The 56978-nt window shown below is 73.2% G+C and carries 50 protein-coding genes and 1 tRNA gene (2 of these 51 only partly in view); 26 read left to right on the top strand and 25 right to left on the bottom strand.

Annotated elements, in window-relative coordinates; translation table 11 throughout:
* The 3 genes in view from AC1UE4_RS17115 to AC1UE4_RS17105 are tightly spaced (at most 41 nt apart) and all read right to left on the bottom strand, a layout consistent with a single transcriptional unit that may run on beyond the window.
* Positions 1–2073: the 5' portion of a penicillin acylase family protein gene (locus AC1UE4_RS17115; RefSeq protein ID WP_482918517.1), read on the bottom strand. 630 nt of this gene lie to the left of the window's left edge; only the first 2073 of its 2703 coding nucleotides appear in the window; the start codon lies at positions 2071–2073; its stop codon lies off the left edge, out of view.
* 41 nt (positions 2074–2114) lie between these two features.
* Positions 2115–3770: an FAD-binding dehydrogenase gene (locus AC1UE4_RS17110; RefSeq protein ID WP_482918516.1), complete on the bottom strand. Its 1656-nt coding sequence runs from the start codon at positions 3768–3770 to the stop codon at positions 2115–2117.
* A 24-nt stretch (positions 3771–3794) separates the two neighbouring features.
* A complete protein-coding gene (locus AC1UE4_RS17105) occupies positions 3795–4976 on the bottom strand; it encodes a phospholipase D-like domain-containing protein (RefSeq protein WP_482918515.1) in 1182 nt (393 codons plus the stop codon).
* A gap of 78 nt (positions 4977–5054) precedes the next feature.
* On the opposite strand from AC1UE4_RS17105, the gene AC1UE4_RS17100 reads away from it, so the two are divergent.
* Both AC1UE4_RS17100 and AC1UE4_RS17095 read left to right on the top strand, forming a co-directional pair.
* Positions 5055–5828: a DUF6597 domain-containing transcriptional factor gene (locus AC1UE4_RS17100; protein WP_482918514.1), complete on the top strand. Its 774-nt coding sequence runs from the start codon at positions 5055–5057 to the stop codon at positions 5826–5828.
* A 10-nt stretch (positions 5829–5838) separates the two neighbouring features.
* Complete coding sequence (locus tag AC1UE4_RS17095; protein ID WP_482918513.1) at positions 5839–6708, top strand: prenyltransferase/squalene oxidase repeat-containing protein; 870 nt, start codon at positions 5839–5841, stop codon at positions 6706–6708.
* Here the strand turns inward: AC1UE4_RS17095 and AC1UE4_RS17090 are convergent.
* From AC1UE4_RS17090 to AC1UE4_RS17075, 4 genes are all read right to left on the bottom strand, one after another.
* Positions 6698–7423 carry a hypothetical protein gene (locus AC1UE4_RS17090; RefSeq protein WP_482918512.1) on the bottom strand — a complete coding sequence of 242 codons (726 nt, stop codon included), beginning with the start codon at positions 7421–7423 and terminating at the stop codon, positions 6698–6700. The two genes, AC1UE4_RS17095 and AC1UE4_RS17090, sit on opposite strands and share 11 nt — an antisense overlap.
* Before the next feature lie 78 nt (positions 7424–7501).
* A complete protein-coding gene (locus AC1UE4_RS17085) occupies positions 7502–9052 on the bottom strand; it encodes a S8 family peptidase (protein WP_482918511.1) in 1551 nt (516 codons plus the stop codon).
* Between the two features lie 53 nt (positions 9053–9105).
* The gene (locus AC1UE4_RS17080; RefSeq protein ID WP_482918510.1) at positions 9106–11658 is read right to left on the bottom strand and encodes a putative bifunctional diguanylate cyclase/phosphodiesterase; all 2553 of its coding nucleotides are present in this window, start codon (positions 11656–11658) and stop codon (positions 9106–9108) included.
* Between the two features lie 78 nt (positions 11659–11736).
* Positions 11737–13695, bottom strand: coding sequence for a putative bifunctional diguanylate cyclase/phosphodiesterase (locus tag AC1UE4_RS17075; RefSeq protein WP_482918509.1), 1959 nt, complete (start codon positions 13693–13695; stop codon positions 11737–11739).
* 211 nt (positions 13696–13906) lie between these two features.
* Here AC1UE4_RS17075 and AC1UE4_RS17070 point away from each other — a divergent pair, with 211 nt between their 5' ends.
* Positions 13907–15139 carry a DNA cytosine methyltransferase gene (locus tag AC1UE4_RS17070; RefSeq protein WP_482918508.1) on the top strand — a complete coding sequence of 411 codons (1233 nt, stop codon included), beginning with the start codon at positions 13907–13909 and terminating at the stop codon, positions 15137–15139.
* Positions 15103–15555: a very short patch repair endonuclease gene (locus AC1UE4_RS17065; protein WP_482918507.1), complete on the top strand. Its 453-nt coding sequence runs from the start codon at positions 15103–15105 to the stop codon at positions 15553–15555. Before AC1UE4_RS17070 ends, AC1UE4_RS17065 begins: the two co-directional genes overlap by 37 nt.
* On the opposite strand, the gene AC1UE4_RS17060 is transcribed toward AC1UE4_RS17065, so the two are convergent.
* Both AC1UE4_RS17060 and AC1UE4_RS17055 read right to left on the bottom strand, forming a co-directional pair.
* Positions 15510–17231, bottom strand: a complete 1722-nt coding sequence (locus tag AC1UE4_RS17060) for a CHASE2 domain-containing protein (protein WP_482918506.1) — start codon at positions 17229–17231, stop codon at positions 15510–15512. The genes AC1UE4_RS17065 and AC1UE4_RS17060 overlap by 46 nt on opposite strands.
* A gap of 106 nt (positions 17232–17337) precedes the next feature.
* A complete protein-coding gene (locus AC1UE4_RS17055; protein WP_482918505.1) occupies positions 17338–18819 on the bottom strand; it encodes an LVIVD repeat-containing protein in 1482 nt (493 codons plus the stop codon).
* 71 nt (positions 18820–18890) lie between these two features.
* Between AC1UE4_RS17055 and AC1UE4_RS17050 the strand changes: the two genes are divergently transcribed.
* From AC1UE4_RS17050 to budC, 5 genes are all read left to right on the top strand, one after another.
* Positions 18891–19157 (top strand): DUF6812 domain-containing protein, encoded by a 267-nt coding sequence (locus tag AC1UE4_RS17050; RefSeq protein WP_482918504.1) that lies wholly within the window; start codon positions 18891–18893, stop codon positions 19155–19157.
* Between the two features lie 113 nt (positions 19158–19270).
* On the top strand, positions 19271–21418 hold the full coding sequence (locus tag AC1UE4_RS17045) for a hydantoinase/oxoprolinase family protein (protein ID WP_482918503.1): 2148 nt from the start codon (positions 19271–19273) through the stop codon (positions 21416–21418).
* 114 nt (positions 21419–21532) lie between these two features.
* Positions 21533–22402: a transketolase gene (locus AC1UE4_RS17040; protein WP_482918502.1), complete on the top strand. Its 870-nt coding sequence runs from the start codon at positions 21533–21535 to the stop codon at positions 22400–22402.
* Positions 22399–23373, top strand: a complete 975-nt coding sequence (locus AC1UE4_RS17035) for a transketolase family protein (protein WP_482918501.1) — start codon at positions 22399–22401, stop codon at positions 23371–23373. The genes AC1UE4_RS17040 and AC1UE4_RS17035 overlap by 4 nt, the downstream gene beginning before the upstream one ends.
* Positions 23370–24194: a meso-2,3-butanediol dehydrogenase gene (budC, locus tag AC1UE4_RS17030; RefSeq protein WP_482918500.1), complete on the top strand. Its 825-nt coding sequence runs from the start codon at positions 23370–23372 to the stop codon at positions 24192–24194. Before AC1UE4_RS17035 ends, budC begins: the two co-directional genes overlap by 4 nt.
* Positions 24195–24227: 33 nt before the next feature.
* Here the strand turns inward: budC and AC1UE4_RS17025 are convergent, their stop codons facing one another.
* The 7 genes from AC1UE4_RS17025 to AC1UE4_RS16995 all read right to left on the bottom strand — a co-directional run bounded on the left by AC1UE4_RS17025 (position 24228) and on the right by AC1UE4_RS16995 (position 34200).
* The gene (locus AC1UE4_RS17025; protein ID WP_482918499.1) at positions 24228–27536 is read right to left on the bottom strand and encodes an acetyl-CoA carboxylase family protein; all 3309 of its coding nucleotides are present in this window, start codon (positions 27534–27536) and stop codon (positions 24228–24230) included.
* Complete coding sequence (locus AC1UE4_RS17020) at positions 27533–28540, bottom strand: zinc-dependent alcohol dehydrogenase (RefSeq protein ID WP_482918498.1); 1008 nt, start codon at positions 28538–28540, stop codon at positions 27533–27535. Before AC1UE4_RS17020 ends, AC1UE4_RS17025 begins: the two co-directional genes overlap by 4 nt.
* Entirely contained in the window at positions 28540–31311 is a 2772-nt protein-coding gene (locus tag AC1UE4_RS17015; protein ID WP_482918497.1) for a hydantoinase B/oxoprolinase family protein, read from the bottom strand. The genes AC1UE4_RS17020 and AC1UE4_RS17015 overlap by 1 nt, the downstream gene beginning before the upstream one ends.
* Before the next feature lie 88 nt (positions 31312–31399).
* Complete coding sequence (locus AC1UE4_RS17010; RefSeq protein ID WP_482918496.1) at positions 31400–32608, bottom strand: PucR family transcriptional regulator; 1209 nt, start codon at positions 32606–32608, stop codon at positions 31400–31402.
* A gap of 85 nt (positions 32609–32693) precedes the next feature.
* Positions 32694–33374: a DUF899 domain-containing protein gene (locus tag AC1UE4_RS17005; protein ID WP_482918495.1), complete on the bottom strand. Its 681-nt coding sequence runs from the start codon at positions 33372–33374 to the stop codon at positions 32694–32696.
* A 35-nt stretch (positions 33375–33409) separates the two neighbouring features.
* Positions 33410–33739, bottom strand: a complete 330-nt coding sequence (locus tag AC1UE4_RS17000) for an ArsR/SmtB family transcription factor (protein ID WP_482918494.1) — start codon at positions 33737–33739, stop codon at positions 33410–33412.
* Entirely contained in the window at positions 33736–34200 is a 465-nt protein-coding gene (locus AC1UE4_RS16995) for an SRPBCC family protein (RefSeq protein ID WP_482918493.1), read from the bottom strand. The genes AC1UE4_RS17000 and AC1UE4_RS16995 overlap by 4 nt, the downstream gene beginning before the upstream one ends.
* A gap of 105 nt (positions 34201–34305) precedes the next feature.
* Here AC1UE4_RS16995 and AC1UE4_RS16990 point away from each other — a divergent pair, with 105 nt between their 5' ends.
* Together AC1UE4_RS16990 and AC1UE4_RS16985 are read left to right on the top strand one after the other, a co-directional pair.
* The gene (locus tag AC1UE4_RS16990) at positions 34306–35526 is read left to right on the top strand and encodes an adenylate/guanylate cyclase domain-containing protein (protein WP_482918492.1); all 1221 of its coding nucleotides are present in this window, start codon (positions 34306–34308) and stop codon (positions 35524–35526) included.
* A 10-nt stretch (positions 35527–35536) separates the two neighbouring features.
* The gene (locus tag AC1UE4_RS16985) at positions 35537–37450 is read left to right on the top strand and encodes a flavin-containing monooxygenase (RefSeq protein WP_482918491.1); all 1914 of its coding nucleotides are present in this window, start codon (positions 35537–35539) and stop codon (positions 37448–37450) included.
* Between the two features lie 21 nt (positions 37451–37471).
* Here AC1UE4_RS16985 and AC1UE4_RS16980 read toward each other — a convergent pair.
* A tRNA-Ser gene (locus AC1UE4_RS16980) sits at positions 37472–37561 on the bottom strand.
* A gap of 57 nt (positions 37562–37618) precedes the next feature.
* Between AC1UE4_RS16980 and AC1UE4_RS16975 the strand changes: the two genes are divergently transcribed.
* Together AC1UE4_RS16975 and AC1UE4_RS16970 are read left to right on the top strand one after the other, a co-directional pair.
* Positions 37619–38317 carry a hypothetical protein gene (locus AC1UE4_RS16975; protein WP_482918490.1) on the top strand — a complete coding sequence of 233 codons (699 nt, stop codon included), beginning with the start codon at positions 37619–37621 and terminating at the stop codon, positions 38315–38317.
* A gap of 38 nt (positions 38318–38355) precedes the next feature.
* On the top strand, positions 38356–38538 hold the full coding sequence (locus AC1UE4_RS16970) for a hypothetical protein (RefSeq protein WP_482918489.1): 183 nt from the start codon (positions 38356–38358) through the stop codon (positions 38536–38538).
* A gap of 4 nt (positions 38539–38542) precedes the next feature.
* On the opposite strand, the gene AC1UE4_RS16965 is transcribed toward AC1UE4_RS16970, so the two are convergent.
* Genes AC1UE4_RS16965 through AC1UE4_RS16950 form a run of 4 tightly spaced genes read right to left on the bottom strand, consistent with a single transcriptional unit; the run spans position 38543 to position 41044 of the window.
* The gene (locus tag AC1UE4_RS16965) at positions 38543–39748 is read right to left on the bottom strand and encodes an aminopeptidase (protein WP_482918488.1); all 1206 of its coding nucleotides are present in this window, start codon (positions 39746–39748) and stop codon (positions 38543–38545) included.
* Positions 39745–39933 (bottom strand): hypothetical protein, encoded by a 189-nt coding sequence (locus tag AC1UE4_RS16960; RefSeq protein ID WP_482918487.1) that lies wholly within the window; start codon positions 39931–39933, stop codon positions 39745–39747. Before AC1UE4_RS16960 ends, AC1UE4_RS16965 begins: the two co-directional genes overlap by 4 nt.
* Positions 39934–39944: 11 nt before the next feature.
* Positions 39945–40295, bottom strand: coding sequence for an STAS domain-containing protein (locus AC1UE4_RS16955; protein ID WP_482918486.1), 351 nt, complete (start codon positions 40293–40295; stop codon positions 39945–39947).
* Between the two features lie 50 nt (positions 40296–40345).
* Positions 40346–41044 carry a SigB/SigF/SigG family RNA polymerase sigma factor gene (locus AC1UE4_RS16950; protein WP_482918485.1) on the bottom strand — a complete coding sequence of 233 codons (699 nt, stop codon included), beginning with the start codon at positions 41042–41044 and terminating at the stop codon, positions 40346–40348.
* A 148-nt stretch (positions 41045–41192) separates the two neighbouring features.
* Between AC1UE4_RS16950 and trhA the strand changes: the two genes are divergently transcribed.
* From trhA to AC1UE4_RS16915, 7 genes are all read left to right on the top strand, one after another.
* Positions 41193–41855 (top strand): PAQR family membrane homeostasis protein TrhA, encoded by a 663-nt coding sequence (gene trhA / locus AC1UE4_RS16945; RefSeq protein WP_482918484.1) that lies wholly within the window; start codon positions 41193–41195, stop codon positions 41853–41855.
* Between the two features lie 111 nt (positions 41856–41966).
* On the top strand, positions 41967–42905 hold the full coding sequence (locus tag AC1UE4_RS16940; protein ID WP_482918483.1) for a DUF892 family protein: 939 nt from the start codon (positions 41967–41969) through the stop codon (positions 42903–42905).
* Positions 42906–43094: 189 nt separating this feature from the next.
* Entirely contained in the window at positions 43095–43754 is a 660-nt protein-coding gene (locus AC1UE4_RS16935; protein ID WP_482918482.1) for a TetR/AcrR family transcriptional regulator, read from the top strand.
* Positions 43755–44894: an acyl-CoA dehydrogenase family protein gene (locus tag AC1UE4_RS16930; RefSeq protein WP_482918481.1), complete on the top strand. Its 1140-nt coding sequence runs from the start codon at positions 43755–43757 to the stop codon at positions 44892–44894.
* A gap of 11 nt (positions 44895–44905) precedes the next feature.
* Positions 44906–45904 (top strand): acyl-CoA dehydrogenase family protein, encoded by a 999-nt coding sequence (locus AC1UE4_RS16925; protein WP_482918480.1) that lies wholly within the window; start codon positions 44906–44908, stop codon positions 45902–45904.
* A 35-nt stretch (positions 45905–45939) separates the two neighbouring features.
* Positions 45940–46473: a carboxymuconolactone decarboxylase family protein gene (locus tag AC1UE4_RS16920; protein WP_482918479.1), complete on the top strand. Its 534-nt coding sequence runs from the start codon at positions 45940–45942 to the stop codon at positions 46471–46473.
* Positions 46470–47264 carry a mycofactocin-coupled SDR family oxidoreductase gene (locus AC1UE4_RS16915; protein WP_482918478.1) on the top strand — a complete coding sequence of 265 codons (795 nt, stop codon included), beginning with the start codon at positions 46470–46472 and terminating at the stop codon, positions 47262–47264. The genes AC1UE4_RS16920 and AC1UE4_RS16915 overlap by 4 nt, the downstream gene beginning before the upstream one ends.
* On the opposite strand, the gene AC1UE4_RS16910 is transcribed toward AC1UE4_RS16915, so the two are convergent.
* Positions 47254–47445: a hypothetical protein gene (locus AC1UE4_RS16910; protein WP_482918477.1), complete on the bottom strand. Its 192-nt coding sequence runs from the start codon at positions 47443–47445 to the stop codon at positions 47254–47256. The genes AC1UE4_RS16915 and AC1UE4_RS16910 overlap by 11 nt on opposite strands.
* A gap of 100 nt (positions 47446–47545) precedes the next feature.
* On the opposite strand from AC1UE4_RS16910, the gene mdlC reads away from it, so the two are divergent.
* From mdlC to AC1UE4_RS16890, 4 genes are all read left to right on the top strand, one after another.
* Positions 47546–49201 (top strand): benzoylformate decarboxylase, encoded by a 1656-nt coding sequence (mdlC, locus tag AC1UE4_RS16905; protein ID WP_482918476.1) that lies wholly within the window; start codon positions 47546–47548, stop codon positions 49199–49201.
* An 83-nt stretch (positions 49202–49284) separates the two neighbouring features.
* Complete coding sequence (locus AC1UE4_RS16900) at positions 49285–49650, top strand: hypothetical protein (protein ID WP_482918475.1); 366 nt, start codon at positions 49285–49287, stop codon at positions 49648–49650.
* An 88-nt stretch (positions 49651–49738) separates the two neighbouring features.
* Positions 49739–51082 carry a glutamine synthetase family protein gene (locus AC1UE4_RS16895; RefSeq protein WP_482918474.1) on the top strand — a complete coding sequence of 448 codons (1344 nt, stop codon included), beginning with the start codon at positions 49739–49741 and terminating at the stop codon, positions 51080–51082.
* Positions 51083–51137: 55 nt separating this feature from the next.
* Positions 51138–52913, top strand: coding sequence for an N-acetylglutaminylglutamine amidotransferase (locus AC1UE4_RS16890; RefSeq protein WP_482918473.1), 1776 nt, complete (start codon positions 51138–51140; stop codon positions 52911–52913).
* Here the strand turns inward: AC1UE4_RS16890 and AC1UE4_RS16885 are convergent.
* Complete coding sequence (locus AC1UE4_RS16885; RefSeq protein WP_482918472.1) at positions 52910–53284, bottom strand: MmcQ/YjbR family DNA-binding protein; 375 nt, start codon at positions 53282–53284, stop codon at positions 52910–52912. The genes AC1UE4_RS16890 and AC1UE4_RS16885 overlap by 4 nt on opposite strands.
* A gap of 42 nt (positions 53285–53326) precedes the next feature.
* Here AC1UE4_RS16885 and AC1UE4_RS16880 point away from each other — a divergent pair, with 42 nt between their 5' ends.
* Positions 53327–53890: a Type 1 glutamine amidotransferase-like domain-containing protein gene (locus AC1UE4_RS16880; RefSeq protein ID WP_482918471.1), complete on the top strand. Its 564-nt coding sequence runs from the start codon at positions 53327–53329 to the stop codon at positions 53888–53890.
* On the opposite strand, the gene AC1UE4_RS16875 is transcribed toward AC1UE4_RS16880, so the two are convergent.
* Positions 53824–55323, bottom strand: coding sequence for a flavin-containing monooxygenase (locus tag AC1UE4_RS16875; protein ID WP_482918470.1), 1500 nt, complete (start codon positions 55321–55323; stop codon positions 53824–53826). The two genes, AC1UE4_RS16880 and AC1UE4_RS16875, sit on opposite strands and share 67 nt — an antisense overlap.
* Positions 55250–56572 (bottom strand): polysaccharide pyruvyl transferase family protein, encoded by a 1323-nt coding sequence (locus tag AC1UE4_RS16870; protein ID WP_482918469.1) that lies wholly within the window; start codon positions 56570–56572, stop codon positions 55250–55252. The genes AC1UE4_RS16875 and AC1UE4_RS16870 overlap by 74 nt, the downstream gene beginning before the upstream one ends.
* Before the next feature lie 121 nt (positions 56573–56693).
* Here AC1UE4_RS16870 and AC1UE4_RS16865 point away from each other — a divergent pair, with 121 nt between their 5' ends.
* On the top strand, positions 56694–56978 hold the beginning of the coding sequence (locus AC1UE4_RS16865) for an SGNH/GDSL hydrolase family protein (RefSeq protein ID WP_482918468.1). It continues 555 nt past the right edge of the window; 285 of the gene's 840 nt are visible here — the first part of the coding sequence; the start codon lies at positions 56694–56696; the stop codon falls past the right edge of the window.

Raw genomic sequence — 56978 nt, 5'->3', positions numbered from 1 at the left:
CAGCACCGCGTCGCCGCGCAGATCAACCGTCGCCGCGTCGGCCATCGCCTCGGCCAGCGCAGGCAGCGTCGCCTTGCGCGGCCCCGCCGTCAGCGCCGCCACCCGCCGGGCGAGCAGCTGCTGGCGCGTGACCGGCCCGAAGCTCCAGTTGTTGTCGGCCGCGCCGTACCCCTGCGCCTGCTTGCCGTTCCAGTCGGTGATCCACGCCTGGTCGACCACGCGCGGGTGCGTGGCCGGCGGCGTGCTCTGCTCCACCAGCGACGCCGTCGACGAGCCGAGCGGCCGCCACTTGCGCCACGGCAGCGACGACGCGATCGGCAGGCTCGGATCGGTGCGCGACGCGCGGAGCGGGTTCGCCCCGGCGTTCTGGTAGGCGATGTGGTCGCGGTCGAGGTAGAACCAGTTGAACGTGAACGGGACGAGCCCGGCCGCCCGCTGGAAGTCCTGCGGGCTGCGGATCTGCGCGGGGTCGTTGAAGCGGCTGAACGCGACGCCGCTGTCGGCCTCGTGCCCGTACGTGCTGCGCAGCGCGACGAGCAGGACGCGCTTGCCGCGGACCGTCGCCCGCCCGCGGACGAGGCCGAGCTTCGTCCGGTACGCCGTCAGCGTCTCCGACCCCGCCGGCGTCTGGTCGGCGGCGTTCGGCTGCCAGGCGTTCGTCCGCACGAGCGTCTCGATCCGCTCGCAGCGGCCCTCGAAGACGTACCCGGCGTCGCCGTCGCACGCCGGGACCGCGAAGGTGTCGACGAGGTCCTGCGCCGACGTCGTCGCGCTCCAGGCGTAGTCGCGCCCGCGCCCGATCTGGACGTAGAGGTTGATGCCGGGGAACGCGACGCCGCGGGCGTCGAGCCCCGGCGCGTGGACGTCCTGCTCCATCAGCACCTGCGGCGAGAAGTAGGCGGTCTGCGGCCCGAAGACCGCGAGCGGGTGGCCGGAGGCGGACTCGCGGGCGGAGACGACGAGGGCGTTCGACATCCCGCGCGGCCGCACGCGCGCAGCCTCCGAGAGGACCGCGCCGGGAGAGCCTGCGCGAGCGGACGGCGACGACGCCGTGCTGCCCGGCCCGCCCGCCTTGCGCTGCAGCTCGGTCATCACGACGCTGCCGGCGTCGGGGACCGCCATGCCGCGCGGCCGGCGCGGATGGCCGGCGTACGGGAACCGCTTGCCGCGGACGGTCGTGACCGCCTCGGGGTCGTCGACGCTTCGGAACTGGCGCCAGACCGCCGTTCCGCGTCGAGCGCCGAACCGCTGCCGCAACGCCGTCAGCGCCAGCGACGACTCGATCTCCTTGCCGCCCCCCACGCCGAAGATCGCGCCGACGACGGCCGCGGTCGCGACGGCATCCGAGGCGGTGAACGGCTCCGGCCCCTGCGGCCGGCCGATCGCGGCGTACTCCCCCGGCATGAGCAGCGGGTTGAGCTTCGCCTCCGCGACGTACGCGTTCACGCCGCGCAGGTACTGGTCGAGGTCCTGCCGCACCCGGTCGGACTCCGCCTCGAAGCCGGGCGGGCGCAGCTGCGTCTGGGCGGTCAGCTCGTCCTCGGTGTACGGCGCGTTCGCCCACATGAGCGCGTCGAACGCCCGGTTCGCCGGCGCGCCGCCCGCGAAGCTCGCGAGCTGCCCGCGGCCGAGGTGGCGGAAGACGTCCATGAAGAACAGGCGGTCCTCGGCGGTCGCGTAGCCGATCCCGAACATCGCGCCGTCCCGGCTGTCCGAGGTGATGTGCGGCACGCCGGCCGCCTCGTCGCGCGTGATCGTCACGTCGGCGCGCGGCGAGTACGTCCGCTCCTCGTCGCCGGCCGGCACGCCGAACGGCGCGGGCTTGAAGAGCGTGTCGAGCGTCGTCTCGTCGAACGGCCGCGCCGCGCCGATCAGCCCCGCGTAGCGCTGCAGCTGATCGTCGTTGTGCGCCGGCCGCTCGCCGGTCGACAGGAACCGGCCGAGCTCGAGGGCGTTCGCCCGTCCGTTCTGACCGGGAGGCAGGATGTTCCGCACCGGCTCGGCGGCGGCCGCCAAGGACGGGACGGCCAGGCACGCGGCGATGGCGAGCGCCGACCCGATCCTGCGTGGCATGGCGCGGGAAGCTAGAGCGACGCGCGGAGCGGTGCGGCAGTTCAGCCGCGCGCGAGCGCCCGGCCGGCGGCGCGGCCCGAGAAGATGCAGCCGCCGAGGAACGTTCCCTCGAGCGCGTTGTAGCCGTGCACGCCGCCGCCGCCGAACCCGGCCACCTCGCCCGCGGCGTACAAGCCGGGGAACGGCGAGCCGTCGGGCTTCATGACCTGCGAGTCGAGGTTCGTCTCCAGCCCGCCGAGCGTCTTGCGCGTGCAGATGTTCAGCCGCACGGCTATGAGCGGTCCGTGCTCGGGGTCGAGCAGGCGGTGCGGCTTGGCGACGCGGATCAGGCGATCGCCGCGGTAGCTGCGGGCGTTCTTGATCGCCATGAGCTGCATGTCCTTCGAGAACTTGTTCTCGATCTCGCGGTCGCGCGCGAGGACCTGCCGCTCCACCGAGGCGAAGTCCAGCTTCGGTCCGCGCGCGATCTCGTTCATCCCCGCGACCAGCCCGTGGAGGCTGTCGTGGACGACGAAGTCGACGCCGTGCTGCTTGAACGCCTCGACCGGGCCGGGGGCGCCGCCGCTCAGCCGCGACCGCGCCATGAGCATCCGGTCCTTGCCCGTGATGTCCGGGTTCTGCTCCGACCCCGAGAGCGCGAACTCCTTCTCGATGATCGTCTGCGTGAGGATGAACCACGAGTAGTCGTAGCCCGTCGAGAGGATGCGCCGCAGCGTGCGCAGCGTGTCGAACCCGGGGAAGTTCGGCGCCTCCATCCGCTCGCCGGTCGCGTCGAGCCACAGCGACGATGGGCCGGGGATGATCCGGATCGCGTGCTGCGGCCAGACCGGGTCCCAGTTGTGGATGCCCTCGACGTAGTGCCACATGCGGTCGCGGTTGACGAGGTTCGCGCCCGCGTCGATCGCGATGTTCAGCATCCGGCCGTCGACGTGCTCGGGAACGCCGGAGATCATGTGCTCGGGCGCCGGGCCGAGGCGGTCGGCGGGCCAGTTGCGCCGGATCATGTCGAAGTTGTGGCCGATGCCGCCGGTCGTCACGACGACCGCCGGCGCACGGAGGTCGAACTCGCCGACGACCTCGCGCGACGTGGCGACGCCGCGCGCCGCGCCGGTCGGCTCGAGCACCGCGCCGCGCACGCCGACCGCCGCGCCGTCCTCGACGACGATCTCGTCGACGCGGTGGCGGAACCCGAACTCGACGAGGCCGCGCTGCTCGCCGGCGAGCACCGGCTCGAGGAACACGCGGACGACCTCGGGGCCGGTCCCCCACGTCAGGTGGAACCGCGGCACCGAGTTGCCGTGACCCAGAGCGCGGCCGTCCCCGCGCTCCGCCCAGCCGACGATCGGGATGACGCGCAGGCCGAGCTCGTGCAGGTAGTCGCGCTTCTCGGTCGCCGCGAACCGGACGTACGCCTCCGCCCACTGCCGCGGCCAGCGGTCCTCGCGCTCGCGGTCGAACTGCGCCGACCCGAGCCAGTCCTGCAACGCCAGCTCGTAGGAGTCCTTGATCCCCATCCGCCGCTGCTCCGGGCTGTTGACGAACAGCAGCCCGCCGAGCGACCAGAAGGCCTGGCCGCCGAGGTTGTTGCGGTTCTCCTGGTCGAGGACGAGGACGCGGCGCCCGGCCTTGACGAGCTCGTGCGTCGCGACGAGCCCAGCGAGGCCGGCGCCGACGACGATGGCGTCGGGCTCGGTCATGGGGCGCCGGAGGCTACCGCCGCGTCAGAGCAGCGGCGCCAGCGCGCCGAAGACCTTGCAGCGCAGCCGCTCCCCCGCGCCGGTCGCGGGCCGGCCCGCCGTCGAGATCGCCGCGGCCGGCGCCATGAAGCGCTCGTCGAACTGCGCCGCGAGCTCGGGGGAGCGCACGAGGACGTCGATCTCGAAGAACCGCTTGAGGCTCCAGCCGTCGAGGTTGCACGTGCCGAGCAGCACGTCCTCGCCGTCGCGAACGAGCACCTTGGCGTGGAGCATCGCCGGGTGGCCGAGGATGCGCACGCCGGCGTCGATCAGCTCGCGGTGGTGCGCGAGCTGCGCCGCGGCGCACGCCTTGTTGTTCGCCTTCGCGGGAACGAACATCCGGACGCGCACGCCGCGCCGCGCGGCGTCGCGGATGCGGCCGATCATCGGCGCGTCGGTGATGTACGGGTTGACGACGTCGAGCGTCTCCTGCGCGCCGTCGATCAGCCGGCCGATGCGCGTGGTGATCGGCCGGTAGCGGCCGGGCGCGTTGTGCAACACGGTCGCCGGCACCGTGCCCGGCACGTGGTCGTGCGCGGGCAGCAGCTCGTCGAGCTCCTCGATCGGCACGGTCCCGCCGAGCCAGCGGAACGTCGCGAGGAACACGACCTGCAGCTGCGAGACGACCGGGCCGGTGAGCCGGAGGAACGCGTCGTGGAAGCGCCCGTCGGCGAAGTGGTCCTCGATGCCCGCGCCGCCGACCCAGCCGACGCGCCCGTCGACCACGACGAACTTGCGGTGGTCGAAGTCCCCGAGCGACGACGGCGACCGCGGGCGCAGCGCGTGGACGACGCGGACCTCGATCCCGCCCGCGCGCAGCCGGTCGAAGAACGCGCGCCCCGCCCGCCCGCGGTGCGAACCCGACCCGTCGACGACCAGACGAACGCTCAGCCCGTCCGCGGCCTTCGCGAGCAGCACCGACGCGAAGCGCTCGCCGATCTCGCCGGGCCGGAAGCCGTACTGGTCGATGTGGATCGACGACGTCGCCGCGGCGAGGTCGTCGAGGATGCGCGGGAAGAACGCCGCGCCGCCCGCGAGCACATCGGTCGTCGAGGCGGCGCTCGTGGGGAAGCGCAGCGCGAGGTCCGGCAGCTCGACGGGTGCCTTCAGCAAGTGCGCCGCGCGCACGTGGAGCTGGTCGGTGCAGTCGTCGATCCCGAGCGCCATGGCGTGATCTTCGCCCCGCGTCCGCATGCTGCCCTCACCTCTTCGGGGTGAGGCTGGAGGGGTACCCTCGGCCGTACGGTGCCGCCGACGTACGTCGAAGCCCCGGTCGAGCCCTCCCTGCGCGGCGTGGTGCGCTGCGTGTGGTGGCAGCGCCCGGCCGCGGCCCGCGACCAGCGCGTCGTTCCGGACGGGTGCGCCGACCTCATCTGGATGGCGGGGGAGCTCACGATCGCCGGACCCGACCGCGGGCCGCGGATCGCGCCGCTGGCCGAGGGCGACGAGGTGCTCGGGATCCGGTTGCGCGCCGGCGCGGCGGGCGGGGTGCTCGGCGTGCCGATGACCGAGCTGGCCGACCGCCAGGTGCGCGCCGACGAGGTGCTCGGCGACGACGCATGGGCGGCGGCCGAGCGGCTGGCCGCCGGCGCCGGACGGAGCGCGCTCGAGGACCTCGTGCGTGCCCGCGGAGCCGTCCCCGACCCGCTCGTCCAAGCGGCGGCCTGGCAGCTCACGCGCCCGCGCGCGCGAATCGCGGACGTCGCCGCCGCGCTCGGCGTCGGGGAGCGGCGCCTGCACCGCCACGTGACCGCCGCGGTCGGCTACGGCCCGAAGGTCCTCGCGCGCGTCGCCCGGCTCGAACGGCTGCGCCACCTGCGCGACGAGCCGTCGCTCGCCCGGCGCGCGCTCGCCGCCGGCTACGCGAGCCAGTCGCACATGGCCGATGAGGTCCGCCGGCTCACCGGCCTCACCGCCGCCGGCTTCCTCGAAGAGGTCGACGGCTCGTCGGATGGCCCGCCGCGGCACGAGGCGGAGGCTGTCCGTTTCCCGGAAGACGCGGACGGTCCGCGCGCCTAGCGTCCCGGCCATGAGCATCGACGTCCAAGCCGCGGAGCGGTTCGTGCTGTCGGCCGCCCGCCTCCTCGACCGCCATCGCCTGGCGGTCCTCCTCCACGGCGCGTCTCCCGACGGGGCGCTCGCCGCGCTCGCCGCGTATCGCAACCCCGATGGCGGATTCGGGCACGCGCTCGAGCCCGACGTCCGCACCGCGACGAGCGAGACCACCTCAACGCTGCACGCGCTCGACGTCCTCGACCACCTCGGCCGGCTCGACCACCCGTGGGTCGGCCAGGCCGCCGAGTGGATCGCGTCCGTGTCGCACGACGACGGCGGCGTGCCGTTCGTGCTGCCGGAGGCGGCGTCCGCGCCGCACGCGCCCTGGATGGTGCCGTCGGACGGCGGGTCGCATCTGACCTTCGCCCTGGCCGCGGTCTTCGGCCGCGCCGGCGTCGTGCACCCCTGGCTCGACCGCGCCCGCGAGTGGTGCTGGGCGCGGCTGGAGGGCGGCGAGACGCCGACCGCCTACACGGTGAAGTTCGCGCTCATGTTCCTCGACGCGACCGACGACGAGGAGCGGGCGCAGCGCGCGCTCGGCCGGCTCGGCGCGTTGATCGGCGAGGACGGCACGCTGCCCGTCGCGGGCGGCACGGAGGATGAGCGCCTCACGCCGCTCACCCTCTCCCCGCACCCGGGCGCGCGCTCGCGCTCGCTCTTCACCGGCGAGCAGATCGCCCGCGACCTCGACCGCCTCGAGCGCGGCCAGGCCGACGACGGCGGCTGGACCTTCGACTGGCTCGCCTGGAGCCCCGGTCAGATCGTCGAGTGGCGCGGCGCGCTGACCGTGAACGCGCTCGCCACGCTGACCGAGCACGAGCGGCTGCCGGCGCTCACCCGCTGACCCGCATGGCGTAGATGTGCACGCCGCCGAGGACGGTCGCCTTCATCGCCTGGTTGACGAGGCCGCAGCCGGCCCGGACCGTGTAGCCCTTGTACGGCACGTGCAGGTCGCCGGTCATGACGAGATGCTGGCCCTGCTTGCGCAGCGAGTTCGTCACCTTCGCGAAGCGCAGCAGGGCGGCGTCCGCTGTCTCCGGTCCCTGCAGCGAGTCCTCGATGAACCCGTAGAGCGTGCACTCGACGCGCCCGTACTTGTAGGACGAGTCGTAGACGCCGCCCTCCACGTTGCCGGTGGCGAAGACCATCCAGTGGCCCTCGGGCAGCTTGAGCGGCTTGGACACGACCTTCCCGGAGATCGTCAGGACGACGTCGTGGCCGACGGGCGCCGACGTCATCAGCTGGCCGCCGCCGGTGCCCTGCGGTCCGGCGGGGCCCTGAGGTCCCTGCGGCCCGGCCGGGCCGGGCGCGCCGTCGCTGCCGGGCGTGCCGGGACGGCCGGCCTGGTTCCACGTGATGGCCGCTTCGCCCGCCGCGCACGAGACGTTCGCGTCGACGAGCCGGACGGCGCCCGACGAGCCGGCGCCCGCGCCGGTCGTGTAGCAGGCGTGGATGATCCCGGACCCGTCCGGGATCGCGGCGAAGGCCAAGCCGCCGGTCGCGACGACGAGCGCCACGGCGGCGATGGCGGTGGAGGGTGAGACGCGCGGACGAGGCATGGCCGCGACCGTACGCCCGGGATCCCGTGCGGCGGAAGGGCTGGAGGCGAGGTCGAGACCAGGTTGAGACCGAGCGAGCTACTTGCGCCAGTCGGTCGACCAGGTGCTCTTGGTCCAGTCCGCGCGCGACGGCGTCACCGAGCCGTCGGCCTCGAGCGAGCAGTCGCAGCTCCAGCTGGACTTCGCCCACGACGCGGTGAGCTCCTCCGGCGCGGTGCGCCAGCTCGACTTGCTCCACGACGACTTCGTGTAGTCGATCCCGCCGTCCGCGGCGGAGAGCAGCGTGCTCGGCGCGAGGTCCTCGTTGGAGCGCAGCTCGTCGTCGCCCGCCCGCGAGGCCTTCACCGCGTCGACCACGCGGCCGCCGCGAACGGCGCGGGTCGTGCGCAGCAGCGCGCCCTTGACCTGGTCCGGCGTCCACGTCGGGTGCTGCTGGAGGACGTCGGCGACGACGCCGGCGACGACGGGCGCCGCCATCGACGTGCCGCCCGCGCGGATGTAGCTGCCGTCGGTGACGCACGACGGGCACATCGACGCGAACGCGCTGTCGGGGGCGAGGTTCGACACGATCCGCGCGCCCGGCGCGTAGATGTCCGGCTTGGCGAAGCCGTCCTGCGTCGTGCCGCGGCTCGACCACGACGTGACGGCGTCATCGCCGATGTTCTTCGTGCCCTGGTCGTCGGCCGCGCCGACGGTGATGACGTACGGGTCGTTGCCCGGCGCGTGGTGGACCGCGTCGTCGGCGCCGCCGCGGTTGCCGGCGGCGGCCACGACGACGATGCCGCTGAACCACGCCGCCTCGACGGCCGCGTCGAGCGGGTCGGTCTTGTACGACTCGGCGCTGGTCGACTCGAGCGAGAGATTGACGACGCGGATCCCGAAGTCGTCCTTGTGGTCGACGACGAACTGCAGGCCGTAGATCACGTCGAGGACGGTCGCGTCGCCCTCGTCGTCGCTGACCTTGACCGAGATGAGGTTGGCGTCGGGCGCAGCGCCCGCGTACTTGCCGAAGAGCTTGTCCTTCCTCTGCCGGTAGCCGTCGTTGCCGGCGATGATCCCGGCGACGTGCGTGCCGTGGCCGTACGTGTCGGTCGCGGTCTCGGCGTCCGGGTTCGTCACGACCGACTGGACGACGCGCGACCTCCCGTCGGACTGCGAGACGCGGAAGCTCTCGAGGTCGCCGGCGATGCCCGTGTCGATGACCGCGACGCCGATGCCCTTGCCCGTCGCCTCCTTCCACAGCTCGGCGGTCCGGGCGGACTGGTTGTAGGCGGTCGCGATCTTCTTCGGGTCGAGCGGCTTCGCCTTGCCCTGCGGTGCGATGGCAGCATCGGCCGAGACCGCGCGAACGCGCGCATCCGACTCGAGCTCGCGAGCGGCTGCGGGCGTCAGCCGCGCGGCGAGACCGTTGACGATCGGCAGCTCGCCCGTGACGCGGCCACCCGCGCCCTCGACGAGCGCCCGGCCCGCCGCAGCGTCGACGCCGGGCCGCAGCTGCACGATCACGGTCGTGTCGCCGGCCGCGGCACGGTCGGTGGCCGACGCGGCCAACGAGGCGAGCAGCACCAGCGCGAGCACCACGATGACCTGCCACCGGATCCTGCTGCGCTCTCGGACCTGCACGCTCACTGGTGCCTCCATCGGCCGACCTGAGCGTTCCTTCAGGAAAGCGGACGGATGATCTAGCCGTCGGCGCGCCACGCGCCCGCGGGCAGCACCGTCCGCGGCAGGATCCGCCGCGCGCGGTCGGGCCGCGCGAGCAGGAAGCCCTGGCCCAGCGTGGTCTCGCGGCGGCTCAGCGCGCGCAGCTGCTCGTGCGTCTCGATCCCCTCCGCGACGACCTCGAGGTCGAGCGCGGACGCCAGCTCGCAGATCGTCCGCACGAAGACGTCGTCGTCGGCGGTCAGCCGGTCGATGAACGGCTTCGGGATCTTGAGCATGTCGAGCGGGAGCTCCTGCAGGTAGCTCAGCGACGAGTAGCCGGTGCCGAAGTCGTCGAGCGCGACGCGCACGCCGGTCGCCCGCAGCGCGCGCAGCGCCTCGACGCTGCGCGGGTCGGTGAGGAGCCGGCTCTCGGTGATCTCGAGCACGAGCTCGCGCGGGTCGACGGCATGCTTGGCGAGCGCGTCGCAGACGCGGGCGACGAGGTCGTGCTCGGCGATCTCCACGGACGACAGGTTCACGTGCACGGCGACGCCCTCGGTGCCGCCGCGCTGGTCGCGCCAGATGCGCGCCTGGCGGCAGGCGTCGTCGAGCACGAGCTGGCCGATGCGCAGGATGAGCCCGGTCTCCTCGGCCAGCCCGATGAACTCCGACGGGCCGACGAGGCCGCGCACGGGGTGGTTCCATCGCACGAGCGCCTCGGCGGCGACGACGCGGCCGCTGGCCAGCGCGACGATCGGCTGGTAGTGCACGTCGATCTCGCCCTGCGCCAGCGCGCGGGCGAGCTCCTCCTTCAGCGAGTGCCGGCGCACGATCGCGGCGCCCGCCGCGGGGTCGAACAGCTCGAAGCGGCCCTTGCCGCCGACCTTCGCCTGGTACATCGCGATGTCGGCGTTGCGGATGAGCTCGTCGACGTCGGCGTCGACGCCGGCCGCGGTGGCGATGCCGACGCTGAGGTGCACGGCGACGAGCTCGTCCCCGGCCGCGATCGGCAGGCGGAAGGCGTCCATCAGGCGCTCGGAGAGCACGGTCGCCATCTCCTGCGCGCCGCTGCGCTCGGCCAGCAGCACCGCGAACTCGTCGCCGCCGAGCCGCGCGACGAGGTCGTCGCGGCGCAGGCACTCCTGCAGCCGGTGCGCGACGCCGCGCAGCAGCTCGTCGCCGACGCCATGGCCGAGGCTGTCGTTGACGGTCTTGAAGTCGTCGACGTCGATGAACATCACCGCGACCTCGTCGTCCTCGGCCGCCGCCAGGGCGGCGCGGACGCGCTCGTGGAACAGGCTGCGGTTCGGCAGCCCGGTGAGGGGGTCGTGGTAGGCCTGGTGATGCAGCTCGTCGCGCAGCGCGCGCAGCTCGCCGACGGCCTGCTCGAGGCGGTCGTTCTGCAACGCGGCGCCCGCGTTGTTGGCGAGCGTCTCGAACAGCGCGCGGTCGTCGCGCCCGAACCCGCGGACGACGCCGAACCGGTTGGCGATCATCAGCGTCCCGATCACGCGGCCGTCCGTCCCGAGCGGCGCGAGCATCGCGTGCGTCACGCCGCGCTCGGCGAGGTAGCGATCGACGTCGGCGATGCCGGTGGCCCCGTCGACGACGCGAACGCCGTCAACCGCGAGCACCCAGTCGCGCAGCCGGTCGGCGACCTGGACGTCGAGGGGGCGCATGCTCTCGCGCTCCCCGCCCGCCGTCATCGTCGTGCGCAGCGGCAGCGTCTCGGCGCTGTAGAGCACGAGCTCGGCGCACTCGGCCCGGAAGGCCTCGAGCGATCCGAGCAGCAGCGCCTCGAACGCGTCGGCCGCCTCGGGCGAGCGGGCGAGCGTGCGGTTCGCCTCGTAGAGGAACTCGAGCCGGTCGTGGCGCTCGCGCGCGGTCATGTAGGCGCGGTACACCGCGAAGACGGTCAGCGCGGGGACGACGATGAGCACGAGCCCCCACGGCTGCTCGATGAGCACCATCGCGGCGACCAGCCCGAGCGACGTGTTGGTCACGGTCACGGCGAGGTTCATGCCGAACATCTCACGGAGGCGGGGCAGCTCGATGCGCGCCTCCGACAGCGAGATGGCGACGCTGATGAGGCCGACCGCGATGAGCGCGCCCGCCTCGATGCCGAGCAGCACGGCGATCGCCGCGCCCGGCGTGACGACGTCGCCCGGCGCGACGAGCGCCTGCACGACGATCGCCGCCAGCGTGTTGGTCAGCGCGAACTGCGCGGTGTTGAAGACCAGCTTGATCGGCGGCAGCCGGCGGTCGAAGCCGAAGACGAGCAGCGACCCGGCGAGCGTCGCCGCCAGCATCTCGCCCGGCGTGCAGAACAGCAGGCCGAAGACGAGCGGCAGGTCGCCCAGCGAGAACGAGTGAGCGTGGTGGCGGAAGTGCAGGTGCACCACGCAGCGCTCGGCGGCGGCGATGGCGATGGCCAGCCACCACCACTCGACGTGCGGCTCGAGCAGCGCGGGCCGTCCGGCCGCGAGCAGGACGAACAGCACCGCCGCGGCGAGCGCGACGAGCACGTTCAGCGTCCAGACGGGATGGGGGACAAGCCGCCGGGGACGAGCGGATGCGACGGGATCCGTCACGGGTACGAACGTCCCATTCGGCACGAGCTCGGGATCCCTTGAACCCCGGGCGCGATCTGGGCGCGCCGACGTGCGCTGTCAGGGCGCGCGGTGGAAGCGCGCGACCTCGCGCGCGTCGAGCCAGGCGCGCATCTCCGCCGCCGGCATCGGGCCCGCCAGCAGGAAGCCCTGCGCCTCCTCGCAGCCCCACTCGCCGAGCAGGTCCCAGGTCTCCTCGGTCGTGACCCCCTCGGCCACCACGCGCAGCCCAAGGCGGTGCCCGAGGTCGATCGCGGAGCGCACGATCGCCCCGTCGCTCTCGCTCTCGCGCATCGCGAGGACGAACGAGCGGTCGATCTTCAGCTCGTCGAGCTCCAGCAGCCTGAGGTGGCTGAGCGACGACGTGCCCGCGCCGAAGTCGTCGAGCGCGATCCCGACGCCGAGGCGCCGCAGCCGGTTGAGCACGTCGATCGTGCGCTCGGGGTCGGCCATCACGACGTCCTCGGAGACCTCCAGCTGCACCATCCCGGACGGGAACTCGCTGCGGACCAGCAGCGACGCGACCTCGGCGGGCAGGCCGAGGTCGAGCAGGTCGGCCGGCCCCAGGTTGACCGCGACGCTGAGGCCGAGGCCCTCGCTGCGCCACTGGCGCACCTGGGCGACCGCCTCGCCGATGACGTGAGCGGTCAGCGCTCGGGTCAGGCCGCTGTGCTCGACGAGCGGCAGGAACTCGCCGGGCATGAGCAGCCCCCGCTGCGGATGGTTCCAGCGGACGAGCGCCTCGACGCCGTTGACCTCGCCCGTCGCCAGCGACGCCTTCGGCTGGTAGTGCAGGACGAGCTGGCCCGCTTCGATGGCGGTGCCGAGCTCGCCCACGAGCGCGAGGCGGTCGCGGCTGTAGCCGTCCCCGGCCGGGAGGTAGACCTCGTGGCCGGTGCGCTTGCGCTTGGCCTCGTACATCGCGATGTCCGAGCGCTGCAGCAGCCCGAGCGCCGTCCGCGCGTGCTCCGGGTGCAGCGCGATGCCGACGCTCGCGTTGATGTGGACTCTGATCTCCTCCACCCGGAACGGGTCCTCCAGCGCCGCGCGCAGTCGCAGCCCAGCCGTGCTCGCCGCCTCCTCGTCGCCGGGCGCGAGAACGAGCGCGAACTCGTCGCCGCCGAGCCGCGCCATGAGGTCGTGGTCGCGCACCGCGTGCGCCAGCCGCGGGCCGATCTGGCGGAGCACCTCGTCGCCCGCGTGGTGGCCGAGCGTGTCGTTGAGCTCCTTGAAGCCGTCGAGGTCGATGAGCAGCAGCGCGAGCGGCTCGCCGCGGGCGACGAGCAGGTCGAGGCGGTCGAGCAGGTGGCGGCGGTTCGCGAGGCCTGTCAGCTCGTCGCGGCGCGCCATCCGGTCGCTCTCGCGGATGCGGCGCGCGACGGTCACCCCCGCCCGCGCGATCCCGACGAGCACCGTGATGATCGCGAGCACGCCGGCCGCGCTGCTGAGCATCAGGAACTGGTTGACGCCGAGCAGCGTCAGCGCCGCGACGCTCACGCCGACGAGCGTGGCGAGCACCGTCCAGCGGAAGTCGGGGCCGGCGTCCACGCGCGCCTCGATCTGCCAGGCGCCGGCCGCCATGAGCGGGGCGGCGGCGACCGCGATGCCGGGGTCGCCCGCGCCGAGCAGCGCGACGCCCCCGGCGACGAGCAGCATGCACGGGCTGGGCTGCCAGCGGCTGAGCGCGAGGCCGCCGGCCGCGCCCGCGAGCGCCATCGCCGGGCGCGCGTGGAGGCCGGCGAAGACGGCGAGCCCGGCGACCGCGCAGCCGACCATCACGGCGTCCATCCACGACAGGACCGACACGTGGTCGAAGCGCTCCAGGACGACGAGCGCGAGCCCGGCGGTGCCCAGCCCGATCGCGATGTGCCACGCGACCGAGTCGGCGTCGCCGAGCGCGGCCACGGCGCCGGCGACGAGCGCCGCCGCCAGGACGAGCCTCGCCGGGCGCTTCCCGGCGCGGACGAGAGCGGCGATCCCGCACACCACCGCTCCGGCCGCGAAGATCCCCGCTGCCACTTCACCGAGCAAGTCGTGGGTGATCGTGACCTACGGCCCGGTCGGCGCCCGCATCCGGTCAACGACGGGTGACGACGGGCGACGTGCCGTCTTCCGGTGTCTTCGATGCGAGCTGTTCCACCGCCGCGAGGGGCGCTGCAAGACCCCCACCACGCGCTCGACGCCCGTTCTAGGAGATCCGCCGACCGCGCCCGTACCGTTGCGCGGGCCGATGCCCGTCGCCGCCCCCGCTCCCGAGGCGCCCGCGCGGCGCCGCGCGCGGGCGGCGCACACCGTCGTCGACCTGTTCTCGGGCGCCGGCGGGATGAGCTGCGGCTTCGCGCGCCACCCGGCGTTCGCGATCGCCGGCGCGGCGGACGCGCAGATCGGCAAGCCGAGCAGCGGCGCCGGCACGCTCGGCTGCAACGGCTCGTACGCAAGGAACATCGGGGTCGCGCCGCTCGAGGTCGACCTCGCCGCGATCGCGCCGGAGGAGCTGCGGGACCGGCTCGCGCTGCCGGACCGCCCGGTCGTGCTGTCGGCGTGCGCGCCGTGCACCGGCTTCACGCGCACGCTCGCGCGCAACCACCTCGTCGACGACGCCCGCAACGCGCTCGTCCCGCGCGTCGCCGCGTTCGCCGCCGCGCTGCGGCCCGAGGTGATCGTCATGGAGAACGCGCGGGAGCTGCTCATGGGCCGCTTCGCCGGGCACTTCGCGGCGCTGCGCGCCGGGCTCGAGGACCTCGGGTACCGCGTCGGTGCGGAGCTGCACGTCCTCTCGGACGTCGGCGTGCCGCAGCGACGCGAGCGCGCGCTCGTCGTCGCGGTGCGCGACGAGCACCCGCTGCGCTCGCTCGCCGACCTGTGGGACGGGCTGACCGTCCGCCCGGAGGCGACCCACGTGCGCCGCGCGATCGCCGGGCTGCCGCCGGTCGCGGCGGGCACGGCGCACCCGGAGGACCCCATGCACGTCTCCCCCGCCTTCGCGTCGGACGCCAACCGCCTGCGCCTCGCCGCGATCCCGCGCGACGGCGGCTCGTGGACCGACCTGCTGGGCGACCCGGCGACCGAGGCGCTGCTCACGCCCGCGATGCGGCGCCGCGCCGCCGCGGGCGACCTCGGCTCGCACCCCGACATCTACGGCCGCCTGGCGTGGGACCGCCCCGCCGCGACGATCAAGCGCGAGTGCGGGCACGTCGGCAACGGCCGCTACGCGCACCCGGACCAGGACCGGCTCTGCACGGTCCGCGAGCTCGCGCTGCTGCAGGGGTTCCCGGCCGACTACGCGTTCGTCTCGAGCAGCCTCGCGAACCTCTACCGTCACGTCGGTGATGCCGTCCCGCCGCTCGTGGCCTTCCAGATCGCCGCGCTCGTCGGCTGGATCCTCGGCGGCGACCGGCCCCCGCCCGAGGACCTGGTGCTCCCGGCGTGCAGCCTGACGGCGGACGACCTCGTGGCGGCGTAGCGGCGCCGGCCGACGCGGGCGTCAGCGCCCGCATGCGCGCGCAGCGCGAGCGCGACACGGGCATCGAGCGCGCGCTGCGGTCGCGCCTGCACGCGCAGGGGCTGCGCTTCCGGTTGCACCGCCGGGTGCTGCCCGGCCTGCGCCGCGAGGCCGACCTCGTCTTCCCGCGTGCGCGCGTCGCGGTCTTCGTCGACGGCTGCTTCTGGCACGGCTGCCCGGAGCACGCGACGTGGCCGAAGAACAACGCGGACTTCTGGCGGCGCAAGATCGAGACGAACGTCGCGCGCGACCGCGACACCGACGCGCGCCTGGCGGAGGCGGGCTGGACGGTCGTCCGCGTGTGGGAGCACGAGGCGCCCGACGCGGCGGCTCAGCGTGTCGCGGCGGCGGTCAGCGGCGCGTCGGCGACCGGCTGACCCGGGTCGCGGCCCTGCAGGCGCAGGAACGCGTCGGTGATCTCGGGATCGAAGTGCAGGCCGCGCTGGCGGGCGATCTCGTCGAGCGCCTCGTCAACCGGCCACGCGTGCTTGTAGGGGCGTGCCGAGGTCAGCGCGTCGAAGACGTCGACGACGGCGACGATCCGGCCGGCGAGCGGGATCTGCTCCCCGCGCAGCCCGTTGGGATAGCCGGTGCCGTCCCACTTCTCGTGGTGGGTGCGCGCGATGACCTCGCCGAGCTGGACGACCTCCGAGGCCGACCCGTCGAGCAGGTCGCTGCCGACGCCGGTGTGGCGCTCCATGAGCAGCCGCTCGGACGCGGTCAGCGGGCCGGGCTTGAGCAGGATCGAGTCGGGCACGCCGATCTTGCCGACGTCGTGCAGCACCGAGGCGTGGCGGATGCGCTCGGCCTCATCGGCGGGGACGCCGATCGCCAGCGCGAGCCGCTGCGCCTGCGCGCTGATGCGCGCGACGTGGTCGCCCGTCTCGTTGTCGCGCAGCTCGACCGCGCGGCTGAGGCGCTCGATGAGCTCGAGCTGGGTGGCGCGGACCTCGGCGGTGCGCTCGCGCACGCGCTCCTCGAGCAGCGCGTTGTAGCGGTCGGCGCGGCGGCGCTCGTGCGTCTCGAGGAAGTACCCGACGACGAGCGTCGCGGCGGTGGCGACGAGCAACGCGGCCAGCGGCGCCGCGACGACGAGCACGAGCCCGGCGAGGAAGAGCCCGTACGCGGCGGCGGCGTAGGCGACGGCGATCACCGGCGCGACGAGGGCAGCGCGCGTCGCGCGCATGCGCAGCGCGGCGAGCGGGACGGCGAGCGCCAGCAGCGCGATGGCGAGGAAGGCCAGCCACGACGGCGCGGTGCGCAGCGGCAGGCCGCGCATGGCGGTGCGGATGGCGTTCGCCAGGACCTCCGGGCCGGCCATCGTCGTGTCGCCGCTCGTGGGCGTGCGATGGAGGTCCTGCAGCGACGGGGCGCCGGAGCCGATGACGACGATCCGACCGCCCACGGCGTCGCGGTCGAAGCGGCGGTCCAGCACGTCGACGAAGGAGAGCCGCGGCACGGTGCCCGGCGGGCCTGCGTAGTCGATCCAGGCACGCCCGTCCCGATCGAAGTCGCCCCGGTTCAGGTGCCTGCCCGCGCGGCGGGCGACCGTGACCGCGATGGTCGCGAGCTTGCCGGTCTCGTAGGGGAAGTCGCGCAGCACGCCGCCCGTCTCGTCGGGCAGGTTCGCGTCGGCTGCGACGGCCTTGACCGCGCGGAGGTTCGCGTCACCGCCGAGCACGTTCGTGCGGCCCTCGCCGTCGCTCTCGGTCGTGGCGAGCACGCCGCCGCCGATCGCGCCGATGGCGTCGTACAGCGCGAGGTCCTCGCGCGGGTCGGCCGACGGCTCGGTGAACTGGACGTCGAAGACGATCTCGCGCGCCCCGGCGGCGTGCAGCGCGCGGGCGGCCTTGCCGAAGCGCGACCGTGGCAGCGGCCACTGCTCCTTCAGCGCCGAGAACGTCTTCGCGTCGACGTCGACGAACGCGACGTCCTTGACGACCTCCGCGGGACGGACGCGGAAGCGCGCGTCGACCGTGTCCGCCTCGACGCCGTCGAGGACGGGCGTCAGCTGGACGAGCAGGCCGGCGGCCAGCGCGAGGAGCCCTGCCACCAGCAGCCCACGGCGACGCGTCGCCTCGATCGAGGGCCATCCCTGCACATGTGCTGCTTCGGCCGCCCGCCCCCCGGCTGGAGGGCGAGCGGACGAACATCCGGGGCTAGGAGCGGACCTGGCCGTCGCGGATGAGGCAGAAGGCGGACTTGTAGTCGCCCAGCTGCCCGTCGCCGGTGACGGCCGCGGTCAGGTTGTCGAGCTCGATCTCCGCGGCGGCCGGGGAGAGGAACGTCCCGGTCGAGGTCGACTGCGGCTTCGTGGCGTCGAAGCGGTAGACGTCGAACCCGCGGTACAGGTCGTCGCCGTAGAGGTAGAAGCTGCCGTCCTTCTCGATCCCGGGCGTCTTGGCGGCCCACGTGAACGCGTTGCCCGTCTGGTAGAAGCCGATCTGCTTCATCGCGCCGCCCAGGGCGGTCGAGCCCTGGCCGACGCCGACCGGCGCGTCGGCAAGCCCGCTCAGGTCCACGACCCGCACGCCGCCCATGTAGTAAGCGACGGTCATGATCTGCTCCTTCTCGTGGATCTGGAAGACGTGCGCGGTGCACGTGTTGAGCGGATCGTCGGGCTTGGCCTGGATGTCGTCGATGTTCCAGTAGCCGACCTTCAGCGGCAGCGACTCGTCGGTCACGTCGAAGACGTGGAAGCCGCCCGTCGGGCAGACGGCCGGGCCGGCCGCGCCGGCGACCTCGTCCTCGACGAGCAGCAGCTCGCGGACGGGCTCGCCGTTCTCGTCGCGGATCGTGTACGGGCTCGCCTGGTGCCAGACGTTGATGGCCTCGTCGTCGAACTCCGAGACGACCGACGGGTTGGCCGGATCGGTCGTGTCGATGATCACGCCGTGCGAGAGGGCCGCGGAGTACGCGCGCGTGCCGTCCGCGTTGAAGGTGATGTCGTGCGACTGCGTACCCAGGCCGGGCAGCGCGGTGAAGCTCAACGACGCGGTCTGCGCCGGCTTCGCGAGGTCCCGGATGTCGAAGACCTCGATCGTCGGCTCGAAGTTCGTGATGAGGTCCGAGTTCGAGTTGTAGAGGAAGTCGCCGCTCGGATGGACGGTCATGTTGTGCGACCCCGTCGGGATCGGCACGAAGGAGACCGTCCTCGGCGCGGTGGGCTTCGACACGTCGACGATGAGGGTTCCGAGCTTCGCGGTGACCGTCCCGTCCTCGGACGTGTCGGTGGCATCGAAGCCGGCCGCGGTCGCCTGCTCGTAGCACGTGGACTCCGCCGCCGCGGTGGTGTCCTCGTAGTCGTTCGTGTACGTCAGCAGCGTCTTCTTGCCGCGCTTGAAGATCTGGACGTCGCCCTGGCTCACCGCGCAGTCGAACACCGCGACGCGCTTGGCCTCGGTCGGCTTCGTGATGTCGATGACCTGCAGGCCGTTGATCTCCGATCCGGCGAACGAGTACTGCTTCGTCCCGATCTTCGCGAACTCCAGATCGGACCCGTTGCTGTCGCCTTCGGCGACGTACGGGATGTTCTTGACGAACGACATGTTCTCGCTGTGGCGGTCGTCGGCGGCGAGCGCGGGCGTGGTGCCCGACAGCAGGCCGACGCCGACCGCGGCGAGGGAGGTACGGAGACGCATGAAGTTCCGAACGTCACGAAGCGCCGGAACTGGCGCTCAAGGCCCGGCGGCCGCCGACCGATGGTGAGGACATGCAGCAGCAGCGCCGCGAACGGGTCGAGCTCGAGACAACGCGTCACCGGATCACCGGGTCGCTCACCCTTGCGGCCAACGGCTTCCGCAGTCGCCTCTCCGACCTGCTCAACGCGTCCGAGCGCGAGTTCATCTCGCTGACGGACGTGACCCTGGAGCCGCTCGAGGGCGGCCAGCCGGTGCAGCGCGACTTCATCGCCGTCTCGCGCGCGCACATCGTCTTCGTCACCCCGCTGGGCGACGACGACGCCGCTGCCGCGGCCTAGCCCGCGCCTCGACACCCGCTTGTGGGATCCGCCCAATGCGGTCCCGCGTGGCCTCGCGCGACCTGGCGAGTCGAACCATGGCCGCTGCTCCGCGCCGGCCGTAGCGTCGGCGCATGCCCGACACGCAGCGCACGCCCCGCGTCCTCGCCATCGACGCCGGCGGCACGATGACCGACACCTTCATCGTGGACGAGACCGGCGAGTTCGTCGTCGGCAAGGCCCAGACGACGCCCGACGACGAGAGCCGCGGGCTCATGGAGTCCGCCGAGGACGCCCTGCGCCAGTGGGAGTCGACGCCCGAGGCGTCCTTCCCCCGGATCCAGTCCGCGGTGTTCTCCGGCACGGCGATGCTCAACCGCCTGCTGAGCCGCAAGGGACTCGAGGTCGGCGTGATCGTCACGGCCGGCCAGGAGGACGCGCTGCGCGTCGAGCGCGGGATCCAGACGTACCTCGGCTACTCGTACGCCGACCGCCTGCACGTCGCCACGCACTTCCACAACGAGCCGCTCGTCCCGCAGGGGCGGATCCACGGCGTGCGCGGCCGCATCGACCTGTTCGGCACCGAGGCGCTGCCGCTCGTCGAGGAGGACGTCCGGCGCGCCGCGCGGGCGCTGCTCGACCAGGGCGTGCAGGGCATCGCGGTCTGCCTGCTCTTCTCGTACGTCAACCCGGCGCACGAGCAGCGGGTCCGCGCGATCCTCGAGGAGGAGAAGGCGGCGCGCGGCGTCAACGGGTCGTGCCCGCTGTTCCTCTCCTCCGAGCTGTACCCGGCCAAGCGCGACCTGCCGCGGCTGAACACCACGCTCATCGAGGCGTACGCGGCCGAGCCCTCGCGCGGCACGCTGCGCTCGGTCGCCAGGCGCACGAAGGAGCGCGGCGCGGCGTTCGAGCTGCGCGTCATGGCCTCGCATGGCGGGACGATCTCGACCGACGCCGACAAGCTCGCCACGACGCTCGTCTCGGGCCCGATCGGCGGCGTCGTCGGCGGCCGCTGGCTCGCCGAGCAGATCGGCCTGGAGAACGTGCTGTGCACCGACATCGGCGGCACGTCGTTCGACATGGCGCTGCTCGTCGACCGCGAGTACGCGGTCCGAACGACGCCGGACGTCGCGCGCTTCCTGCTCAACATGCCGCTCGTCGAGATCGACTCGGTCGGCGCCGGCTGCGGCTCGTACGTGCGGATCGACCCGCACGCGCGGCGTCCCGAGATCGGCCCCGACTCCGCCGGCGCGATGATCGGAACCGCGTGGCCGGAGGGCGGCGTGACGACCGTGTCGATCACCGACCTCAACCTCGTGCTCGGGCGCCTGAACCCGGAGTACTTCCTCGGCGGCCAGGTGCAGCTCGACGTCGACCGCGCCCGGTTCGAGGTCGACCGCCAGATCGCGAAGCCGCTGGGCCTCGGCGTCGAGGAGGCCTCGTCGGGCGTCATCGAGCTGTTCGAGAGCTCGCTGCGCAACGACGCGATGGGCCGCGTCCTCGGCAAGGGCTACGGCCCCGAGGACTTCACGCTGCTCTGCTACGGCGGCGGCGGTCCGCTCCACGTCGCCGGCTACACCGCGGGCGTGCCGTACGAGCGCGTGCTCGTGCCGGAATGGGCCGCCGGGTTCAGCGCGTTCGGGTGCGCGTGCGCGGACTTCGAGTACCGCTACGACCGCCAGGTCGACCTCGCGCTGCTGCCGACGATGGGCGACGCCGAGCGGCGCGCGATCGGCGCCGAGCTGGGAGCGGCGTGGCGCGGGCTCGAGGACCGCGTCGCGACGGAGTTCGGCCGATCGGGCTACAGCCGCGACGCCGTGTCGTTCACCCACATGGTCCGCATGCAGTACTACGGCCAGCTCATCGACATCGAGGTGGCGTCGCCGCACGCCGAGCTCACCTCGCCCGAGGCGGTCGCCGACCTGGTCGCCGCGTTCGAGCACACGTACCGCAACATGTACGCGCGGTCGGCCGGCTCGCCGGAGCTCGGCTACCTCATCGCGCAGGCGATCGTGAAGGGCTCGGTCCCGATCGAGAAGCCGACGCTGCCGCGGCTGCCGCACGAGACCGGCGCCCCGCCGGTCAAGGAGGTGCGCCAGGTCTGGTGGACCGACGGCTTCGTGTCGACCGACGTCTACGAGATGGACGACGTGCGCAGCGGCCACGTCATCGAGGGCCCCGCGGTCATCGAGGCCGAGTCGACCACGTTCGTCGTCCCGCCCGACCGCCGCACCCGCCTCGACGAGCACGGCATCTTCCACCTCACGCAGAAGGATCGCTGACGTGGCCGCCGTCGACACGGCTCCGCCTGTCGTCGCGCTGCCGCTCGAGGAGCGCGACCCGATCCACTTCGAGGAGCTCTTCTCGCGGCTGCGCGGCGGCCGGGAGCTCCCCGCATGACGACACCCACCACGACCGGCACGCTCGAGCGTGGCCGGACCGCGACGCCGGACGAGCTGCGCCGCCGCGCGGACTGGATCCGCCTGCGCACGATCGACCTCACCGACACCGCCGGCAGCGGCCACTACTCGAGCGTCTTCTCATGCGCCGAGATCTTCGCCGTCCTCTACTACCACGCGCTGCGCCTGCGCCCGGCGGAGCCGCGCTGGGCCGACCGCGACCGGTTCCTGCTCGGCAAGGGCCACGCCGCGATCGGGCTCTACCCCGTGCTCGCGGACCTCGGCTTCTTCCCCGAGGAGTGGCTCGAGTCGTACACGCGGCTCGGCAGCCCGCTCGGCGACCACCCCGACATGCGGCGCGTGCCGGGCGTCGACTTCAGCTCCGGCTCGATCGGCCACAACCTCTCGGTCGGCGCGGGCATGGCGCTCGGCGAGCGGCTCGCCGGCCGCGACTCACGGACGTGGGTGCTGCTCGGGGACGGCGAGCTGCACGAGGGCCAGGTGTGGGAGGCCGCGATGGCCGCCGCGCACCACCGCCTCGGCGGGCTCGTCGCGATCGTCGACCTCAACGGGCGCACGCTCGACGGGCGCATCGAGGAGGTCATGGGGATCGAGCCGGTCGCCGACAAGTGGCGCGCGTTCGGCTGGGACGTCGCCGAGGTGGACGGGCACGACGTCGACGCGCTGCTGGCGGCGGTCGACGGCGTCGGCCCCGTCGACGCGGACCGGCCGACGTGCCTGCTCGCCCGGACGGTGAAGGGCCACGGCGTCTCGTTCATGGACGACTCGCCCGCGTGGCACCTGGGGTTCCTCGGGCCGAAGGACCGCGAGCGCGCAGAGGCCGAGATCAAGGAGCGGATGCGATGAGCACCGAGCTGCTGGACGAGCAGTCCTGGAACGTCCTGACGTCGCAGCCGATGATGGCGTCGCTCGTCGCCGGCGACGAGCTGGCGCGGATGGCCGACGAGCGCGACGACATCGTCGTTCTCACCGCCGACCTGATGCTGTCGAACCGGACGAACGACTTCCACGCGCGTCACCCGGACCGGTTCATCAACGTCGGGATCGCCGAGCAGAACATGGTCTCGATGGCGGCCGGGCTTGCGACGTGCGGGCTGATCCCGTACGTGTCCTCGTTCGCCTCGTTCGTGTCGCTGCTGTGCGCCGAGCAGCTGCGGACCGACCTCGCGTACCCGGAGCTGCCCGTGCGGATCCTCGCCCACCACGCGGGCATCGCGATGGGCTTCTACGGGACCTCGCATCACGCGACCGAGGACATCGCGGTGACGCGCGCGATGGCGGGCATGACCGTCGTCGCACCGTGCGACGCCAACGCGACGCGCGCCGTGCTGCGCGCGACGGTCGACACGCCGGGGCCGGTCTACGTGCGGCTCGGCCGCGGCCGCGAGCGAGACGTCCACCCGGCGCCGCCCGAGCTCGTGCCCGGCGAGCCGATCGCGCTGCGTGACGGCGGGGACGTCACCGTGATCGCCACCGGCGTCGGCGTCCGCGCGTCGCTGCAGGCGGCGGAGCTGCTGGCCGCCGAGGGCGTCTCGGCGCGCGTGCTCGACGCGATCTGGCTCAAGCCGCTCTCCGCCGACACGATCCTCGACGCCGCCGGCACCGGCCTGGTCGTGACGGTCGAGGAGCACAACGTCATCGGCGGCCTCGGCAGCGCGGTCGCCGAGATCCTGGCGTCCGCCGGCGCGGGCGCGCGGCTCGTGCGCCACGGGATGCAGGACGTCTACGCCGACGTCGCCCCGCCGACGCACCTCTACCGCCACTACGGCCTGTCCGGAGACGGCGTCGCCACCGTGATCCGCGAGGCACTGGCGTGACTCGGCCGGTCCCCGGGCGCCATGCCGGACGGGTAGCGATCGTCACCGGCGCGGCGTCGGGGATCGGCCTCGCGACAGCGGCGCGCTTCCTGGCCGAGGACGCGAGCGTCACGCTCGCCGACCGCAACGCCGAGGGCCTCGACGCCGCGATCGCCGGCTTCGACGGCGCGGGCGACCGGGTGCTGCCCGTCATCGTCGACGTCACGGACGCCGACGCCGTCGAGGAGATGGTCGAGCGAACGGTCGAGCGCTTCGGCCGGCTCGACGTGCTCATCAACAACGCGGGCGTCGGGCGGCTCGGCCACGTGACCGAGCTGTCCCCCGAGCAGTGGCGGCGCACGATGGCGGTCAACTTCGACTCGGTCTTCTTCGGGTCGCGCGCCGCCATCCCCCACCTCGCCGAGACGGGCGGGTGCATCGTCAACACCGCGTCGATCTCCGGGCTGCTGAGCGACTACGGCCTCGCCGCGTACTCGGCGAGCAAGGGCGGCGTCGTGACGCTCACCCGCAACATGGCCGTCGACCACGCGGCCGACGGCGTACGCGTGAACTCCGTCTGCCCCGGCCCCGTGCGCACCGAGATCACCGCGCGGATGATGGACGACCCCGAGATGGCCGCCGCCTACGCCGAGCTCATCCCGATGGGCCGCGTCGCGCAGACCGACGAGATCGCCGCGGCGATCTCCTTCCTCGCGTCCGACGACGCGTCGTACGTCACCGGCCACAACCTCGTCGTCGACGGCGGCGTGACCGCGGTCACCGGGCAGCCGAACTTCCGCAAGCTCTACGGCGAGAAGCTCGCGGGCCGGGGCCGCTCGTAGGCGTGCACGTCGTGAGGGGGAGCGCCGGGGCCCTCACCACGTGTCGACGAACGGCCGCTTCTTGCCCTCACGGGGCGGCGGCGCGGGCGCGGCGGCGAGGACGCTCGCGATGATCCGCCGCGTGTCCGCGGGATCGATCACGTCGTCGAACTCGAAGTACGTCGCGGCGGTCAGCGCCTTGCCCTTGCGGTACATCTCGGCGAGCCGCTCGTCGAAGTGGCGCTGCTGCTCCTCGGGGTCCTCGATCGCCTCGAGCTCCTTGCGGTAGCCGAGCCGCACGGCACCCTCGAGCCCCATCGCTCCCACCTCGCCCGTGGGCCACGCGAGCGACGCGACGGTCTCGTGGAACCCGCCGCCCGCCATCGCCTGCGCGCCGAGGCCGTACGCCTTGCGCAGCACGACCGCGACCATCGGCACCGTGAGGCTGGGGCCGGTGACGAACAGCCGGTTCGCGTGCCGCACCAATGCGGTCGCCTCGGCGTCGGGCCCGACCATGATCCCCGGCGTGTCGATGAGGCTGACGACCGGCAGGTCGAACGCGTCGCAGAGCTGCAGGAAGCGCGCGGCCTTGTCGGCGGCGGCGCTCGTGATCGCGCCCGAGAGGTGCAGCGGGTTGTTGCCGATCACGCCGACCGGCCGGCCCTCGATGCGCGCCAGCGCCGTGAGCATCCCCGGCGCGAACGCGGCGCGCAGCTCGGTGACCGAGCCGCTGTCGAAGAGGACGTCGAAGACCCGGCGCGCGTCGTAGGAGCGCAGTCGGTTCTCGGGGACGATCGAGCGCAGCGTCCGCTGGTCCGCACACGACCACTCGGCGACCGGCCCCTGGAAGTAGCCGAGCACCTTCTTGGCGGTCGCGATCGCCTCGTCCTCGGTGTGTACCACGACGTCGAGGACGCCGTTCGGCGCCTGCACCGACACGGGCCCGACGTCGGCGGCCGGGAACTTCCCGAGCCCGCCGCCCTCGATCATCGCCGGGCCGCCCATGCCGATCGTCGCGTCGGGCGTGGCGATGATGAGGTCCGCCCCGCCCGCGATCGCGCCGTTGCCGGCGAAGCACGGGCCGGACACCACGGCGATCCGCGGCACGAGCCCGGAGAGCCCGCCCCACATCGCGAAGCTCTTGAGCGGCAGCTGCGCCGGGCCCTCGGTCTCGACGTCGCCGGGCCGCCCGCCGCCGCCCTCGGCGAAGAAGACGACCGGCAGGCGCAGGCGCTCGATGACGCCGAAGAGGCGGTCCTTCTTGCGGTGGTTGGCCAGCCCCTGCGTGCCCGCGAAGACCATGTAGTCGTAGGAGAGGACCGCGCAGCGGCCGTCGTCGCCGAACAGGTCGCCGTTCACGCGCGCGACGCCGCCGACCAGCCCGTCCGCGGGCGTCGCGCGGATGAGCTCGTCCTCGGTGCGGCGCTGCCGCTGGGCGGCGACGACGAGCGCGCCGTACTCGACGAACGAGCCCTCGTCGACGAGCTCCGCGAGGTTCTCGCGCGCGGTCCGCCGGCCGCGCCCGTGGCGCTTGGCGACCGCCTCGGGACGGCCCTCGTCGAGGGTGAGCGCGTGGCGGTCGAGCGTCTCGCGCAGGTCGGCGCGGATGAAGTCGGGGTCGACCGGCGGTCCGCCGTTGGCGCCGGACTCGCCCGCGCCGCCCGGCTCGAGCACGACGAGCAGCTGCTCGGCGGGCACGACGTCGCCGACGCCGACGGCGATCCCGCGAACCGTGCCGGCGGCCGGCGCGACGATCTCGTGCTCCATCTTCATCGCCTCGAGGATCAGCAGCGGCGTGCCGGCGCGGACGACGTCGCCCTCGGCGACGAGCACGCTGACGACGGCGCCCTGCTGCGGCGCGCCGACGCCCTCCGTGCCCGGCGGCAGCACGACGCCGTTCGACGCCGGGTCCGCGGCGGCGACCTGCTCGGTCGCCGGCGGGAACGGGGCCTCCCCCGACGGCGCGCCCGCGAGCTCGCCCGCGTGCTCGTCGACGAAGCTCGTCACGACCTCGCCCCGCACGAACGCCGGATGCGCGAGCACCGCGCGGAGGAACGGGAGGTTCGTCGCGACGCCCTCGATGCGGAACTCGCGCAGCGCGCGGTGCGTGCGCGCCGCCGCCTCGGCGAGATCTGCCCCGCGCGCGAAGACGACGACCTTCGCGAGCAGCGAGTCGAACCGCGGGTTCGTCGCGTAGCCCGCGTACGCGTACGTGTCGGTGCGCACGCCGGGGCCGGTCGGCGGTTGGAACGCGCTCAGCTCGCCCGCCGCCGGGAGCGCCGTCCCGTCGGGCTGCATCGTCTCCGCGTTGACGCGTGCCTGGATGGCGATGCCCCGCGGCGCCGGCAGGCGCCCGGGGACGAGGCCGAGGTCGGCGAGCGAGGCGCCCTGCGCGACCTGCAGGCCGAGGACCACGAGGTCGAGACCGAGCACCTCCTCGGTGACCGTGTGCTCGACCTGCAGGCGCGGGTTGGCCTCGAGGAAGACGAAGCCGGGCGCGCCTTCTGCGGGCGCGCGCGGGACGAGGAACTCGAACGTCCCGAGCCCGCGGAAGCGGACGGCGCCCGCGAGGTCCACCGCCGCGTCGGCCATCGCCGCGCGCACGCGGTCGGGGAGATCCGGCGCCGGCGCGATCTCGACGACCTTCTGGTGGCGGCGCTGGACGCTGCAGTCGCGGTCGCCGAGCGCGACGACGGCGCCGCTGCCGTCGCCGATGACCTGCACCTCGATGTGGCGGACGTCCTCGAGCAGCTGCTCGGCGTACAGCTCGCCGCGGCCGAACGCGCTCGTCGCCTCCGAGGCGCAGCGCTCGAACTGGGCGGCGACCTCGCCGGGATCGCGGACGACGCGCATGCCGCGTCCGCCCCCGCCTGCGACCGCCTTGACCATCACCGCGCCGCCGTCGCCGAGCGAGCGCAGGAGCGCCTCGACGTCCTCGACCGTCGCGGGCGCCTCGGTGCCCGCCGGGACGGGGACGCCGCGCTCGGCCGCCAGGCGGCGCGCGCTCGCCTTGTCGCCGAGCAGCGCGAGCGTCCCCGGCTCCGGCCCGGCGAACACGAGGCCCGCCTCCGCGCACTCGCGCGCGAACGCGTCGCTCTCCGACAGGAACCCGTAGCCCGGATGCACGAGGTGGCACCCGGCCTCCCGCGCCGCACGGATGAGCTCCTCGGCGTCGAGGTACGCGGCCGGGCCCGAGCCGCGCAGCGCGACGGCCTCGTCGGCCATCCGCACGTGCAGCGAGGCGGCGTCGTCCTCGGAGAAGACGGCGACCGAGCGCAGGCCGGCGTTCGCCGCCGCGCGCGCGATGCGCACGGCGATCTCGCCGCGGTTGGCGATCAGCAGGCCGGCGGGCTCGGGAGTCACGCCGCCCTGACCAGCAGCTTGCCCCCGGACGCGCCGGCGCGCGCCCGCGCGAACGCCGTGGGCAGGTCATCGAGGCGGATCACGTCGCCGATGAGCGGCGACGGGTCGAGCTGCCCGCTCGCGAGCGCCTCGATCGTGAGCTCGAAGTGCTCGCGCCGGTACCACGAGCTGAAGCTGAAGGTCAGGTCGCGGAAGAACGCGCTGCGCGTCGGGATCGTCTCGTCGGTCTCGTGCATCCCGGCGACGAGCACGCGGCCCTCGCGATCCACGAGCTTCAGCGCCGCCGTCAGCGTCCCCGGCGCCCCCGCGGCCTCGATGACGACGCGCGGCCGGCCGCCGAGCAGGTCCTCGGTCGCGGCGCGCAGCTCGTCGCGTCCCGGTCCGGACGCGCAGCGGGCCCCCGCCTCGAGCGCGCGCTGCCGCCGGTCCTCGACGGGGTCGATCACGAGCACGTCGTGCACGCCCTTCGCGACCGCCCACAGCAGGATCGCGAGCCCGATCGGCCCGGCGCCCACGATCGCGAGCCGGTCCCCCGGCTTCGCGCCGGCCGCCACGAACGCCTTGTACGCCACCGCGAGCGGCTCGATGAGCGCCGCGCTCTCGACCGGGACGTGCTCGGGCACGAGCAGCGACTCGCGCACGCCGACGACCAGCCGCTCCGCGAACGCGCCGAGCTGGTCGCCGAGGCCGATGAGCCGCGCCTGCGCGCAGTGCACCGGGTCCCCGGCCGCGCAGGCGACGCACGACCCGCAGCCGATCGCCGGGATGCTGCACACGCGGTCGCCCGTCGCGAACGCCGTCCCGTCGCCGCCGACGCGCTCGACGCGCCCGACGAACTCGTGGCCCATCACGGTCCCCGCGGGCAGCGTCGGCGCCAGGCGCAGGTCGCTGCCGCAGACCCCGGCGCGCTCGACGCGCAGCACCATCTCGCCGGGACCCGGCTGCGGGTCCTCGAGATCGGTGGCGACGAGCTTGCCCTCCCCGGCGAGCGACACCGCTCGCATCAGGCGGGCACCTCGCGCCCGAGCCAGCCGCGGTAGAAGCCGTCGAGGTCCGGCAGGTACTCGTGCACGATCGGGTAGCCGGGCGGCACGGCCTCCGTCTCCAGCAGGTGGCCGGAGACCGGGCAGTAGTACTCGCGCAGCTCCTGCCAGCCCTCGTCCGGGTGCCCGAGCTTGGGGTAGATCTCCTCGTAGAGCTCGTCGGTGTCGCGGACGAACATGACCGCGTGGAGCTTCCAGTTCTCGTCCCACCGGCACAGGTCGAAGCCCGCGTCGGTGCGGATGACGAGCTCGCCGTCGGTCCGGCGGTGCACGATGTTCAGGCCCTCGCCGTACGGCAGCACGATCGGGTCGTCGTAGGAGACGCGCTCCTGCAGCAGCTCGATCCACGTGTCGAACCGCTGCGCGTCCTTGGGCGCCGACTGGATGTCCTTGACCGCCCGGCGGCTGAGCCGCTCGTCGAGCAGGTCGGCGAGCGTCTCGCGGCTCAGGCCCTCGCTCGCCGGGATGTCGCCGTCGCTCTCGGGCCGCCACGCCTCCGCGCGGTCGAGGAACCGCCGTACCGCCTGCTCCGGCGTGACCTTGCCGGGCTCGGCCCGCTCGACCGTCAGCGTCGGCGTGACCACGTCGAAGTCGAAGTCCTCCGGGAGGCCCCAGAAGCCGCGGTACTCCGCCGCCCACTGCGGCGACAGGCGCATCGACTCGGCGAGCATCACCTTCACCGGCTCGATGAGGTCCTGCGCGAGGATCCGCTCGCGCTGCTCGGCCCACCACTCGCGCGCCGGCCGGGCCCGCTGCAGCCGCCGCCGGCGGTACGCGTCGCGGTCGCCCACGCCGTAGGCGCTGTCGGCGAGACGCGGCAGCAGGTGCCCCAGCTCGACGTCGCGCCGCACCGCGTCCTCGGGCCGCAGCAGCGGGTCGCCGACGCCGCCGCTCCCGCGCCCGACCGACAGGTAGAGGTCGCCGGTCTCCACCGCGTAGTTCGTCGTGTACGCGTCCTGCTTGAACAGGTGCTCGCCGGCGATCTCCAGCAGCGGCGAGCTCTCGCGGTCCGGCTCGGCGAGCGGGTACTCCTCGCCGCGGCGCGCGCGCTCGATGAGATCGGCGCCGAAGATGGAGTGCACGTAGCTCGACGGGCCGGGGTAGCCGCCGAACAGGCCGGGCGAGACGAACATCGACCCGGTGCCGATGTTCTCGAGCTCGAAGTCCTTCGTCCCGTAGACGAGGAAGAGCGAGTTGCACGACGCGCCGCCGCGGTGCCGGCCGGCGCCCGGCGAGCCGGGGTTCACGGCACGGCTGAGGTAGAGCGTGGGCTGGATCGTCTCCCACATCTCGACGTCGCCCATGTCGCCCTCGGGGTTGAACGCCGCCGCGCCGTAGTCGAGGCCGTCGAGGACGAACTTGCCGCCCTGGCCCTGGGCCCCGATCTCGAAGTTGATGAAGCCGGAGATCTGCCCGTGCTGGTTGATCCCGCCGCCCTGCATCACGTTGCCCGGCGCGACGAACGACGTGACGATCTCCTCGATGTAGCCGCGCGAGAACAGCCCGCGCGAGAACGACCGCAGGTAGCCCGTGAACGTCGAGTACATCGGGTTCCACGGCAGCGAGGAGGAGCCCGGGTTCTCGCCCACGTCGCACCACGAGCCGGGCGTCAGGTGCATCGACGTCGCGTAGTACGCGCCGTCGTTGATCTTGTCGTTGCAGATCAGGCCCTGCGTGAACTGGATCCACTGCATGCCCTGCATCGCCGACGGCGTGCCGTTGAAGACGTGCCAGCCCCACGCCGACGAGCCGCGCAGGTCGGTCGTCCAGTGCCCGTCGGCGTCGACGACGACCTCGTAGGAGCCGTGCATGATGAGGTCGCGCCGCGCGCGCTTCGGCATGACCTCCTTGTCGGCGAACTTCGCGTCGTGGAAGCCGGGCGAGCGGTAGCGCCCGGGGACCATCATCGTGCGCACGCGCGACTTGAACGCGCGGCGGCCGTCCTCGATCGCCTCGCGGGTGAACTGCTTGAACGTGTCGAGCCCCTCGTCGCGGACGATCCGCTCGATGGTGTCGCGGATCATGTGGCAGCCCGCCAGGCGGGTCCGCTCGTCGAGCAGCCACAGGCCCGGCGCGCGCGACATCAGCGAGACGCGCTTGAGGTGCCACCGCGCGATCTCGTCGGCCTCGCCGATCTTCGTGCAGTGGAGGTCGATCCCGTCCTCGTAGCGCGTGGTGATGCCGACCGGGACGCCGCCCGGCGCGGCCGCGCCGATGTCCATGACGTGGATGACCCCGCCGGCCCACGCGATGAGCTCGTCCTCCCAGAAGATCGGGACGAACGTCTGCACGTCGCAGTTGTGGACGTCGCCGATCGTCGGCTGGTTGTTGGCGAAGATGTCGCCCGGCCGGATCTTCGGGTTGTCCTCCCAGCCCTCGCGGATCATGAACTTGATCGCGTCGGACATCGTGTGGACGTGGACGATGATCCCGGTGCTCAGCGCCACCGAGTCGCCCTCCGGGGTGTACAGCGCGAAGCAGATCTCGCCCAGCTCCCGCACGATCGGCGACGCGCTGATGTTGAGCGCCGTCTCGCGTGCGGACACCAGGCCGCCACGCAGCCGTGAGAAGAGCTTCTCGAAGTGGATCGGGTCGCGTTCCTTGAGCTCCATGTGCTCGAGGCCGAAGTAGTGGCCGGTCGCTGCGGTCAGCCCCTCGGACCGGGCGAGCATCTCGTCCAGGCGGGCGCCGCCCTCGCCGATCCCCAACGCGGGTGCGGTCATCACGGTCATGGCCGCGACGCTACGTCCGCCGTGCGGGCCCCGCCATGGCCGAACGCGCGCATCGCGCCGCGGGCTCGGGGTCGGCTTTGTCCGGAACTCACAACCGCGGCTGCGCGTCCTCCGGCGGCAGCAGCCGCGCGAGGACCAGGGCGACCTGCAGCTCGACGGATCGCTCGCGCAGCGGCCGCCCGAGCGCCTCGGCGGCGCGCTGCAGCCGGTACTGCACCGTGTTCTCGTGGACGCCGAGGCGGCGTGCCGTTCGCGTCACGCTGGCGAGCTCGGCGAAGTAGGCCTCCACCGTCTCGCGCAGCCGGACGGTCGTGTCGCGCGGGCCCTGGCCGAGCAGCGCTCCGAGCTCGTCGCGCACGAACGTCCGCGCCTCCTTGACGTCGCCGGAGAGCAGCGCCGCGAGCGCGACGTCCGCGTAGGCGACATCCCCGCCGTCGGGCAGCACGAACGTCGTGGCCGCGCGGCGGGCGCGCAGCGCCTCGTGATGCGTCGCGCGGAAGCCCTCGAGCCCGCCGCGCCAGGTGCCGAGCGCGCAGCGCACGTCGTCGGGCAGCGCGTGCTCCGGCGCGTCGTCCGCGGTCGGCGCCTCCCAGGCCCCGACCCACACGCCGAGCGCGAGACCGCCGATCGGCAGCGTCAGCGGCGCCTCGGTCGTCCACCGCGAAGCGAGCGTGCGCGCCGCCTCCTCGAGGTGCTCGACGTCCGCTCCGGCGTCCGACCAGATCACGGCACCGAGGTGCCGGCGGCGCAGGTCGTAGCGCAGCGCCGCGCCGGCCTCGACGAGGTCGGGGTCCTCGCCCGCGAGGATCGCCGCGGCGACCCTGCGCCGCGTCGCCGCGGACGTGCGCTCGGACGCCTCGCGCTCGCGGTGGTAGACCGCCTCGAGCTCCTCCAGCGTCGCGTCGATCCAGTTGAAGATGAAGCTCGACGCCTCCTCGACGGCACGGAGCGCCGTCTCGGGCGGCAGCCGCTCGGCCACCTCGTGGCGCAGGATGCTCATCAGCTCCTCCTGGCCGATCCGGTACACGCGCAGAAGGTCGGCCAGCGGGCGGCCGGACCGTGCGTAGGCGCGCGCGTAGGCGGCGCCGGCCTCGGTCGGATGCGCGCCGCGCGGATCCTGCCCCGCGCGCCACATCGCGAGCGTCACGCGCAGGTTCGCCCGGCAGCTCGCCCGCGTCTCCGCCACCGCCTCGGGATCGGCGCCCGGAGCGGCGTCGTGGCGATGGATCTCGCGCGTGATCTGCTCGGCGATCTCGTCCATCCGCGGCACGAGCACGTCGTCGATCAGGGCGCACACCTCCGCCGAGGGCACCGTCGTACGACCGGCCCGACCCGTCACGCCGCTGCGCATGGCCATCCACAGCGTCGCGGATCCGCGCGCCCTACGTCATCGCTGCGCCGTACTCGTCGTGGAGGTTCCACCAGACGTAGGCCTGCGTCTGCGGATAGCCCTCGGGGGAGTCCTCCCAGATCTCCTGTCGGCCGAGCGCGGTGATGTCGAGGTACGTCCAGGTGCTGCCCATCGCCTCGTCGCCGCGCTTGTCGATGAAGTACGTGCGGAAGACGTTGCCGTCGTCGTCGCGCAGGAACGCGTTCGTGCCGTGCCACTCGCCGACGCCGAAGTCGGTGTCGAAGTCGTCGGTCAGCGTGTACCACGGGATCTGCTGCCAGCCCATCCGCTGCTTCCAGCGCTCGATGTCCGCCTGCGGCGCGCGCGAGACGAAGACGAGCGTGGTGTCGCGGGCGTTGAGGTGCGCGAGGTTCGCCACTTGGTCGGCGAGGAACGAGCAGCCGGGGCAGCCGTGCTCGGGCCAGCCGCCCACGCCCGGCTCGTAGAAGAAGCGGTAGACGATCAGCTGGCGGCGGCCGGCGAACAGGTCGGTCAGGCTCGCCGGGCCGTCGGGCCCCTCGAAGCGGTAGTCCTTCTCGACGGCCATGCGCGGCATGCGGCGGCGCTCGGCGGCGAGCTCGTCGCGCGCGCGTGTGAGCGCCTTCTCCTTGACGAGCAGCTCCTCGCGCGCGGCATCCCACTCCTGCGGCGAGACGATCGGGGGCAGGTCCATGGTGGTTCCTCTCTGTCCGTCGTAGTCGATCACGATCAGGCCTCCTCGGCCAGTGCCTTCAGCGCCGCCAGGCGGGTGTCCCAGGCGGCGGCGAGCGCGGAGATCCTCCGCGCGGTCTCGTCGAGCCGGGCGGGCTCGACGCGGTAGCGCACCTCGCGCCCCGCGCGCCGGCGCGACACGAGCCCGGCGCGATCGAGGACGGTGAGGTGCTTGATGACGGCCGGCCGGCTGACCGGCAGCTGGGCGGCGATCGTCGTCGCGGTCCCCTCGCCCTGCTCGGCGAGCGTGCCGAGCAGGCGCCAGCGCGTCGGGTCCGCGAGCGCCGCGAACACCGCGGGGGCGGGATCGGCGACGGCAGCGGTCATCGCGCCGCCGGCGTCGCGCTCGCGTAGGCGACGAGGTCGCCGAGCTCGAGCGGCCAGCCCTCCATGTGAGAGGTGAGGGCGGCGGTCCGCTCCTCCGGGGAGCAGTCGAGCGCGTCGAAGCCCGTCTCGACCACGGTGACGCGCGTAGCGCCGTCCTCCGCGGCCAGCGTGAACTCCGCCAGCGTCGAGTTGCCGGGATGCGGGTCGTCCCGCACGTCCATCGCCGAGAGCCAGCGGTACGCGAAGCGATGCGGCTCCTCGACCACCTCGACACGGCCGTGGAACGTCCCGTGCTCGCGCCAGGTGAGGCTCATCGCCCCGCCCGGCCGGAGGTCGATCTCCGCGCCGGCGTCGGCGAACCAGCGCCCGAGGTGCTCGCTCTTCGTGACGAGCGTCCACACGCGCTCGATCGGCGCATCGATGAGGACGTCGCGTTCGATGCGGTCGGTGTCGTCGGCCATCTCGTGCTCCTCGTTCATTGTGTAACCCGCAAGTTACACCGTCCGCGAACGAGGTGCAACCCACCGGTTACACACGGCGCATGGCGGCGCGCATATGCTCGTGCCGTGCCGGCGCCGGGATCCCTGTCCGACGCGGAGGAGCTGCGGGTCCGCCAGGCGGTCCTCGTCCTCTCGACGGCGCTCATGGCGAGCCTTGCCACCGTCTGGGTCGCGACCTACGCGCTGCTCGGCGAGTGGGTCTCGGCGGCGATCCCGTTCGCGTACCAGCTCGCATCGATCGCCGGCCTCGCGCTGTACGCGCGCACGCGCCGCTACGTGCGGTTCCGCGACAGCCAGCTGGCGATGAGCCTCGCGCTGCCGTTCGCCCTGCAGTGGAGCCTCGGCGGCTTCGAGGCGTCCTCGGCGGTCGCGCTGTGGGGGTTCACCTCGCCGCTCGGCGCGCTGCTCATGCTCGGCGCCCGCGGCGCGCTCCCGTGGTTCGCCGCGTTCGCCGGCCTCATCGCCGTGTCGGGGGCGATCGACCCGGCGCTCAGCCGCGATCCGGCCGACATCCCGAACGGCGTCGCCGTCACGTTCTTCGCGCTCAACGTCCTCGGCGTCGCGACGACCGCGTTCGCACTGCTGCAGTACTTCGTCCGCCAGCGCGAGCGCGCGCTCGCGGAGTCCGAGGGGCTGCTGCTCAACGTGCTGCCCGCGACGGTCGCGGCGCGGCTCAAGCACCACGACGGCGTGCTCGCCGACGACTGCGACGAGGTCACCGTCCTCTTCGCCGACCTCGTCGGCTTCACGCCGCTGGCCGAACGGCTGCCGGCGCCCGAGCTCGTCAAGCTGCTCGATCACGTCTTCGCACGCTGGGACGCCGCCGCGGCGCGCCACGGCGTCGAGAAGATCAAGACGATCGGCGACGCCTACATGGCCGTCGCAGGCGCGCCGTCGCCGCGCTCCGACCACGCCGAGGCGATCGCCGCGCTGGCGCTCGAGATGGGCCCGGAGGTCGCGGCGTGCGCGGCCGAGCACGGGCTGGAGCTCGCGGTGCGCATCGGCATCGACACCGGCCCCGTCGTCGCCGGCGTCATCGGGCGTACGCGCTTCGGCTACGACCTCTGGGGCGACACGGTCAACACGGCCAGCCGCATGGAGTCGCACGCGCTGCCCGGCACGATCCAGGTCACCGAGCGCGCGTACGAGCGCCTGCGCGGCGGCTTCGAGCTGCACCGCCGCGAGCCGGTCGACGTCAAGGGCAAGGGGACCATGACGTGCTACGTCCTCGTGGGTCGCCACAACGCGCGCGCGAGCGCCGGTTCCGATCTGCCGGTTCCGAACTAGCCTCGCTTCGGTGCCCGCCCCGACCGAGGACCTGGCGGCCGCGCTGGACGCGGCGGACCTTCCGATCCTGCTCATGTCGCTGGTCCACCTGACCGGCGACCGCCGCTGGATCGAACCGCCCTTCACCCCGCAGCGCGACGGGCAGATCTTCGCCGACGAGTCGGGCGGGCTGCCGCCGGAGGTGCAGGAGGAGATCCGTGCCGCGGCGCTCGAGATCCTGTCCGACCCCGCGGTGTTCGACCGGCGGGCGCTCGAGCTGAGCGACGAGCTCGTCAACGAGATGATGTCGACGTGCGTGGGCGAGCCGGTGCCGCCCGAGTACGTGCCGATGATGCTGCGGGAGATGGGCTTCCGGCCGGCGGAGGAGCCCGAGGGCCTCGGCGACCGGCTCGACGGCCGCAACGTGGTGGTGATCGGCGCGGGCCTGTCCGGCGTCGCCACCGCCGTGCGGCTCCAGCGGCTCGGGATCGACTACACGGTGCTCGAGAAGAACCCGTCCGTCGGCGGCACCTGGTGGGCGAACGTCTATCCCGAGTGCGGCGTCGACACGCCGAACCACTACTACTCGTACTCGTTCAACGCGACGACCGAGTGGACGTCGTACTTCTCCAAGCAGCCGGAGATCCTCGGCTACATCGAGGAGACCGTCGAGCGCTTCGGCCTGCGCGACCACTTGCGGCTCGGCGTCACCGTCGAGGCGCTGCACTGGGACGAAGCGGCGCAGGGCTGGACGCTGAACCTCCGCAACGCCGACGGCTCGGAGGAGACGATGCACGCGAGCTTCGTCATCAGCGCCGTCGGCCTGCTCGACGAGCCGCGGATCCCCGCCATCGAGGGCCTCGGCGACTTCGGCGGGCAGATGTTCCACACCGCCCGCTGGCCGGCGGACGCCGACCTGAGCGGCAAGCGCGTCGCGCTCGTGGGAAGCGGCGCGAGCGGGCTGCAGGCGGCCCGCAGCATGGCTGCCGAGGCCGAGCACCTCGCGATCTTCCAGCGCTCCCCCCACTGGATCACGCCGAACGGCCACTACCACCGCAAGGTCGGCGACGGGAAGCGCTGGCTGCTGCGGCACGTCCCGTACTACGCCGCCTGGTACCGCTTCGCGCTGTTCTGGCGCTACAGCGACGGCATCCACTCGTCGCTCGTGGTCGACCCCGAGTGGCCGCACCCCGAGCGCTCGGTGAACGAGCGCAACGACCGCCATCGCCGCTTCCTCACGCGCTACCTCGAGAGCGAGCTCGAGGGCCGTCCGGACCTCATCGAGAAGTGCCTGCCCGCGTACCCGCCGTACGGCAAGCGGATGCTCGTCGACAACGACTGGTTCAAGACGCTGCGCCGCGAGAACGTGGAGCTCGTGACCGACCCGATCGCGCGGTTCACCACCGGTGGGATCGAGACGGCGGACGGGGCCGAGCGTCCGTTCGACGTCGTCGTGCTCGCCACCGGCTTCCACGCGACGCGGGCGCTGTGGCCGATGCGCGTCTTCGGCCGCGACGGGACGGACATCCACGAGTTCTGGAACGACGACGAGACGCGCGCGCTGCTCGGCATCACCGTTCCCAACTACCCCAACTTTTTCATGCTGCTCGGCCCCAACACCGGGCTCGCGCACGGGGGCAGCGCGATCTTCCAGATCGAGACGCAGCTGCACTACGTGCTGCGCTGCCTCGACGCGGTGGCGGACCGCGACGCCGGCGCGATCGAGCCGCGACGCGAGCCGTACGAGGCGTGGATCGAGGAGAACGACGCCGCGCACGAGGGCATGGTGTTCACCCACCCCGGCATGACGAACTGGTACGAGAACCGCGCGGGGCGGATCGTCACGATCACGCCGTTCCGGCTGGTCGACTACTGGACGATGACGCGCGAGCCGCGGCCCGAGGACTTCTCGTTCACGCCGCGAGGCGCCGTCCGGACTGCGTGAGCAGCTGCGGCGGCCGCACGACGGAGAGGGAGGGATTCGAACCCTCGAACGAGGTTGACCCCCGTTACGCGATTTCCAGTCGCGCCCGTTCAACCGCTCCGGCACCTCTCCTGGAAGGCACGAAGGGTAGCCGTCGGCCGGGGGGATCGGCCGGGCGACCGATCTGCGGTGAAGGTCCGGGGACGCCTGCCGATGGCAGAGGGCGACGTGCCCGTCTCGAACCTCTTCTCGAAGATCCTCGCCGGTGGGCTCTCCGCCGGTGTGTTCCTGCTCTGGTGGCCGCACCACGTCCACGGCGACGGCGTCGAGCACCTCGTGCTGCGCGGTGCGCTGTGGGCACTGGCGGCCGAGCTGCTGCTCCTCGCGTTCGCGCCGCTCGAGAACGCCGCCGCCCGGCACGTCCGGGTGCGGCTCGCGCGGCGGCGCGACCGGTTGAGCGCGAAGGTCGCCTCGGCGCCGCCGGCCGCCCGTGCGGGCGGTGCCGTCGCCCTTGCGTGCCTCGGGGTCGCCGCGCCCGCGCTCCTGATGCTCGACGCCGGCGTGCCCGCAAGCAGCGAGCCGCCGCCGCGGCCGAAGGTCGTCGAGCGCGTCATCGTCAAGCGGCCCGTCGTCCGGGAGCGCATCATCGTCCAGCGCGTCGCGGTGCCGGTCGCCGCACCCACGCCGGTCGTGGCCCCTGAGCGCACGACGCCGCTGCCCGCCCGTACGGCGAGCCGATCGGCGCCCACCTCGGAGCCGAAGACCGCATCGCGGCCCGCCCCGACGCCGAAGGAGGTGCCGGCCGCGCAGGCACCGCCGCAGACGGAGCCGACGACCGCCATCCCGGCCGCCGAGACGACGCCCGCCGGCGAGACGCCCGAGCCCTGACCGGTCGGATCCGCCCCGCGCGGGTACAGCCGTCGCTCATGAGCGACCAAGACGAGCGCGACTTCGAGGACATGGCGCCGGGGGACGAGGCTCCTCCCGGGACCGAGGGCACGGGCGACGACGTCTGCCCGCGCTGCGGCGGCGACGGCGAGGTGGACGGCGAGACGTGCCCGGAGTGCGAGGGCCGCGGGACGATCGTCCGCGGCGTCGGCGGCGCCTGAGCGCCTAGACCTGCCAGGAGCCGTCGCGCAGGACGGGCGTCTTCGAGCCGTCGGCGGACACGCCGTCGACGGCGACATCGTTGGAGCCGACCATGAAGTCGACGTGGATCGCGCTCTGGTTCGCCCGTGCGTGCTCGGCCTCGTCGGCGACGGTGAACGTGTAGGCGCTGCCCAACGCGATGTGGGACGCCGCGTTCTCGTCGAGCAGCGTGTCGTAGAAGACCGTGCCGAGCGGGCCGATGCGGCCCTCGCGGTCCACCAACGCGACCTCGCCCAGGCGGCACGCGCCCTCGTCGCGCTCGGTGTACGACCGCAGGACGTCGGCGTTCGCGGTGGCGTCGATGCGTACCGCGCGTCCCTCGCGGAACTCGACCTCGAGCCCCTCGATGATCGACCCGCCGAGGTAGAGCGGCTTCGTCGACCGCACGACGCCGTCGACGCGCAGCGGGTCGGGCGTCGTGAAGACCTCCTCGGTCGGGAGGTTCGGCATGTGCTCGAGCCCGTCGACCGTGTGGAACCGGGCGGCGGTGAAGCGCGAGCTCGGCAGCAGACCCACCGTCAGGTCGGTGCCGGGCCCGCTGAAGTGCAGCGCGTCGAAGTGCGCGGCGGTCACCCGCTCGGCCGCATCGACGAGCAGGTCCGCACGTGCCTGCCACGCGCTGACCGGGTCGTCCTCGTCCAGGCGCAGCGTGTGCGCGATCTGCTCCCACAGCCGGTCGAGCGCCTCGTCGGCCTCCAGCTCCGGGAACACGAGCTTGGCCCAGCCGACGGTGGGCGCGGGGGCCGCGGTCCAGTTCGTCGTGCGCGCGTTGACGACGATCCCGCTCTCCTTGAGGAACGGCATCGTGTCCTTGCCGGCGCGCCGCGGGTCGACGCCCTCGAAGGCGGACGGGTCGCTCGGCCCGCTGAGACCGATGCGCGCGCCGTGCTGCTCGCTCAGCTCCAGCAGCCGCTGCCCGTACCACGGCGGGACGTAGCCGAGCGTCTCCTCGTCGGCGTGCAGCAGCCGCGCCCGCTTGACGTGCATGTCGAAGTACAGGGCGTCGACGAACTTGGCGCCGCGCTTGTACGCCGCCTCGGCGAGCGCACGGACGAACGCCTCCTTGCCCGGCTCGCCGCCGATCGCGACGAGCTGGCCCGGCTGGACGTTCGCGCCGAAGCCGACGATGAGGTCGGCCCAGCGATCGAGGAGGTCGGCGTGGTCGCTCACGCGTCGTCCAGCGACTCGGCCTGCTCGTCGAGCTTCTCGCGCAGGTACTCGGCCTTGTCGGCCCGGCGGCGGTGCGTGCGCTCCTCCGCGCCGCGGTCCGCGTCGCGCGCGAGCTCGCGCTCGGCATCGGCCTTGTCGGCCTGGATCGCGCGGAGCTCCTCGGTGGGGGGATCCGGCGCCGTCACGGCGGAGGCGGTCAGCGTGCGGCCGGCGCAGCCGGGTCGTCGACCATCTCGATGACGCCGTCGATGCCGGCGATCTCGACGATCCGGTGGACCGTGGAGCCGGCGGCGCCGCGGACGCACGTGAAGCGGCCGCCGGTCTCCTCGGCGGCGCGGTGCGCGCCGACGACGACGCGCAGGCCGCTCGAGTCGATGAAGTCGAGCGAGCGGAGGTCCAGCACGACCCACGCGCCGTCCTGGATGCGGGGCATGATCGTCTGCTCGAGCTCGGGCGCGCTGGCCATGTCCAGCTCGCCGCGGGGCACGATGACGACGCGGTCGTCGCGCTCGTCGATGTCGATGGCGAAGGGCTCGACGGTGTCCATGAGGTCCGCGAAGTGTAGGGCCCTCGAACCGGGACTACGTCCGAACTGCTCTACGCGGCGAGTCGCATGCGATCGATCGAACGGCGGATGATGCGCGAGACCGCCATCTGCGAGACGCCCACGCGGCGCGCGATCTCGGTCTGCGTCATGTCCTCCTCGAAGCGGAGGTGCAGCACGTGCCGGTCGCGCTCGGAGAGCTGGTCGAGGAGCACGGTCAGCGTCGCGCGCGCCTCCGCGCACTCGTAGCCGTGGTCGTCGCTGCCGAGTGCGTCGCCGAGCGTCGGCGCGTCAGGATCGTCGCCGCGCGGCGCCTCGAACGACGTCGCGCGGTACGCGTCGCCCGCCATGCGCGCCTCGAGGACCTCCTCGATCGTCGCGTCGCACGCGTGGGCCACCTCGTCGACCGTCGGCGTGCGCCCCAGCTCCGGCGTCAGGCGCGCGATGGCCTTCTCGGTCTGCAGCGCGAGCTCCTGCAGCGCGCGCGGGACGCGCACCGACCAGGCGCGGTCGCGGAAGTGGCGGCGCAGCTCGCCGAGGATCGTCGGCACGGCGTAGGAGGTGAACGCGATGCCGCGCTCCGGATCGAAGCCCTCGATCGCCTTCAGCAGCCCGAGCGAGGCGACCTGGAGCAGGTCCTCGTAGGACTCGTCGCGCACCTTGTAGTGCCCGGCGAGCTGACGGGCGAGCGGGAGCCACCGCTCGACGAGCCGCCGGCGCGTCTCGGCGCTCGGCGCGGCCCGGTGCTCCATGAAGAGACGGTCGTCGTGTTCGCGGCTCACACCACTTCGACTGCTCGCTGAAGCGCAGTCACAAGCTTGAGGTTCACTCGGTTGGTTGGCTGCCAACCGATGTGGCGTGGCGGCACTGGAACGCGGCCTGAGAACTACACTCCGGTGCATGGAGGCCGCGCCGGCGACGCCGGGTGTCAAGCCGCGTTTCCGCGGCCGATCGCACGAGTGGGCGTTCTTCGCCTCGCTCGGCCTGCTCCCCTCGCTCCTGGTCGCCGCGCCCAGCGCCTCCGCCCGCGTCGTCGCGGCGATCTACGGCGCGAGCGTCGCGCTGCTGTTCGGCGCGAGCGCGCTCTACCACCGCGTGACGTGGCGGGCGCCGTCCGCACGCCGTTGGATGCGGCGCGTCGACCACTCCGCGATCTTCGTTCTGATCGCCGGCACCTACACGCCGTTCGCGGTGCTGGCGCTGGACGGCGGGCTCGCCACCGCGATGCTCATCGTCGTGTGGGCCGGCGCGCTCGGCGGCGTCGTGCTGAAGCTCGTCTGGATCGACGCGCCGAAGCCGCTCGTCGCCGCGGTGTACGTCGCGCTCGGCTGGGTCGCGGTCGTCGCGCTGCCGGACATGCTCGACGCGATCGGCGTGTTCGCGACCGTTCTGGTCATCGCCGGCGGACTGCTCTACAGCGCCGGAGCGATCGTCTACGTGCTGCATCGCCCGGACCCGTCGCCGACCGTCTTCGGCTACCACGAGATCTTCCATCTGCTCGTCATCGCGGCGGCCGCAGTGCAGTACGCGGTGGTCGCGTTCTGGGTGCTTCCACTCGGGTGAAGACGCGCGACGCGCGTCGTCCCTGCATGATGCGTGCATCACCACTCGCCCGAACGGGCATGGTGCGCCGGTGGAGGAGTCCCCCAGACTGACGGGAGCGCGATCGGAGCGATGCCGGACCAGACCTCACGCGAGCGGACGCTCGTCAAGTACCTCAACGAGGCGTATGGCAAGGAGAAGCAGCTCGAGACTGCGCTGCAGGCGCAGATCAAGCTGGCTGAGAAGACGCTGAAGAAGCGCCTTCAGGATCATCTCAAGGAGACCAAGGCGCAGGCGCGCGGTCTCGAGAAGCGGATCAAGCAGCTCGGAGGCAAGGCCGACGCGTCGGCGATCCCCGGGCCGGAAGCGGTCGCGACCGCTGCAACGGCGCTGACCAACAAGGTCACCGCCGCGGCGAAGGGCCCGGTGCAGGCGCTGCGCGGCACGGGCAAGGCCGACAACCTGCTGCGCAACGTGCGCGACGCCTTCTGGAACGAGGCGGAGGAGATCGCGCACTACAACCTCATCGAGGCGCTCGCCGATCAGCTCGGCGACAGGGAGACCTCGAAGCTGGCGAAGGAGTACCGCCGGCAGGAGGAGCGGATGCAGAAGTTCCTCGACGGCCAGATCAAGCAGCTGGTCAAGGCCGTCGTGCGCGAGGAGGTCCCGGCGAAGGAGCGCAAGCCCGCCGCCGCGACGTCGTCCTCGTCGCGCAGCCGCTCGACCGGCGGCACGACGCGCTCGCGCGCCTCGTCGGGTTCGTCGTCGTCGCGCTCGTCCCGGTCGTCGGGCTCGTCGCGGTCCTCGCGCGCGTCGTCGTCCGGGACCACGAAGCGGGCGTCGTCGTCCGGCACCACGAAGCGGGCGTCGTCGTCCGGCACGAAGCGGGCGTCCTCGTCGCGCTCGTCCGGCTCGTCGCGCTCCTCGCGCGCGTCCTCGTCCGGCTCGTCCGGCTCCTCCGGCTCGTCGCGGTCCCGCTCGTCCGGGTCCTCGCGCTCGTCGCGCTCGTCCGGCTCCTCGGGCTCGTCCGGTTCGTCGAGCTCCGGCTCGTCGGGCTCCTCGAGCTCCTAGCTGCGCCTTCCCGGCGGCGGGCTGACCGCCCGCCGCCGGCCTGCGCCGCCCGGCGCAGCGCGAAGCGGCAGCGCCATCCATGGCGCGGTCTTCGCCGAGTGCTTCGGCGCGATCGCCGCGATCGTCGCGCCGATGGTCCGTACCCCGCGAGTACCTGATCCGTACTCATGAGGTACGGTACGCCTCTCGATGGCCGAGCCGTCCCTCGTCGCCGCCCATCCCTCGGTCGAACCGCACCTCGACGCGCGCGCCGGTGCGCAGCGCGCCCGGCTGCTCGAGGCGATGGTGCAGGTCGTCGCCGACAAGGGCTACGCGGCCGCGACCGTCGCCGACGCGGTCAAGGCCGCGCGCGTCTCACGCGGGACGTTCTACGCGCTGTTCGCGTCCAAGGAGGAGTGCTTCCTCGAGGCCTACCGCCATGGCGTCGACGTCCTCGACGGGCGCATCGGCGACGCGGTCCGCGCGTCGACGGGCGGCTGGCGCGACGAGCTGCGCGCTGGGCTGCGCGCGTACATCGACGTGCTCTTCGCCGAGCCGCGCTTCGCGCGCATGTGGCAGACCGAGATCCACGCCGCGGGCCCGGCGGCGCTGGCCGAGCGCGACGCCACCCTGCGGCGCTTCGCCAAGCGCTACGCGGGCTCGTTCCGCCGCGCCACGCGCGAGCGCGCGGGCCTGCAGATGCCGTCCGACGACGCGCTGTACGTCCTCGCCGCGGGCGTGGACCAGCTCGTCTGCCAGCGCCTGCTCGACGGCGCGCGGATCGACACCGACGACTTCACCGACACGCTGACCGACATCGCCGCTGCCGTGCTCGAGGGCACGAGCCGCGCGACCACAGGAGACGACTGAATGGACCTCACGTTCAACGAGCGCGAGACCGCGTTCCGCGACGAGCTGCGGACGTGGCTCGCCGCCAACGCCCCGGGCGAGGAGCCCGAGGGCGAAGACGCCGCGTACGCCTACCGCCGCGACTGGCAGCGCAAGCTCGCCGAGTCCGGCTGGGCCGGCGTGCACTGGCCCGTCGAGTACGGCGGCCGCGGCGCGACGATGACCGAGTCGGCGATCTTCTTCGAGGAGCTCGGCCGCTCGCGCGCGCCGCTGCCGGCGAACGTGCTCGGCCTGCTGCTCGGCGGCCCGACGCTCATGATCTGGGGCACGGACGCGCAGAAGGAGCGCTACCTGCCGCCGATCCTCACGGCCGACGAGATCTGGTGCCAGGGCTTCAGCGAGCCCGAGGCCGGGTCCGACCTCGCCGCGCTGAAGACGCGCGCGGTGAAGGACGGCGACGAGTGGGTCATCACCGGGCAGAAGGTGTGGACCTCCGGTGCGCAGTACTCGAAGTGGTGCATGCTCGTCGCCCGTACGGACACCGAGGCGCCGAAGCACAAGGGCCTCACGTACTTCCTGATGGACATGGATCAGCCCGAGATCCAGGTCTCGCCGCTGCGCCAGATCACCGGCGAGCCCGAGTTCAACGAGCTGTTCATCGACGGCGCCCGCATCCCCGACGAGAACGTCATCGGCGGCGTCGGCAACGGCTGGAAGGTCGCGCTCACGACGCTCATGAACGAGCGCGCGGGCCTCGCGTTCTTCCTCCAGGTCCGCCTGCGGCAAGTGCTCGACGAGCTCATCGAGGAGGCGGCCCGGCGCGGCCTGCTGGAGGACGACGTCATCGCCGACAAGCTCGGCGAGTTCCACATCAAGGCGGAGATCCTGCGCCTCACCGCGTACCGCGGCCTGACCGCGATCGAGAAGTACGGCCAGCCGGGCCCCGAGGGCTCGCTGACGAAGTGGATGTGGTCCCAGACGAACCAGGAGCTCACGCAGTTCGCGGCCGACCTGCTCGGCACGGATGCGCTGACCGCGGGCAACCGCTGGGCCTACGAGCTGCTGCGCGCGCGCGGCAACACCATCGAGGGCGGCACCACCGAGGTGCTGAAGAACATCGTCGCCGAGCGGGTCCTGGGCCTGCCGCGGGCGACGCGCTAGGGAGCCAGAAGATGAACTTCGACTTCACCGACGACCAGCGCGACATCAAGCGCACCGCGCGCGACCTGCTGGCGAGCCGCTCGCCGTTCGAGAAGGTGCGCGAGGCCGCCGAGCGCGGCTCGTACGACGACGGCCTGTGGCGCGAGCTCGCCGAGCTCGGCTGGCCGGGCATCGCCGTGGCCGAGGAGCACGGCGGCCAGGGCCTCGGCGCCGTCGAGCTCGCGATCCTGCTCGAGGAGCTCGGCTACGCCGTCGCGGCCACGCCGTTCCTGTCGACCGCGCTCGCCGCGCTCGCCATCGAGCACGCCGGCAGCGACGAGCAGAAGCAGCAGTGGCTGCCGCAGCTCGCATCCGGCGAGGTGAGCGGCGGCTTCGGCACGCCCGAGCTGTGCGCCGATGCCGCCGACGCGGCGGTGACCGTCGTCGTCGAGGACGGCGGCCTGCGGCTGCTCGAGGGCGGCGCGGACGTCACGCCGTTCGACTCGATCGACGGCACGCGCCGCTTCGCGAAGGTCGCGCCGGGCGCCGGCGTCGAGCTCGGCGGCGACGCTCAGAGCGTCGTCGACCGCGCGCAGGCGGCTGTCGCCGCGGAGCTCGTCGGCGTCTGCCAGCGCGCGCTCGACATGACGCTCGAGTACGTCAAGGACCGCAAGCAGTTCGGCGTGCCGGTCGGCTCGTTCCAGGCCGTGCAGCACAAGTGCGCCGAGATGCTGAAGGGCACCGAGGGCGCGCGCTCGGCGGCGTACTTCGCCGCGTGGGCGGCGGACGCGGCGCCGGAGCGGCTGAGCGAGGCCGCGGCGCTGGCGAAGGCCGCGGCGTCCGAGGCCGGCCGCGAGGTCACGGCGTCAGCGATCCAGGCCCACGGTGGCATCGGCTTCACGTGGGAGGCCGACGTCCACTGGCTGTTCAAGCGCGCGCAGCTCGACAGCGCGTTCCTCGGCGCGGGCAAGGCGCACCGCGCGCGGCTGGCGCGGCTCGTCGCCGCGCAGCTGGCGGGCGCGACCGCCTGAGACGACGCGGTGGGGTCCGGTGCCATCATCCCGCGATGGCCCGGATCCAGCCGTTGAGCGAGCGCGACGCCCCGGCGGCGTCGCGCGAGCTCGCCGCCGCGCACCTCGCCACCGGCGCGCGGATGACGAACATGAAGTGGACCCTCGCGCACGCGCCCGCGGCGCTCGAGGCGCTGTTGCAGTGGTACCCGCTGCATGATCAGGTCGTCCCGTTCCTCGGCGAGCGGCGCACCGAGCTCTTCTGCCACGCGATCTCGGCGCAGGCCGACTGCCTGATCTGCTCGACGTTCTTCCGCCGCCTGCTCGTCGAGCGCGGCGAGGACCCCGACGCGCTCGTGCTGGACGAGCTCGACGAGCTGGTCGTCGAGCTCGGCCGGCGGCTGGCCGCCGACGCGCACTCGGTCGACGACGAGCTGCACGCGCGGCTGGCGGAGCGGTTCGCGCCCGACCAGGTCGTCCTGCTCATCGCCTTCGGAGCGATCATGCTCGCGACCAACGTCTTCAACGACGCGATGGGCGTGCCGCTCGACGACTACCTGCACCCGTTCGCGAAGACGGCGCCGGCATGAGCGCTCCGGTCGCCTTCGTCACCGGCGCCGCCCACGGGCAGGGCCGCGCGACGAGCCTCGCGCTCGCGCGCGAGGGCCACGACGTCGTGGCGCTCGACGTCGCCAAGCCGCTCGCGTATCCCGGCTACGCGATGGGCTCGAGCGACGAGCTCGACTCGCTCGCCGCCGAGGTCGAGGCGCTCGGTCAGGCCTGCGTGACCGCGCGGGCCGACGTCCGCGACGACGCGGCGGTCACCGACGCGGTCGAGCGGGCGATGGAGCGCTTCGGCCGCATCGACGTGCTCTTCAACAACGCCGGCATCTGCGCCTACGGGCTCGCCCACGAGCTGACGGACGAGGCGTGGGACGCGATGATCGACATCAACCTGAAGGGCCCGTTCATCGTCGCCCGCCGCGTGATCCCGCACATGATCGCCGCGCAGCGCGGCGTGATCGTGAACAACTCGTCGATCGCCGGCCTGCGCGGCATGGCGCGGCTGTCGCACTACGCCGCGAGCAAGTGGGGCCTCACCGGGCTGACGAAGTCGTGGGCGATCGAGCTGGCGCCGCACGGCATCCGCGTCGTCTCGATCCACCCCACGGGCGTCGACACGCCGCTCAACGACGGGCTGGCGGCGATGGAGGGGGCGACGCCGCAGGAGATCGCCGAGCGCTCGGCGGGCAACCTGCTGCCGGTGCCGTGGATCGAGGCGAGCGACGTCGCCGAGGCGGTCGTCTACCTCGTGAGCGAGAAGGCGCGCTACCTGACGGGCACGGAGCTCGTGCTCGACGCGGGCCTGCTCACACGCTGAAGCGCTGCGGCGCGTCCCACTCGCCGTAGACGAGCACGGCCATCGCCGTCACGAGCAGGCCGCGCGGGACACGGCGCACCCACGCGTAACGCCCCTCCACGATCCCCTCGCCCTCGATGACCCGCAGCTGCGGGCGGACGTCGAGAACGGCTTCTTGGGAGACGGCGTTGATCGCGGTCACCTCGGCCCTTTGCCCGCAAGCGCGCCATCTCTCACGTCGGATCCGCGGAACGTCAACGGACGGCGCGCGTTCCCCTCGCGTGTGGCAGGCTCCGCCGCAGATGAGCGACTTCGCGCAAGAGGCGATCGAGCAGCGGCACGCGAGCAACGGCAAGGCCGGCCCGGGCGATGGGGCGTCGGTCCGCGAGGCGACCTTCGCGCTGCTGCGCGAGCGCGGGATGACGACGATGTTCGGCAACCCGGGCTCGACCGAGCTGCCGATGCTCGCGGACTTCCCGTCGGACTTCCGCTACGTGCTCGGCCTGCAGGAGTCGGCGGTCGTCGGCATGGCGGACGGCTTCGCCCAGGTGACCGGGACGCCCGCGTTCGTGAACCTGCACACGACGCCCGGCGTCGGCCACGCGATGGGCTCGATCATCAACGCGCGCGACAACCGCACGCCGCTCGTCGTCACCGCCGGCCAGCAGTCGCGGGCGATGATGGCCCGCGACGCCCTGCTCTACAACCGCGAGGCCACGACGCTCCCGAAGCCGGCCGTGAAGTGGAGCCACGAGCCCGCCGGCGCGGCCGAGGTGCCCTCCGCGATCGCCCGCGCGATCCACCTCGCCGCGGTCCCGCCGCGCGGTCCCGTCTTCCTCTCACTGCCGATGGACGACTGGGACGAGCCGGCGGCGGTCGACCCGCAGGCGCTCGCCGGCCGGACGGTCCGCGCCCGCAACGCGCTGCCCGACGCCGTCGCGCGCGACCTCGCGCGGCAGATCGACGAGGCGCGCAACCCCGTGCTCGTCGTCGGCGGCGAGGTCGACGCGCTCGGTGGCTGGGACGCCGCGATCGCGCTCGCCGAGAAGGCGCGGCTGCCGGTCCACGCCGCGCCGCTCGAAGGCCGCGTCGGCTTCCCCGAGGACCACCCGAACTTCCAGGGCATCCTGCCGCCGGCCATGGGCGCGGTCAGCCAGGTGCTCGACGGCCACGACCTCATCGTCGTCCTCGCCGCGCCGGTGTTCCGCTACTACCCCGACATCCCGGGCGCCGTGATCCCGGAGGGCGCGCGCGTCGTGCAGGTCACGAGCGACCCCGACGAGGCCGCGCGAGCTCTGGCCGGCGACGCGCACGTCGCGACGCCGGCCGCGGTCGCGGAGCAGCTCGCCGCGCTCGTGTCGGCGTCGGACCGCCCGCAGCCGCCGGCGCGACCGCCCGCGCCCGACCCGCCGGAGCAGACGCCGATGCACGCCGGCGCCGCGCTGCAGGCGCTCGCGCGCGTGCTGCCGGCCGACGCGCTGTGCGTGAACGAGTCGCCGTCGAGCGCGCTCGCGTTCCGCCAGTACATCCGCACCAGCCGCCCCGGGTCGTTCCTCTTCGGCGCCGGCGGCGGGCTCGGCTTCGGGCTGTCGGCGGCGGTCGGCGCGCAGCTCGGCGCTCCCGGCCGCCCGGTCGTCGGCGTGCTCGGCGAGGGCTCGGCGCAGTACACGATCCAGGCGCTGTGGAGCGCGGTCGCGTACGACGCGCCGGTGACGATCGTCGTCCTGCGCAACGACGAGTACGCGATCCTCAAGTGGTTCTCGGCGCTGGAGCAAGTGACCGGCGCGCCCGGCCTCGACCTGCCCGGGCTGGACTGCGTCGCCGTCGCGCGCGCGTACGGGATGCGCGCGGATCGCGTCGAGGACGCGTCGACCGCCGGCGACGTCCTCGCCGAGGCGATCGCCGACAACGCCCCCCGGCTCGTCGAGATCGCCGTCGCGCCCGGCATGGCGGTCTGAACGCACCGGGAAGTGGATGTTTGAGCCCGCGCGGGGTTCGGGCAAGGCCTTCCGTGGAGGGAAAGGAGGGCCAACCCACCACCATGGCCAAGAAGAGCAGGACAGACGAACTCGTCGACGTGCTCCGCGCGCGCGGTCTGCGCAAGCAGGTCGCCAAGCAGCTGGCGGACGCGACGACCAGCACCCGGAAGCGCACGCCCAAGCAGGTCCTGAACGTGCTCGACGACCTGCGCAAGGTCGCCGACGACCTCGAGGACCGCATCACCGGCGGCCCCGCGAAGCGCAAGGCAGCCGCGCAGAAGGCGGCGGCGACGCGCAAGCGCGCGGCCACGAAGCGCAGCGCCGCGGCCAAGAAGGCCGCGCAGACGCGCGCGAAGAAGAGCGGCTCGACCACCTCGCGGACGCGCAGCGCGGCGACACGCGCCCGCGCGAAGGCGACCAGCCGCTAGCTCCTCCGACCGACTGTCCAAATCCGGCGGGCGAAGTTCGGCCCGCCGGAGCAGGACGGCCGCGCGTCGGCCCCATACGGTCAGCTCCTTGACGGCGCTGCCAACCGACACCCAGCCCACGCCCGCCGACGTCGTCGCGCGCGCGGAGGAGCTCGACGTCCGCTTCGTCCGGCTCTGGTTCACCGACGTCCTCGGCCACCTGAAGTCGTTCGCGATCGGCCGGGACCAGCTCGCGGAGGCGCTCGAGCACGGCGTCCCGTTCGACGGCTCCTCGATCACCGGCTTCAACGCAGTCGAGGAGGCCGACATGCTCGCCGTGCCGGATCCCTCGACGTTCGCGACGCTGCCGTGGCGCCCGCCCGACCAGGGCGTCGCGCGGCTGTTCTGCGACATCAAGACGCTCGACGGCACGCCGTACGAGGGCGACCCGCGCCACGTCCTGCGCTCCGCCCTCGACCGCGCCGCCGCGGCGGGCTTCGACACGATGAGCGTCGCCGTCGAGCCGGAGTACTTCCTCTTCCGCGACCGCACCGCTCCCGTGCCGCTCGACGAGGGCGGCTACTTCGACCTGACGACGCTCGACGCCGGGTCCGACGTGCGGCGCGCGACCGCGCTGGCGCTCGAGCACCTCGGCATGCGCGTCGCGTCCGGCCACCACGAGGGCGGTCCGAGCCAGCACGAGATCGACCTCCACCCCGCGCCCGCGCTGAAGGCCGCCGACGACGTCGTCACGTACCGCATCACGGTCAAGGAGCTCGCCGTCCAGGCCGGCATGCACGCGACGTTCATGCCCAAGCCGCTCGCCGACGTCAACGGGTCCGGGATGCACACGCGCGTCTGCCTGCTGCGCGACGGCGAGAGCGCGTTCGCCGCGCCGGACGAGCCCTACGGCCTCAGCGCCGAGGGCCGCGCGTTCGTCGCCGGCCAGCTGCGCCACGCGCGCGAGCTGTCGGCGCTCTTCGCGCAGTGGGTGAACTCGTACAAGCGGCTCGTACCGGGCCACGAGGCGCCGCTCTACGTCGCGTGGAGCCGGCGCAACCGGTCGGCGCTCGTGCGCGTCGCGCCGGCGAACGGCCACGGCGCGGGCTGGACCGAGCTGCGCTGCCCGGACCCGGCCTGCAACCCGTACCTCGCGTTCGCGGCGGCGCTGCAGGCGGGGCTCGAAGGCATCGAGCGCGGATACGAGCTGCCCGAGCCGATGGAGCGCAACCTCTACCACCTGTCGCCCGACGACCGGCGGCGCCTCGGCGTCGAGCAGCTGCCCGAGACGCTCGGGGAGGCGATCGAGGTCGCGGCGGAATCGGAGATCGTGCTGCGCACCCTCGGCGAGCACATGTTCACCCGCTTCGTGGAGCTGAAGCGGCAGGAGTGGGAGGACTACCGCGTGCAGGTCACGCCGTGGGAGCTGGAACGCCACCTCCCCGTCCTCTGAGCGCGCCCCGCCCCCGTTAGCCCGCTGACGGCATGGGTATGGGCTGATCTCGCACGTGTGCGGATTCGCTGGAGAGCTCGTCCGGGAGGGATACGCCGACGTCGACGCGGTCGCGCGGATGGCGGATGCCATGGCGTCGCGCGGGCCCGATGGCGCGGGGGTCTGGGCGCAGGGGCGCGTCGCGCTCGCCCACCGGCGGTTGAGCATCATCGACCTCACCCCCCACGGCGCGCAGCCGATGATCGACCCCCACCTGCGCGTCGCGGCGGTCTTCAACGGCTGCATCTACAACTACCGCGAGCTGCGCTCGGAGCTCGAGCACGCGGGCCACGCGTTCTTCTCCACGAGCGACACCGAGGTGCTCATCAAGGCGTGGTGCGAGTGGGGGGACCGGTTCGTCGAGCGGCTCTACGGGATGTTCGCGTTCTGCCTCGTCGACACGGCGAGCGGCCGCGCGCTGCTCGCGCGCGACCGGCTCGGCATCAAGCCGCTCTACCTCGCCGACGTCGGCGGCGCGCTGCGGTTCGGCTCGACGCTGCCGGGCCTGCTCGCGGGCGGCGGGATCGACACGTCGCTCGACCGCGTCGCGCTGCACCACTACTTCACGTGGCACGCCGTCGTCCCGCCGCCGCGGACCGTGCTGCGCGGCGTGCGCAAGCTCCCGCCCGCCACGCTGCTGGCGATCGAGCCCGACGGACGGCGCGTCCGCACGCGGTACTGGGAGGCGCCGTTCGACCGCGACGAGGAGCACGCGCAGTGGACGAAGGAGGACTGGGAGGAGGCGCTGCTCGACGCGCTGCGCCGGGCGGTGCGGCGGCGCATGGTCTCCGACGTGCCGGTCGGGGTGCTGCTCTCCGGCGGCCTGGACTCGAGCCTCATCGTCGCGTTGCTGGGCGAGCAGGGCCAGCGCGGGCTGACGACGTTCAGCATCGGCTTCGAGGACGTCGGCGGGCGATCGGGCGACGAGTTCGAGTACTCGCGGCCGATCGCGCGCCTCTACGACACCGACCACCGCGAGCTGCACATCCCGACCTCGCGGATGCTGCCCGCGCTGCCCGGCGCGATCCGCGCCATGAGCGAGCCGCAGACCTCGCACGACGCCGTCGCCTTCTACCTGCTCAGCGAGGAGGTCGCGAAGGAGATCAAGGTCGTCCAGTCGGGACAGGGCGCCGACGAGGTGCTCGCCGGCTACTCGTGGTACCAGGAGATCGCCGACGACGACGGCCCTCCACTCGACCGCTACCGCGACGCGTTCTTCGACCGGCCGCACGACGAGATGTCCGACCTGCTGCACGACGACTTCGAGCACGCCGAGGACGCGTCGTCGGCGTTCGTGGCCGAGCACTTCGCGCGCGCGGGCGCGCCGACCGCGGTCGACCGGGCGCTGCGGATCGACACCGAGGTGATGCTCGTCGACGACCCCGTCAAGCGCGTCGACAACATGACCATGGCGTGGGGCCTGGAGGCGCGCACGCCGTTCCTCGACCACGAGGTCGTCGAGCTGGCGTCGATGTGCCCGCCGGAGCTGAAGCTGGCCCACGACGGCAAGGGCGTCCTGAAGGACGCTTCGCGCAGCGTCCTGCCCGCGGACGTCATCGACCGGCCGAAGGGCTACTTCCCCGTCCCGGCGCTCAGCCACCTCGACGGCGAGGTGCTCGACCTCGTCCGCGACGCGCTGACCTCACGCGCCGCGCGCGACCGCGGCCTCTTCGAGCCCGACTACGTCGAGACGCTCCTCGCCGAGCCGAACGAGCACCGCACGACGCTCGAGAGCAACAAGCTCTGGCAGGTCGGGCTGCTCGAGCTCTGGCTGCAGGAGCACGGGCTCTAGCGCTCGAGCGACCCGCCGCAGACGAGGAACGACTCGGTGACGAGCTCCTCGAGCAGCTCGGGGCCGGTGCGGTCGAGCTCGACGAGGACGCCGGGGTAGCCGTCGAGGTGCGGGATCGTGAAGCAGGCGTCCTCGTTCTCGAGCAGGACGTCCCTGGCGAGCATGTGCTCGACCCGGACGAGGACGAGCTCGCCGTCCGGTGGGGTGTCGCCGCGCTCGGCCAGCTGCGACCGGTCGCGCTCGGACAGCGGGCGCAGCGTCACGAACGCCTTCTCCCCGGCGGTCTTGAAGCAGGGACGGCGCCAGTGGGTCGACGCGTGCGCGCCGGGCAGCCGGCTCGCAAGGCGCTCGACGTCCCCCCAGCTCGACACGGCGGCGAGCCTATCCCCCACGCATCGTGCAGCATGCCGCCGGTGGCGCGTCTCGTCCTCGCCTCCCGCGGCATCCCGGGTCTTCGCCGCCTCCTCGGCGGCGCCGGACCGCGCGCGCTGCTGATCCCGACGGCGGCGAACCCGCTCGGCGAGCCGGAGATCGCGGACGAGGTGGAGGCGGAGCTGCGAGAAGCCGGGCTCGACGTCGCGAGGCTCGATCTCGACGCGGCGACGCCGGAGGAGGTCGCGGCGCGCGTCGCGGACGCGGACGTCGTCGCGGTCAGCGGCGGCGACCCGTTCCACCTCCTCGCCGCCGCGCGCCGCACGGGCTTCGGCGAGGCGGTGCGCGGCAAGCCGTACGTCGGCTGCAGCGCCGGGGCGATGGTCGCCGGGCCGACGCTCGAGCCGCTGCGGATCACGTCGCCGTTCGACCCGCCGCCGGGCGTCGACCTGACCGGCCTCGGCCTCACCGACGTGCTCGTGCTGCCGCACCACGGCCGGCCGGGCCGGGCGGCGAAGCACGCCGAGGCGATCGCGCGCTACGGGACGGCGCTGACGCTGCGCCCGCTGTCCGACGGCGAGGTGCTCGTCGTCGACAGCTCGTAGGCCTCGGGGTCGAAGCGGCGCAGGCGGCGCCGGAACTCCCACGAGAAGCTCGGCCACAGCGTCGTGTTGCGGCCGGTGTCGTCCAGGTACCAGGACTGGCAGTGGCCGGCGGTCCAGACGGTGCCGTCCATCTTGCGCTCGAGCTCCTCGTTGTACCGGGCGACGGCGTCTGGCCGGACCTCGAAGACGGCCGCGCCGCGCTCGTCGAGCGTCCGCAGGCAGTCGAGCACGTAGTTCAGCTGCGACTCGATCATGAAGACCATCGAGTTGTGCCCGAGCCCCGTGTTCGGCCCGGTCATCATCACGAAGTTCGGGAAGCCCGGGACCGTCGTGCCCTTGTAGGCGCACATCGTCCGCTCCCAGTGATCGGCCAGCGTGCGGCCGTCGCGGCCGCGGATGCGCTGCGCGATCGGCGGCTTGGTCACCTCGAAGCCGGTGCCGTAGATGATCGTGTCGACCTCGTGCACCGCGCCGCTCTCCGTGACGATCGCGTGCTCGCGGATCTCGGCGATCCCGTCCGTCTCGACGTGCACGTTGGGCCGGTCGAGCGACGGGTAGTAGTCGTCGCTGATCAGGATCCGCTTGCAGCCCATGACGTAGTCCGGCGTGAGCTTGCGGCGCAGCTCGGGATCGCCGACCTGGCGCTTGAGGTGCCAGCGGCCGACGCGGTCGGCCAGCTTCATGAGCCGCGGATGGCGGAAGCCCCACACCCGCGACTCGAGCAGCCAGTAGAGGGCGGCGCGCGTGATCGCCTCGGCGTACGGCAGCTTCAGCAGCCGGTGCTCGGTCTTCGTGATCGCGTGGTCCCAGCGCGGGATCACCCACGGCGGCGTGCGCTGGAAGAGGACGAGCTCCCCCACCTTCGGCTGGATCGCCGGCACGAACTGGATCGCCGACGCGCCCGTGCCGATCACGCCGACGCGCTCGCCGGTGAGGTCGTGGTCGTGGTCCCACCGCGCGGAGTGGAACGCCCTGCCCTTGAACGTGTCGATGCCGGGGATGTCGGGCGCCTTCGGGTTGCTGAGCGCACCGCCCGCGTTGACGAGCACGTCGGCGGTGAAGCGCCCCTGCGTGGTGTCGATCGTCCACCGCCGCGGGTCGTCGTCCCACGCCGCCTCGGTCACCTCGTGGTCGAGGCGGATGAGCGGGCGGATGCCGTGCTCGTCGACGGTGCGCTCGAGGTAGTCGAGGATCTCCCACTGGGGCGCGAACCCGCGGGTCCACCCCTTGTTCAGCGCGAACGAGAACGAGTAGACGTGCGACGGGACGTCGCAGCAGCAGCCGGGGTAGTGGTTGGCCCGCCACGTGCCGCCGAGCCCGGACATGCGCTCGAAGATCGCAACGGGACCGATCCCCGCCTCACGCAGCCTGATCGCCATGCCGAGCCCGGCGAAGCCGGCCCCGACGATCCCAACGCGTACGTGCCCGCCCACGGCGGCGGACCGTAACACCGATCGATGTCACATGCGCCAGCGCCAGCCGCTGCTCGGCGCGGCGCCGCACGTCGAGCGGCGTCGACGCCCGCGCCTGCGCGAGGACGTCGCCGGTCAGCCCCGCGAGGTGCGTGTGGGCCCGCCGCGTCAGCTCGCGCGACCTCGCCGCCACGAGCGGGTCCTCGCCCGCCGCGAGCGCGCGGCCGATCGCGTCGTCGAGCCCCTCGAGCGCGACGTCGAACGGCATGTCCGCGTCCCACGTCCGTGCGTAGACGGTCGGCTTGTGCTTCGACAGCGTCACGCGCGGCACGCCGTACGCGGCCGCCACGATGCGGACGTGCAGCGACGTGCCGATGACGACGCGCGCGGTGCGAATGCGCTCGACGAGCCCCATCGGCCGGCGCGTCGTCTCGATGTGCACCGCGCGGCCGGGCGCCTCGAGCGCCAGGTGGTGCGCCAGGCGGCGCAGGTCATCGAGGTCGTCATGGCCCGTCGCGGTGCCCGCCGCCAGCAGCCGGAACCCGAGCCCGCGCAGGTGCCGCGCCGACGCCAGCGTGCGCGCGACCTGATCGTGGCCGAGCCGGTTGAGGATCGCGCTCGACACCTGCACGACCGCGACGTCCTCGCGCTCCTCCCCGGCCGGCGCCGGCGCGAGCGCGCCGATCGCGTGCACGACGTCCGGAACGAGGTCATGCGGGATGCCCTCGCGCGTGAGCAGGGCGCTCGACGGCCGGTCGCGCACGGCGATCGCGGTCTGCGTGCGCAGCAACGCGAGCAGCGCCTCGCGGCGGACGGGCTCGGCGTTCGCGATGCCCGACACGCCGGCCGAGCTGACCACCGAGATCGCCCCCGCGTTGCGCGGGAAGCCGGCGAGCGACGGGATGTACGGCGAGAGCGGCACGCTGCCGCCCGCCGCGCGGCGCAGCAGCTCCGCCTGCCGGGCGCGCGACGCGCGGGCGAAGCGCTTGTAGACGTCCGGCGGCGCGGAGTAGCGGTAGGCCTTGTGCGCGTCGATCGCGCCGACCTGCCCGCCGACCGTCCACACGACGTCGAAGCGCTGCTCGCGCAGCAGCGGGGCGTACGCCGGCACGGGCCGGTCGAGCAGCTCCGACATGTCCGCCGCGAACGGCGCCGCCGCGCAGACGTCGGCGCCCCACAGGCAGTGCTCCGTCACGAGGAGGAACAGGAGGTCGCCGAAGTTGTCGCGCTCGTAGGCACCCACGAGCAGCACGCGAGGACGGTCCGTCATGTTGTTCACCGTATCAGTCGACAATCCGATCTTGGTACTCCGCTGGCGCAGCGCCGCGCTACCGTGCGGCCGCGCCGGGTGCCTTGGGAGGGGCGCCCACATCCCCCGGAGAGGAGCCCCCATGGGTCTGCAGTTGAGCCGCCGCGCGCGGCAGTTCGCCGTGCTCGCACTCGGTGTCGTCGCCGTTGCGCCGGCCGCCGCCTCCGCCGCACCGACCACCGAGCCGATCCCAAGCTCGATGGCGTCGACCGGCGACTCGATCACCCGCGGCTTCAACGCGTGCGGGTTCTACGTCGACTGCCCCGGCGAGTCGTGGTCGACCGGCAGCGACTCGGCGATCAACAGCCATTACACGCGGATCCTCAAGAAGAACGGCGCGATCAGCGGGCGCAACTACAACGACGCG

The organism is Parviterribacter kavangonensis, assembly GCF_056863335.1.
The sequence above is the reverse complement of the archived record's forward strand: the minus strand, read 5'-3'. Positions and strand labels throughout refer to the sequence as shown.

Excerpts from the sequence above, each read along its gene's own strand:
- AC1UE4_RS17110 (WP_482918516.1), bottom strand. The coding sequence starts at position 3,770 with ATGACCGAGCCCGACGCCATCGTCGTCGGCGCCGGCCTCGCTGGGCTC.
- AC1UE4_RS17105 (WP_482918515.1), bottom strand. The coding sequence starts at position 4,976 with ATGGCGCTCGGGATCGACGACTGCACCGACCAGCTCCACGTGCGCGCG.
- AC1UE4_RS17095 (WP_482918513.1), top strand. The coding sequence starts at position 5,839 with ATGAGCATCGACGTCCAAGCCGCGGAGCGGTTCGTGCTGTCGGCCGCC.
- AC1UE4_RS17090 (WP_482918512.1), bottom strand. The coding sequence starts at position 7,423 with ATGCCTCGTCCGCGCGTCTCACCCTCCACCGCCATCGCCGCCGTGGCG.
- AC1UE4_RS17070 (WP_482918508.1), top strand. The coding sequence starts at position 13,907 with ATGCCCGTCGCCGCCCCCGCTCCCGAGGCGCCCGCGCGGCGCCGCGCG.
- AC1UE4_RS17055 (WP_482918505.1), bottom strand. The coding sequence starts at position 18,819 with ATGCGTCTCCGTACCTCCCTCGCCGCGGTCGGCGTCGGCCTGCTGTCG.
- AC1UE4_RS17050 (WP_482918504.1), top strand. The coding sequence starts at position 18,891 with ATGCAGCAGCAGCGCCGCGAACGGGTCGAGCTCGAGACAACGCGTCAC.
- AC1UE4_RS17045 (WP_482918503.1), top strand. The coding sequence starts at position 19,271 with ATGCCCGACACGCAGCGCACGCCCCGCGTCCTCGCCATCGACGCCGGC.
- AC1UE4_RS17040 (WP_482918502.1), top strand. The coding sequence starts at position 21,533 with ATGACGACACCCACCACGACCGGCACGCTCGAGCGTGGCCGGACCGCG.
- AC1UE4_RS17035 (WP_482918501.1), top strand. The coding sequence starts at position 22,399 with ATGAGCACCGAGCTGCTGGACGAGCAGTCCTGGAACGTCCTGACGTCG.
- AC1UE4_RS17020 (WP_482918498.1), bottom strand. The coding sequence starts at position 28,540 with ATGCGAGCGGTGTCGCTCGCCGGGGAGGGCAAGCTCGTCGCCACCGAT.
- AC1UE4_RS17015 (WP_482918497.1), bottom strand. The coding sequence starts at position 31,311 with ATGACCGTGATGACCGCACCCGCGTTGGGGATCGGCGAGGGCGGCGCC.
- AC1UE4_RS17005 (WP_482918495.1), bottom strand. The coding sequence starts at position 33,374 with ATGGACCTGCCCCCGATCGTCTCGCCGCAGGAGTGGGATGCCGCGCGC.
- AC1UE4_RS17000 (WP_482918494.1), bottom strand. The coding sequence starts at position 33,739 with ATGACCGCTGCCGTCGCCGATCCCGCCCCCGCGGTGTTCGCGGCGCTC.
- AC1UE4_RS16995 (WP_482918493.1), bottom strand. The coding sequence starts at position 34,200 with ATGGCCGACGACACCGACCGCATCGAACGCGACGTCCTCATCGATGCG.
- AC1UE4_RS16970 (WP_482918489.1), top strand. The coding sequence starts at position 38,356 with ATGAGCGACCAAGACGAGCGCGACTTCGAGGACATGGCGCCGGGGGAC.
- AC1UE4_RS16955 (WP_482918486.1), bottom strand. The coding sequence starts at position 40,295 with ATGGACACCGTCGAGCCCTTCGCCATCGACATCGACGAGCGCGACGAC.
- AC1UE4_RS16950 (WP_482918485.1), bottom strand. The coding sequence starts at position 41,044 with ATGGAGCACCGGGCCGCGCCGAGCGCCGAGACGCGCCGGCGGCTCGTC.
- trhA (WP_482918484.1), top strand. The coding sequence starts at position 41,193 with ATGGAGGCCGCGCCGGCGACGCCGGGTGTCAAGCCGCGTTTCCGCGGC.
- AC1UE4_RS16940 (WP_482918483.1), top strand. The coding sequence starts at position 41,967 with ATGCCGGACCAGACCTCACGCGAGCGGACGCTCGTCAAGTACCTCAAC.
- AC1UE4_RS16935 (WP_482918482.1), top strand. The coding sequence starts at position 43,095 with ATGGCCGAGCCGTCCCTCGTCGCCGCCCATCCCTCGGTCGAACCGCAC.
- AC1UE4_RS16930 (WP_482918481.1), top strand. The coding sequence starts at position 43,755 with ATGGACCTCACGTTCAACGAGCGCGAGACCGCGTTCCGCGACGAGCTG.
- AC1UE4_RS16925 (WP_482918480.1), top strand. The coding sequence starts at position 44,906 with ATGAACTTCGACTTCACCGACGACCAGCGCGACATCAAGCGCACCGCG.
- AC1UE4_RS16920 (WP_482918479.1), top strand. The coding sequence starts at position 45,940 with ATGGCCCGGATCCAGCCGTTGAGCGAGCGCGACGCCCCGGCGGCGTCG.
- AC1UE4_RS16915 (WP_482918478.1), top strand. The coding sequence starts at position 46,470 with ATGAGCGCTCCGGTCGCCTTCGTCACCGGCGCCGCCCACGGGCAGGGC.
- mdlC (WP_482918476.1), top strand. The coding sequence starts at position 47,546 with ATGAGCGACTTCGCGCAAGAGGCGATCGAGCAGCGGCACGCGAGCAAC.
- AC1UE4_RS16900 (WP_482918475.1), top strand. The coding sequence starts at position 49,285 with ATGGCCAAGAAGAGCAGGACAGACGAACTCGTCGACGTGCTCCGCGCG.
- AC1UE4_RS16870 (WP_482918469.1), bottom strand. The coding sequence starts at position 56,572 with ATGACGGACCGTCCTCGCGTGCTGCTCGTGGGTGCCTACGAGCGCGAC.